Source organism: Chlorobium sp., assembly GCF_036528655.1.
Classification (GTDB): domain Bacteria; phylum Bacteroidota; class Chlorobiia; order Chlorobiales; family Chlorobiaceae; genus Chlorobium.
In genome coordinates, this window is the sequence record NZ_JAIGND010000015.1 from 1 (window position 1) to 57,671 (window position 57,671).

The window sequence follows — 57,671 nt, forward strand, 5'->3', positions numbered from 1 at the left end:
TTAGCTGGTTAGCTGGTTAGCTGGTTAGCTGGTTAGCTGGTTAGCTGGTTAGCTGGTTAGCTGGTTAGCTGGTTAGCTGGTTAGCTGGTTAGCTGGTTAGCTGGTTAGCTGGTTAGCTGGTTAGAAAAAAACCGGCTTTCAGCCGTCTTAAATTCCCGGTTTCGGAAAATTCTTTTACTGAAAATAGCGTTTTTCCGCGGCGTGTAAGCCATCTGCCACATAAAAAAGCCTGCCTTCAGACGAAAGCAGGCTTCAGTAATTACACCAGTCCACCAGAATCAGGCTTACGCCTCCTGCTCTTTTTTCACCGTCACGGCAACCTTCAGCAGCAGCGTCAGCACAAGGATGCCCACGGCCCAGATACCGAGCGTGACGCCAAGTTCCGTCAGGGTGACTCCATATTCGGTGATCTCTTCGAGCGGATTTGGCACGAAGCCGCCAAGCACCAGCCCTACCCCCTTGTCGATCCAGATGGAAGCCACCATACCCGCGCATGCGGCAACAAGCCATTTCGAAGTCTGACGGAGTTTCGGGTTCATCAGTACCGCAAGCGAACCGAACCCCAGGAACAGCGACAGCCACATCCACGGCACAAGCGCGCTCTTGCCGTGCAGACCGAAAAAGAGGTACTGCAGGCCATGCATGTGCGTCGGCACGTTGCTGTAGAAAGCCGTAAAGAACTCGGTGCCTATCATGAAAAAGTTCGCCGCTCCGGCGTATGCGGCAAGCACGGCAAGCTTCTGGCGCGCCTCGTTGCCCGCATCGAATCCCGTGGTTTTCTTCAGGACGAGAGTCACGAGAATGAGCAGCGCGGTTCCCGCGGCAAACGCCGAGGCAAGAAACCTTGGGGCAAGCACGGCCGTCAGCCAGAGATGCCTTCCCGGAAGCCCGGCATAAAGAAACGCCGTCACGGTATGGATGCTGAACGCCCAGGGAATCGAAAGGTAGATGACGGGCTTGACCCACTTCGGCGGCGGCACGCCCTTGCGCTCGGCGCCGAGCACCGTCCAGGCGCTCACGAGGTTGATCACCAGATAGCCGTTAAGCACCATCACATCCCAGAACACCATGGCATGAGGCGAGGGATAAAGCAGCACGTTCAGCACCCGGTCGGGCCGGCCCATGTCGGCAAGAATGAAAAGCATGCACATGAGCGTAGCCGCAACAGCCATGAACTCGCCGACAATCACGGTTTTGGCGAACGCCTTCTGGTTGTGCAGGTAGTACGGAATCACCACCATCACGGCCGAAGCCGCCACACCGACAAGAAAGGTGAACTGCGCGATATAGAGTCCCCAGCTAACGTCGCGGCCCATGCCGGTAACGGTGAGCCCTTCCCACATCTGGCGCGAGAAGGCGGCATATCCGGCTCCGATGCAGAGCAGGAGAAGTCCTATCCAGAGCCAGTAGTTCCGGCTTCCTTTCAGAGCTTTTTCAATCATGGGAATACCTTAGATAATGTAAAATACTGACGGTTTCGTGCCGAGTTCGGGTTTGCGCTGCATGGTTTCGTTCGATTCGAGCAGTCTGCGGATTTCCGAAGCCGGATCGTTCAGGTCGCCGAAAACCAGCGCAGCTTCGGGGCAGGCCTCCACGCACGCGGGTTCCTGACCTTTCACCAGCCGTTCGGAACAGAAATTGCACTTCTCCACCACACCCTGCATACGGGTAGGATATTCCGTACTCGCAAGCCTGATGCCCTCCCTCGGATCGCGCCAGTTGAAACTGCGGGCACCGTAAGGACAGGCCGCCATGCAGAAGCGACAACCGATGCACCGGTGGTAATCCATGGAAACAATACCGTCCCAACGCCTGAAAGTAGCTTCGGTAGGACACGCCTTCGTGCACGGCGGCTCCGCGCAGTGGTTGCACAGCGCGAGGTAAGGCCTTTCGGTCACTTCGCTGCTCTGGAACTGGCTGCTTGCAGTGGGAAACACCTTTTCGTACCCGCTTTTCCATATCCACTTCACTTCGTCCTTTCGGTTGCCGAAATCGGGCACGTTATGGGTGAAATGGCAGGCAGCCACGCACTCCCTGCAGTTACCGGAGCATTTGCGGGTATCGATGAGCATGCCCCAGCGATGTTTGCCGGGTTCAGGCTTCTCGTCCCATGCAGGAAACACGGTTTTTTCGAGCGAAAGCGCCGGGAACAATCCGGCTGCCGAACCGATGCCGGCAAGAAGTCCGATACCGGCTTTTTTAATAAATGATCTGCGGTCTTCGTTCATCAGGGCGCCTCCATTGGTGAAATATGGCAGTTCCAGCAGTTCGGCTTCACATTGGCGTACATGTGGCAATTGAAACAGAACATTCTGTTGTTCGAATGGCAATTGAGGCAGCTGTTCAGGCTTTTGTCGATCTTCCGGCCGTCGGGAGCGACATGCACCCGATTCCCGTCGCGAACCGAGGAATGGCGCCACTCGTCAAGCACACGCATATGATTGGCTTTCATATACTCTTTCGATGCGATGCAGGCCGAACTGTCAACCACAGCGGTCGCAGCAGGAGCGGCAACCTTTTCCGCCTGGCTCTCCTGATGGCGGAAAGCGTAGATACCGGCAAGCACCACAATAAGCAGCGATGCTGCCGTCATAACGATTTTTTTAGTCAACGTCGTCCTCCTTGTCCTCAAATCCGGTCATTGGGTCCTCCCTGAGATCTTCGGTTCTCTTTTTTTCTCCCTCCATAACGAGAGCGTTGCCGACCAGCTCGTGCAGTCCGTAGACCGACACGCCGGGGTTCCAGTACCGCATGAGCGGCGGAAGGCTGGCCCGGTCGATGGCGCAGATGGTGACGAGCGAATTGACCTTGTGCTTCTCCTTCACCTGGCGCACGGCGTTCGCCCTGGGAAAGCCCCCCTTCATGCGCATCTCCATATACTCCTCGGCATTGATGCCGCTGCCCGAACCGCAGCAGAAGGTCTGCTCGCGGATGGTGTTTTCCGGCATCTCGTGGAAAGAGTTGCACACCTTGTTCAGGATGTAGCGCGGCTCCTCGAACATGCCCATGCCCCGTGCGACATTGCACGAATCGTGGAAAGTGGTACGCAGGTGATCGTTGCGCCGCGGATCGAGTTTCAGCTTGTTGTTATGAATGAGATCGGCGGTGAACTCCGCAATATGCACCATCTTCGTAGCTTTCGCGTTGGCGAACTTCGTTCCCGTTATGGGTGAAACCGGCTCCTCGAGAAAGTTCGCCGGACCGTTCATGGTGCTCATGTACTGGTGCACCACGCGCCACATATGGCCGCACTCGCCGCCGAGAATCCACTTAACCCCGAGCCGCTCGGCTTCGTGATACATCTTCGCGTTCAGCTTGCGCATCATGTCGTTCGAGGTGAAGAAACCGAAGTTCCCGCCCTCCGAAGCATAGGTGCTGATGGTATAGTCGAGCCCGATATGCTCGAAAAGCAGCAGGTAGCCCATCATGGTGTAAACTCCGGGGTCGCCGAACACGTCGCCTGAGGGCGTTATGAAAAGAATCTCCGCCCCCTTGCGGTTGAAGGTGGGGTTCACCGTCACTCCGGTCAGCTCCTCGATGTCGTCAACGAGCGACTCGATGTTCTGCACGAAAGTGTGCGGCTCGATGCCGAGATGGTTGCCTGTACGGTTGCAGTTCGCCACCGGAGCAAGAATCCAGTTATTGTTCACACCGATGAGCTGCAGAATCTCGCGCACCATAATGGTAATTTCGGCGGTATCGATGCCCATCGGGCAGAAAACAGAACAGCGACGGCACTCGGTGCACTGGTAGAAATACATGTACCACTCCCTGAGCACCTCTTTGGTAAGCTTGCGCGATCCGGCAAAACCCTTCAGAATCTTCTCCACCATCGGAAAATCTCCCCGGTATACCGAGCGCACCAGTTCGGCACGAAGCACCGGCATGTTCTTCGGGTCTCCCGTGCCGAGAAAGAAGTGGCACTTGTCGGCGCAGGCACCGCACCGCACGCAGGAATCGAGATAGAGCTTCAGGGAGCGATACTTTTTTATCCGCTCCCGCATGCCGTCCATGAGAATCTTCTGCCACCCTTCGGGCAGCTTCCAGTCATCGTCGACAGGGTTCCACTTGCGCGGATTGGAAAAACCGAGTTCCTCGATCACCTCGGGCTTGGCCGGAAAGCAGAAGTTCCCCTCGCGGAACTCCACCGGCATCTCCCACCACTCCATTTTGGCATGATCGCCTTTCAGCGGGCTCGGCTTCTCCTCCATCTCGCGGATGAGATCGGCCTGTTTCGGTAGATATTTCGACATGGTTACTCCTTTTCGAGAGGCAGTTTCGCCTTTTTCATCTTTTCGCGGTAATCCTCCTCGTACTCGCTGTAGGTACGGATCTTCATAGGCTGACGCCAGGGATTGACATGCATCTTCTCCCGGCTGTTATTCAGCATGGTGCGCGTGGGACTCAGAAAAATCGCCCCCATATGCATGAGTTTGCTGAACGGAAAGTAAAGCAGCAGGACGCAGACAAGAAAAAGATGCACGTAGAAAAGCGTACCGATTTCGCCTGGGGGATCGAAACTGAAGTTCATCAGCCGCAGCATCTGATCCTTTACCGGCATCACGTCCACCTTGGCGATATAGCGCATCAGCACGCCCGCCCCCACGATGCCGCCCAGAAGAAAAAGCGGAAAATAATCCGTCGGCAGCGAGATAATGCGCATTTTTGCGTCTGCCATCCGACGGATAAACAGAAAGGTGATGGCCGACAGCACAAGCGCGTCGGTGATGTAAAAAGCAGGAAGCGTAATATCGAAAAAGCTGTCCATCTGATCTAGAACATCGATAAACCCGGGCGGCATCGCAAAAAAGAAACGCGCATGGCGCACAACGATCACAAGCATCGACCAGTGAAAAACGAGCCCCCCGAGCCACAGCCACTTTGACGATCCATACGCAAGATCGGGCCCATTGCGAAACTCGGCCTTGTTGTTACGGAAAAGCGACCTGAACAGCAGCACTTCCGAAAGCACCCGAACTGCCGCATGCCACGGTTTCGAGGGGCTTTCGATCTTATCCTGTCTGATCCATTCGAGCGACTTTTCCTGTCCGCAGGTGGACGTGATATTGTACGGAACCGGACGGCGAAGCCAGTCCACCATCCTGTACACGAAACCCGCAACAAACAGCAATGCAGCAGCATACGGAATGACGACACCGAACAGATAATCGAGCCCCGCGTACTGCACACCGACGAAAGGAACGAGCGCAAGCCCGCCAACCATTCCCAAAGGCAGCAAGATCTTTTTCATGAACCGGTCCTCCTGAGCTGCATGTGCATTTTGCTACGGCTCTCTTCGACCTTGAGCTGGTAGATGGTTTCCCGATGCTCCATGAAACGATCGAACGATTCGAAAACAATCTCTTCGATTCTCGCCGCACAGAACGTGCCGTCGCCTTCGATGCCCCCGATATCCTGCAGAATGCTCCTCAGCTCCCTGAACAGCGACAGGCTTTTCGAAGGTGGGAACGGATGCACGGCAAGAATGCGCGTCAAGCGCATCACTCCCTCCCTGCACAGCTCCCCCTGGTCGTGAAAGCCATCAAGTATCATTCCCATTGCGTCGGCAAGCGCCTCAGCCAGCGGTGTTCCGGGAACCATTTTCCCGGAAAAAAGGTCGAGGCCGCATTCGTGCCATCGCTTCAGGATAGTCTCCCGGTTATCCCGGATGATCCGCTCCCAGGTTCGAGTCATAGGATCAGAGGTAAAAAGAATTAACAGAAGATCATCTTGCACAGAACGCTCAAACGGATAGCTCCGGAAGCGTCCATATAATTTCAGAGCCAGCTGTTGACCTGATGCTCAGCCACCAGATCGACGAAGCCATCGTAATCGACCTTCGCCACACCCTCGGCAACACTCGAAATACCCCGAGCATCAAGATCGGGCTGCAGCGCATAGACAGGATTGTTCATTATAACACCGGCAAGCTGTTCGGCAAACCGGTTCCCCTCCTCGACGGCATAAACACCGTTCTCTATGAACAGCACCGGATCTCCCGGCTGAATGAACCTGACAGCCGTTTCGAAACTGTCGCTTGAAAATGGAGATTTATTGATGGTATGCAGCATTGACATAAAACTTTAATGGTGAATGACGACGTCCTGCTGGTTCATGAGCGCCCCGATTTCGGCAGAATCAAGCACCTCCACATCCACAACAAGATCCTCTTCCGAAAGTCCCCTCTCCTCGAGCGAAACACGGTCGACGAAAAGCTTCTCTACGTCGTAACCGTCAAGCGCCATGAAAGTTTTGGCGAATCCCTTGATACCGATCCCGGCCGTATCCTGGTTCTTCCTGAGGGCATAAATGCCGTCGCCGATGAACACTACCGACAGATCCTGCTCGTACGCTGCCATAATAAGGATCATTTCAAGACCCTCGTAGGTATAGATCGTACCGTGAGGCGCATGACGCATCACGTGCATGATCTTTTTCACATGTTCGTTTCCCATAGTTTTCAGTCTCCGAAGGTTAAAAGTCTGTCGTTGCGGATAGCGATATCGGTCAGTGTGCCGAGTCCGGTGATCTCGCCGCCCTCGATCAGCACCTCGTCGCAGATGCCGCGACGTTTCGAAGCAGCGATGCAGGCAAGAATCTCAACACCATGCTCCTTGTGCAGCTGATCCCATCGGGCGGCAATGTTCCGGTCGTCCTGGGGGGGATCCATCATTTTCGTCACGTTGGTGACGCCGTCGTTGTAAAGGAACACGGCATCAACCGTATGCCCCTTGCGAATTGCCGCTTCGGCAAACTTGTAGGCCGTATCGGCTGCCTGGTGGTTATACGGTCCTTCCTTGAGCAGGATTCCTATTTTCACGGTAAGAAAATTGTAAGGTTAGGGAAAACTTGCCCCCTGCCTGTCGCGTCAGCAGCAGGCAGCGGTCTCCTCCATCGCCGCCTCGTACAGAGACAGCCAGGTACGGGAGTACTCCGCAATCGGTTTCTCCATGTACTGTGCGAAATACAGTGCGTCGATCGCCTTGCCGATATCGCCAGCCCTGAGCGCTTCAAGCGCCTTCCGGCCGTAAGCCGATGTATCCTCGGCCGTCAGCTCCACCTGTCGCCAGTAGTTCCGGGCCTCCTCGCGGCAGACTGCGGTTCTAGGCAGCGCCATGGCCTCCTTCAGCGAACCGACCACGACGCCGCGCGGCCCGAAAGCGGCACTCCAACCCGCCTCGACCCACTTCGACGTGCGATCGAGAGCCTCTTCCGTCTGTTGAATAAGAGCTTCGTACATTGCCTTCCTGTTATATAGTTAATGGAACCACTCTCCACTCTCCTGCCCCCTAAAGCCCGTCCCCCATCCCCATCTGAATGTACCCGGAGGGGCAGACCAGCGAGCAGATGTGGCAGCCGACGCATTTCGAATAGTCCGTATAGACCTTCTCGCCCTCGGGATTGTCGCGGAACCGGCTTACGGCTTCCTGCGGACAGAACGAAACGCACTGCTTGCAATCGAAACACAGACCGCAGCTCATGCAGCGCGCGGCTTCGGCAAGAGCCTCCTCTTCTGAAAGCGCCACAAGCAACTCGTCGTGATTGCCGACAACATCATCGGGCACAACAGTCTGTCGTTTCGCCTGCGGAGACTGAAAGAAGTACAGCACGTCCTGCTTCTGCACCTTGGTCACTTCGCGGTAACCCTGTTCAGGCAGCGGCTGGCCATTGAGGAACGCATCGATAGACTCCGCAGCCTTGCGGCCGTGACCGACTGCTGTGGTAATGAGATCGACCTTGATGGCATCGCCCCCGCCGAAAACCTTCTCCTTGCCGGCTATACGGAAATGGCGATCGACCTTCAGCCATGGACGGCCGTTGACGACCGTTTCAAGACCCTGCATATCGGTAGTCTGGCCTATGGCCGCAACCACCATATCGCCCTCGATCTCGAACGTTTCGCCGGAACTTCTGTACCGGAAAAACGGAATGGGAGAGTTCCACCCCTCTTCGCCTTTATCCTTCTTCATCATCCGCGAACAGACGAGGCCGCGAACACCGCCATCATCCGAAAGCAGACCGGTAACGCCGGTCAGATAGTGCATCACGGCGCCTTCATGCACCGCATCATCGAATTCGTTCTGAAAACAGGCCATCTCATCGCGCGGCACACCGGAAACCACAACGGCTTCCGATCCAAGACGCAGGGCAAGGCGGGCCACGTCCATGGCAACGTTTCCGTCACCGATCACAATAACTTTTTTGCCGACAGGAATATCGTCGCCGAGCACCTCGTAGTTGCGCAGGAAATCGATAGCGTTGGTGGCTCCTCGGGTCGTGTCGAATCCCTCTACCGGCAGACCGCGCCCCACCTGGGCACCGACTCCCACAAAAACGGCGTCGTATTCCTCTTCGAGCTGGTCGAGCGTGACATCCTTTCCGACACGCACGCTCATTTTCAGTTCGAGACCAAGATCGGTAATGCGTTTGATCTCCGCCTCCAGCACCCTCCGATCCACACGGTACCCCATAATGCCGTACAGCACCATGCCGCCAAGCTTCTCATTGGCATCGTAAATGGTCACGGCATGGCCCCTGCGGCGCAGCTGATATGCCGCCGACAAACCTGCCGGTCCGCCGCCGATCACCGCAACGCGTTTTCCGGTATCCGGTCCCGGACCGGGAAGCTTAAGACCCGCCTCGATCCCGAAATTGCCCACAGCCTGCTCAAGGGCATTGATGGCAACGCTCTCGTCATGATACTGCCGGTTGCACCCTTTCTGGCAGGGATGCGGGCAGATCCTGCCCATTACAGCTGGAAAAGGGTTCATGGTTACAATAGTCTCCCATGCGGCTTTCCAGGCATCTTCGCTTTTTTCGGTACCGTTCAGCAGACGATTGTATCCGCGGATATCCTCCCCTGCGGGGCACTCGGCCGTGCAGGGGGGCGTCTGACGGACATAAATCGGGCATTTGTGGCTGCTGTCGCCGAACGCCACGATCTTGTCAGTCCCCTCCAGTTCGGCAAAAGCCGGAAACTGGTAATTGATCGCAAAATCGAGGATTGGATTTGATTCCACCATGGTCATTATCTCCTTCGGTTAGAACCGGACGTGTGCCGACTGGTTGAAGGTGGTTCTGGCATGACGATAGCTGTCGATCATATTGTCATCGAACGTCAGGCCGGTTTCTTCGAAAAAGCGCTTCCAACCGATACGGTTGATCCACTCTCCCACGCGCTCCCAGGGACGGCCGCCGGCTTTGTAAGCCGTGAGGATCTTGCCGATCACTTCGGTCACCTCGGGCCAGCGGGGAGGATTATTCGGCAGATTATGCGCCACGATGCTCATGGTCGAGGGTTTGGTACGGGCATTGCTGTTCTTGCCGCCGACCCAGACCGCGAACTTCGAATGCTCGGGATGATTGATCTCCATGGCGGGACACGCTCCGAAACATGCGCCGCAGCAGATGCACTTGGCCTCATCCACCATAAGGGAACGCTTGCCGTTCACCACCGTCGGCCTGATGGCCGCAACCGGGCATCGGGCGACTGCTTTCGGCAGCTCGCATATGGTAGAAAGATGGTCGTGATTGATACGGGGAGGACGGGTATGCTTCACCACAATGGCAATATCGGCCTGACCGCCGCAGTTGATCGCGCAGCAGGAAGTCGAAAGACGCACCTTGTTGGGCATCTGCATATCCTTGAACTCCTTGTAGACGGAATCCATCATGGACTTCACCACACCGGAGGCGTCGGTTGCAGGAATATCGCAGTGCAGCCAGCCCTGCGTATGCGCTACCGAAGAGACGCACATGCCGGTACCGCCGACAGGAAAACCGAGCGACTCCAGCTCCGCAATCATTGGCTCGACATTATCCTGGTTCGGCGTGAGGAACTCGACATTGTTACGAACCGTAAAACGCAGATAACCGTCTGCATATTTATCGGCAATATCACAGAGTACCCGAACCATATCCACCGTATCCTGACGAGGAGTCCCGGCCCTGACGGTCCAGATGGTATCGCCGCTCTCGGCAACGTGCCTGAGCACGCCCGGTTTGGGAATTTCATGGTATTTGAATTTGCCGTAATTCTTTTTCACCACCGGATGAAGAGCCTCTTCATAGGTGTGAGGACCCGACTCTATGGTCTTCCAGTTTCTTGCAGGACTGCTCATGATGTTACTTTTCCGTTTGGGTGTAGTGCCGCCCTCCGGGCAGCTGATTCATGGTTGTTTTTCAGGCTTTACGTCCCGGCCGCACTCAGTACGGCGCCTTGAAGTACGGGTTATCGCGCGGCCTCGACACCATATTGATGTCCGCTTCGAGCCCGACGCCGTCGAGGAACTGCTTGAGACCGACGCGCTCGATGGTTTCGCCGATACGCTCGTGGTCGAGTCCGGCATCTTCCCACCAGTCGATTATCTCCTCGATCTGCTCGATGAACGCCTCGATATCCTCGTCATCCTCCATCTTCATGAACGGTATCACCAGGGAACCCATGTTTACGCCGACCTTGAGCGTATTCTTGCCACCCATCAGAAGCGAAATACCGCGCTCCTTTCCGGGAGAAAGCGCTTTCGGCATAACGTTCAGGCAGTGCATGCACCGCACGCAATCCCTTGTTTCTATATGCATTTCGCCATCTTTGAGCGAAATCGCTTTGGTTGGGCAGAGATTGATCACCTGATTGACCAGCGCGTCCATTCCTTTCTTCTCCACCCACGCATTCACCTCGTCGCGATCGACCTGTATGGCATCGCGCCACGTACCGATAACGGCAAGATCGGAACGCATGATCGCATTGGTGCAATCGTTCGGGCACCCGGAAAACTTGAACTTCAGCTTATAGTTCCACTCCGGACGGTGCAGAACACCAACGAAATGCTTGAGGGTTTTCAGATGCAACTTGAGGTTATCATAGCAGGCATTTTCGCATCGGCCTGGACCGATACAGGAGACTGCAGTCCGCATACCGGCGCCTGCGCCGCCAAGATCCCAACCCTTCCGGTTGAGCTCGTCGAAACACTGCTGCACTTTATTCTGCTCGATACCCTGCAGCATGATGTCCCCTGTCTGGCCGTGCAGCGTGATGATGCCGCTTCCATACTTCTCCCAGATATCGCACAACTCGCGCAACATGGCGGTATTGTAATGCAGGCCAGGAGCCGGCTGGATCCTCATCGTGTGAAACTCGGCCGCCTCCGGAAACTTGTCCTTTATCATCGAATAGCGCGTAATGATACCCGCGCCGTACCCGTCAACCGTCACAAGACCGCCTTTCCAGTACCCCATCTTCGTATTGTAGGAGTATTCGAGCTGGTCCATAACCCCGCGAAGCATCGGCTTTTTTGTCCGTTCAGCAAGCCCCTTGAAGCCGGATATGAAGCTTGGCCACGGGCCGCTTTCCAGCTCGTCAAGCATGGGGGTGGGATTGAGAAACTTTCCGTTTCCGTTCCCCTCAGCATGGCACCCCCCGCAATGATGCACTTCCTGTGAAGAAGCATCTGTCGCACCTACCATAGTTCCTCCTTTAATTCACCGTTAAAATGGGTTTGAAAAATCGGTCATCCGCATTACCGGAAATCCCTTCAATTACACGCAGCCCGTCGGCTTCGGCAGTCCGGCAATCTTGCAGGCCTGAAGCGCAGGACCTTTCGGGAACATTCCGTAAAGAAACTCCGAAGCCTCTTTCTTGTCCATACCTTTCTCGGCCGCGATAGCCTTTGTCAGTACTTTCACCGCAGGAGCGATCTGGTACTCTTCATAGTAGTTCCTCAGAAACTTTATCAGATCCCAGTGCGGCTCTTCCATCCTGATATCCTCACCCTCGGCGAGCTTGACCGCAACATCCTCGTTCCAGTCCTCAAGATTGACGAGGTAACCGTTTTCATCGGTTTCGTAGCTGACGCCATTGACTTCAATACTCATGATTCGCTCCTGTTGAGATGTTAAGTAAACAGTTGATGACCATCCCCTGCCGCTCCGGGACGCCTGATCCGAACGCCGTCAAACGGAAAGAGACAAGAAGATAATTAGTTATATATTTATATAACTATATAGTAATAAAAGAAACAATAAAAATCAAACACCGCAATAAGAATTTCAGCTTTTCTGCAAGGCGTAATCAGATGTGGACACGATATCGCAAAACAGTATAAAAACGACCGGCCCTTGGTGCGGAAACGTCACGCGCGCCATATGAACTGGAGGTTACGGATACGCGTAAAACATTAAAACAGTTATATAACTATATAGTAATAAAAGGAGAGGGTTTTTTCAAACCGAAGATGCATTTTTTTGTTTTTTTGCGAACCGGGCAGCCCCGATGCTGACGAAGCGAGAACCGAACTCAGGCGCGCCAGGAGCCGGCAAGCGCCGTAAACCGCGCGGCCCACTGCGGATTGCCGATCGCATGAAGGTGGGCGTAGGAAGCGAACAGACGGTTATACAGTACCCCGTCATGCCGTCCGGTTACACCCCGCCCGCGCATGACGTCGAACTGCCACGAGCACGATCCGCAATCCTGAAGGGGCGAAGAGTAATGGAACTCGTGCGCCCTCACCGCCTGGCCATGATCGAACCAGTGGCTCCCGACCGCGCTCTTCAGCTGGAGGTAGCCATGACCTGCGGGACGCACACCGAAACCGATGTCGAAGGGCAGGATGCCGGCAAGCGAAAAAGTTTTTCCCCCGAAGGTTCCGCTCCTGGAAAGCCAGATCAGCCCGCCGCATTCGGCATAGAGCGGCATACCGTCGTTCACCCTTTCGCGAACTTCGCACATCAGAGCGCGATTGGCTTCGAGCTCCCGGAAAAACGATTCCGGAAATCCGCCTCCGAGATAGAGCCCCTGTATGCCCGAAGGCAGCGAAGCCTGACGCATGGAGTCGATGAAAACCAGCTCGGCTCCGCACTCCCGAAGCGCACGAAGATTATCCGGATAATAGAAACAGAATGCCGCATCGCGGAACACCCCGATTCTCGCCTTCCCCACAGCGGTGAGCCGACTTTCCTCACAAGGCACCGGCGGCAACGGGGACGCCTGAAAAAAAAGCGAACGAATCGCATCCATATCGCAATAGCGCGATACCAGATCCGCAGCCTCGCCTATGCATGCCTCGGCCCCGGCAGTTTCGCCGACGGTCGTCAGGCCGAGATGGCGCTCAGCGATCGAAAGCCTTTCATCGGCAGGAATTGCGCCAAGCACAGGCACCTTGCACCAGGTTTCGATTGCAAGCCGCTGCTTGTCGGCATGGCGCTCGGAGCGCACCTGATTGAGTATGACGCCGGCAATCACGGTATGCGGCTCCATTGCCTGCATGCCCATCACGATACCGGCAGCTCCCCGGTTCATCTTCCGGCTGTCGATAACAAGCAGCACCGGAGCCTGCAGCAGCGAGGCAAGACCGGCGCTGCTGTCGGAACCATCGAGCGACAGACCGTCGTGCAGTCCGTGATTGCCTTCTACAAGCGAAAGCGTTCCCCCGGAACCATTGCGCACAAAAGAGGCAAGACACCCCTCGCTGCCCATCAGCCAGGGATCGAGATTATAACTTTCCCGCCCGGACGCAAGGCGGTGCCACATGGGATCGATATAATCGGGACCTTTCTTGAAGCAGGTAACCGCATCCCCCCTGCCCGAAAGGGAGGCCGCGATGCCGAGCATCAGGGTCGTTTTTCCCGAACTCTTGTGGGGAGCCGAAATCATCAGCCGGGGCAGGGAGAGGCATTCCATAACCGCTTGCCGATACATGGCTACCGGATATCTTCCGGCTTCGGACGCCTCTGATCGGGACGCAGCTTCGACGTGAAGAAATCATCGGCGACCTCTTCATCGACCACTCTTCCCTCCCGATCCACCAGAGGTTCCTCATAATCATTCCACCCTCTGAGCCCGGTACTGAGCGATACGACGTTCTGATAGCCAAGCAGCTGCATCACGGCCGCTGCCATCACGCTGCGACGGCCCGAACGGCAAACCACCACGATCTCCCGCTCACGCGAAGCGGCAAGTTCCGGCACGGTCTCATCGTAATCCCATTCGCAGGCAGACTCGATAATACCGCGGGGAACGCCGAGCGATCCCCTGATATGCATGGCATCGAACTCATAAGGCTCCCGCACATCAACAACGAGCAGGTCGGAATTCCCGGCCATGCGTGCGGCAAGATCCCATGGCATAATCTCGCGCACGCCGGCAAGACAATCCCGGATCAGGTCGTTAAAAGTCAGCATAGCTACTGTACTGTTATCGAGGGTTTTCGGTTAAAACTAAAGGCCAGGCGCCGTTTTGCACCTTACTTTCCGAGTATAGCGCATAGCCCGCATATTTCCGAAAACCAGGCAAATTAATTCCCGTCGCGCAAGAGACCCGCCCGGATGCAGACCTCTCCGACAACCCAGCCCACAGACCGGTCTACTCTTGTATGGGCAAGTCCGGTATCGAAAAGATCCATAACAGAAATAACACTAAAATGTCTGAAATATTATTTTAATCGCTATATTAAGCCTTACTTATTAAGGATTTTTTAATAAAAAACTTAATAATAAACACAACACGAACCAATACAGGCACTGTGAGGTTGAAACAGAGAACCGAAAAGCCATGACGACAACATCATCCCGGCACGAAAGTCCGAGGGTACCGCAAGCCTGGATCATCGATACGACCCTCCGGGACGGAGAACAGGCTCCTGGCGTGGTTTTCACTCCTGCCGAAAAAACGCGCATAGCCCTGATGCTTGCCGATACGGGTGTTGACGAACTCGAAATCGGATACCCGGCCATAAGCGAAGACGAATGCCGAGCCATCAGAGCAATTACCCGGCTCGGTCTGCCCCTGCGGCTCACTTCATGGGCCCGGGCGGTCTGGCAGGATATCGAACATGCCGCCGCGAGCGGAAGCGAGGGCGTGCATATCAGCTTTCCGCTCTCGAACCTCTACATGGAACTGATGGGCAAAAATTACCAGTGGGTACGTGAGCAGCTGCACGAGCTGGTTCCGAGAGCCAGACGGATATTCGACTTCGTCAGCGTCGGCGCGCAGGATGCCACGAGAGCCGACAGGGAACTTCTGCTCGCGTTTTTTCGCGATGCTTCATCCTGCGGCGCCCAGAGGGTAAGAATCGCCGATACCGTCGGTATAGCCACGCCGGGTTCGATCACGGCGCTTCTCGATACGATCAGGAGCACCGACCATCCGCCGATCGAATTTCACGCCCACAACGATCTCGGCATGGCCACAGCCAACGCATACACGGCTCTCGAAGCCGGATGCGACGCGGTAAGCGTCTCCGTTACCGGCCTCGGCGAACGCGCCGGCAATGCGGCTCTCGAAGAACTCGCCGTTGCGCTCAAACTTTCCGGAAAGTTCGCCACCCGCCTCGACACCACCCGTCTGGCTGCGCTCTGCGAAACCGTAAGCAAGGCATCAGGAAGAGCTGTTCAGGAACAGAAACCGGTTATCGGCAAATCCGCATTTCAGCATGAATCCGGCATTCACTGCGCAGCGCTGCTCAAGCACCCGCTCTCCTATCAGCCCTTTCTTCCCGAGCAGGTTGGCCGGAACGACAGCGAACTGGTCATCGGCAAACACTCAGGCAGCGCGTCAATTCATCACTTCTACAACTCACACGGCATCAGCCTTTCGAAGGAGGAAAGCGGAAAACTGCTTTCGGCAGTAAGAAAAACCGCCGGAGAGAAAAAAAGAGCGCTGACCGAATGCGAACTGAAAACCATCTACCGTTCATATTGCGAGACAAGGAACCCATTACCATAAGAACCATGCTCACACCCCAGAAAAAAGAAGACAGCAGTATCAGCCTTCTGGCCGAGGTCAGCAGAACCGTCACCATCGAAAACGATATCGGCAAGGTGCTCCGCCTGGTACTCTTCATCATGTCGGAACACATGGACATGCTGCGCGGCATGATCACCATTCTGAACCGCGACAACGGCGAAATCGTCATCAACGAATCCTTCGGACTGAGCGAAGAAGAAAAAGAACGCGGCCGTTACCGTATAGGAGAAGGAATCATCGGTCAGGTCGTCAAGACCGGCAAGCCCGCACTGGTGCCCAACATCCAGGAAGAACCGCTTTTTCTCGACCGCACCCGTTCACGCCGCAAGACAAGCAAGGAAGACCTCTGCTTCATCTGCATTCCCATAAAATCAGGCACGGAAATCATCGGTACGCTCAGCGCCGACCGCCATATAGAACCGCAACTCCCCGTCGATCCGACAAAAAGGATCAATGCTGAAAACCAGCGGATGGATATGATGCAGCACCATGTCGATCTGCTCTCCATCATCGCCTCCATGATCTCCCAGGCCGTCCGCCTCAAACAGCTCGCTCACGAAGAAAGCACAAACGGCAGAAAACACCATGGACACGACACCACTGCCCGGATTGCCGCTCATATCGGAGAAGAGGAAAAAACCGAAGAAAACCATGAGGATACGGAGCGTCCCTCAAACATCATAGGCAATGCCAAGCCCATGCTCGGGCTGTTCCGGATGATAGACAAAATCGCCGGAACAAGCGCGACCACGCTCGTACTCGGAGAAAGCGGCGTCGGAAAAGAGCTGGTAGCAAGCGCAATCCATTTCAAAAGCCGGCGAGCCGACAAGCCCTTCATAAAATTCAACTGCGCGGCGCTTCCCGAAAGCATTGTCGAAAGCGAGTTGTTCGGCCATGAAAAAGGCGCATTCACCGGAGCGGCGGGCATGCGCCAGGGACGGTTCGAGCTTGCCCATAGCGGCACGATCTTCCTCGACGAAGTCGGAGAACTCAGTCTGCCGGTGCAGGCCAAACTGCTGCGCATCCTGCAGGAAAAAGAATTCGAACGGGTAGGAGGCTCCAAAACCATCAAAGTCGACGTACGGGTCATCGCCGCAACCAACAGGAACCTTGAAGACCTCATAAAAGACGGGCTTTTCAGGGAAGACCTCTACTATCGCCTTAACATCTTCCCGATAACGGTTCCTCCTCTGAGGGAAAGAAAAACAGATATACTCCTGCTTGCCGACTATTTCGTCGAAAAATACAACCGGATGAATCAGAAAGGGGTCAGAAGGATCTCGACAACATCGATCGATATGCTCATGCGCTACCACTGGCCGGGCAACGTGCGCGAACTGGAAAACTGCATCGAGAGGGCGGTCATCCTCAGCGAAGACAACGTCATTCACGGCTACCACCTGCCGCCGAGCCTGCAGACGGCAGAATCGAGCGGAACGCCCTATACCGGCTCCCTGCAGCAGAAACTCGATTCCATAGAAAACGAAATGATCATCGAAGCCCTCAAACGCACAAAAGGAAACATGTCCCGGGCTGCGGCGCAACTCGGCCTGTCGGACAGAATCATGGGCCTGCGCGTTAAAAAATTCAATATCGATTACAGAAAATTCAGAGTATAAACTCCGGTACCGACTATCAATCTCACAGATCTTTCCGTTTTCGAGTACTTTTTTGTAAAATACCGAATATAGAGGTAAAATAGCATACATATAAGCGGAACAGCAAAGAGCTGTAAGGATACCCCCCAGACTTTTACCAGGAGCAATGGAATACCGATATTCCGAACTCCTGAAAAGGTAAAATCCGAATGAACAAGACCTCATCTGAAACATACGGTTCCGCTCAGTTTGCCTACGCCAATCTTGAATTCAAACCGGAATGGCAATACGAAAACCCGAAAACCGGGGTTTTCTACAGTAATGCGGTCATTCCCCACAGACTCTTCTTTTCTTCCATAAGCGGACCGATCGAGCTGGAAAGCACGACGGAAGCCATAGACATTCTCGAAAGGCTTTTCGACAGCGGAGTACTCGACAACTGCTCCTACATAAGAATTGCCGATTATTCCGGCGTCGTAAAAGCATCCTTCAACTCGAGGCTCCTCTATGCCAATGCGTTGAACCGGCTGCATCGCCGGCACAACTGCTCGCCATCCATAACCTATATCTGCGGAGCATCGCCCCTGCTCAAGTCGATGCTCCGCCTTTTCGCCACCTTTGTTCAGCAGGCTTTCGCCTTTGTCCCCACAACAGAGGCGGCCTTCGCCGCAATCAACTCCCATTCCGGAGTTCCCGGACATGAATCGGCGACAAGCGTCAGCATAACACAACATGAAATCGACCTGTTCGCATCGCAATGCGCAAAAATTCTGTTCGACGATACCTGTCGCCGGACAGATCCCGATATTGAGGCAGCAATGGCGGCACACCCCCTCCACGACCTCTACGCGATCATTTCCCTCCTGAACAAAGACCTCAGAGAAATGCAGCAGAGCGACAAAGAACAGAAACACCAGCTCGAAGCCGCTCTCGAAAACACAAAATCGCTCTACGATAAACTCCTGCAGGAAAAAAAGCTGGTGGAAGAAAAAGAAAAAATTCAGCAATTCCTTATCAGCAAGCTTGAAAGCGCAAAAGAGGAAGCCGAGAGCGCAAATAAAGCCAAAAGCATCTTCCTGGCCAATGTCTCGCACGAACTGCGAACTCCGCTGCATGCGGTAATCGGAATGACGGAACTGCTCACAACGACAGAACTCGATACGAAACAACAGGAATATACCGACATCATCCTTGCCAGTTCCGAACAACTGCTCCAGCTCATCAACGACATTCTCGATCTGAGCAGCATCGACGCGGGTAAACTGAAAATGGAAAAAAAAGCCTTCAGCCTGCAGGAACTGCTTGAAGAAACCCTCTCGCGGATCTCCTTCAGGGCGGCAAGCAAGAAGCTCGACATTACTATCGAAAAAGACCCGGACATCGATGCCATACAATACGGCTACCCGGTGCTCCTTCGTCAGACGCTTGCCCACCTGCTTGACAACGCCGTAAAATTCACCTACAACGGCAGAATCATCGTCTCGATACAGAAACTGTCTGAAGACGAATCCGGCCAGCGGCTCAGAATCAGCGTTTCTGATGAAGGAATCGGCATACCGGACGACAAAAAAGACCTGATTTTTCAGCGATTCACCCAGCTCGATCCTTCAGCCACCCGCAAGGAAGGAGGTACAGGTCTCGGACTGACCATCGCAAAACAACTGACCGAACTGATGGGCGGCTCCATCAACGTCATCAGCAGAGAAAAACAAGGCACGCAATTCAACCTCGAAATCACCTTCCCGACAATATCCGAAAAGAACCCCTGCCCCGCCGAAGGCGCCGAAAACGCCACACGGCACCCGGAGACCGAAACCCCCCGGACACAACCTCCCGCCGAACAGACAATACTGCTGGTCGAAGACAATCAGATCAACAAAATGGTCGCGGAAGCGATGATCACCAAACTCGGCTACAAGCTGGACTCTGTAATCAACGGTCTCGAAGCACTCGAAGCTCTCAGAACGAAACGATACTCCCTGGTGCTTATGGATCTTCAGATGCCGGTCATGGACGGATTCGAAACGGCAAAAGCCATCAGAAGCGGCACCTCGGGCGTGCTCGATAAAGATATCGCCATTATCGCCATGACGGCCAACGCCACCGCCGAAGACCAGAACAACTGCATTGCCGTCGGCATGAACGACTACCTTTCAAAACCGGTAACAATCAGAACTATCGATAACACCCTCAGAAAATGGCTGTCGGTACAAAGGTAACGCACCTGAAACTCGAGCTTTAGCCTGCGGCAATCATCCCGACGGCCGACATACCCGCATATATCCGAAAACCTCCATTTATGTAACATTTCCATTCGACGTCCGACTTCGCCGACACAGGCCGAAGACCGAAAACACCCGCTGTAACACTGAAAAACACGATCGTCCTCCTGAACGGCACGCTTCGCTTTCAAAATCCGAAAATTTCACGCCCCCCCGCTCAAGCAAAGACAATCCGCAACCCCACAGACGACCATGCACCCCTTCCGTGCCGGAAACCAGCGACGCAAAAACCTACATTTCGGTGCATTCATGCAGCAGGATACCATTATGTAGGTTTTTCCCCTTCAAAATGACAGCGGCACCGTCATCGGACTCTCCCTTTTCAGCATCGTCAAAAAAAAAAGAAATACTCCTTAATATATTTATATAAAAGGACTTAACCATCACGAACACCTGCCGTACCACAAACAGGATGGGCGGAATGCGTCGTTCTGGCACGTCATTTGCATACTCTTAATCATAATTATTCAGGCAAAACCATATCTCAGTCTGAATATTTTATACAGAACACAATGAAAACCTAAATAAGAACGAAACATGAGAAAAGTCGCGATTTACGGAAAAGGTGGCATCGGCAAGTCAACCACGACACAGAACACCGTTGCCGGTCTTGCGGAAATGGGTAAAAAAGTCATGGTCGTCGGTTGCGACCCGAAAGCAGACTCGACCCGCCTCCTGCTCGGCGGCCTGCAGCAGAAAACCGTACTCGACACCCTGCGGGAAGAGGGAGAAGAAGTTGAACTCGAAGACATCATCAAAGAGGGATACAAAGCGACACGCTGCACCGAATCCGGCGGACCCGAACCCGGCGTCGGATGTGCAGGCCGAGGCATCATCACCTCGGTCAACCTGCTCGAACAGCTCGGCGCTTACGACGACGAATGGGATCTCGACTATGTGTTCTACGACGTGCTCGGCGACGTTGTATGCGGCGGCTTCGCCATGCCGATCCGCGACGGCAAGGCAGAAGAGATCTACATCGTCTGCTCCGGCGAAATGATGGCCATGTACGCGGCAAACAACATCTGCAAAGGCATTCTGAAATATGCCGATGCCGGCGGCGTGCGCCTCGGCGGTCTCATCTGCAACAGCCGCAAGGTCGATAACGAGCGCGAGATGATCGAGGAGCTGGCCCGCAGGATCGGTACCCAGATGATCCACTTCGTACCTCGCGACAACTTCGTCCAGCGCGCGGAAATCAACCGCAAAACCGTCATCGACTACGATCCGACGCACGCCCAGGCCGACGAATACCGCACGCTTGCACGCAAAATCGACGAAAACAAAATGTTCGTCATACCCAAGCCGCTCGAAATCGACGAGCTTGAATCGCTTCTCATAGAATTCGGCATCGCCAACTAATAAACGGAGAACTCGCACATGTTAATGATCAGAACAATCGTAAGGCCTGAAAAAGTACACGACGTCATGCAGGGCCTCCTCGATGCCGGCTACCCGGCAGTAACCAAAATCTCGGTCGTCGGACGCGGCAAACAGCGGGGTCTTCGCGTCGGCGACGTGGTATACGACGAACTGCCCAAAGAGATGCTCTTCGTGGTTGTTCCCGATGCCGACAAGGATTTCGTGATCAGGGCCATTCTCGACAATGCCAAATCCGATGCCGAAGGAAAATTCGGAGACGGCAAAATCTTTGTATCCGCCGTCGAAGAGGTCTACACCATCAGCTCCGGAACGAAGGAAAGCGAGCCGACTCTGGCCGGCAAGGAGGCCTGATGAAAGAGATCATATCAGTCATCCGCATCAACAAGGTGAACGAAACCAAAAAGGCGCTCGTCGATGCAGGCATTCCCGCATTCACGGCAACCGGAAGAGTCATGGGCCGCGGCAAAGGCCAGGTTCACTTCGATATCCTTCAGGGCGCCCAGGCCGGTCATCCGGAAGCCATCGCACAGCTCGGCAACGCACCGCGGCTGGTTGCAAAACGCATTCTGACCGTTGTGGTTCCCGACGAACTGTGCCAGAAGGCCATCGACACCATCATCAGAACCAACCAGACCGGCAAACCCGGAGACGGAAAAATATTTGTCACCCCGATCCTCGACACCATCAGGGTCAGGACCGGAGAGGAAGGCGACGAAGCGCTGAACTAACGAGAACAACTTACAAGGTGTAAACGGAGAGAGTTACATGGAGGCTATGAAACAATATCCAGATCCGTCCAGAATCAGGGAGGAACTGGTACAGAAATACCCGGCTAAGGTCGCAAAAAAACGAACCAAATCGATCGTCATCAACGACCCTGAAACCATACCTGAAGTACAGGCGAACGTCCGAACCGTTCCCGGCATCATCACCCAGCGCGGCTGTTCATACGCAGGCTGCAAAGGCGTTGTGCTCGGACCGACCCGCGACATCGTCAACATCGTACACGGGCCCATCGGCTGCAGTTTTTACGCATGGCTGACCCGTCGCAACCAGACACGGCCGGAAACCCCGGAACATGAAAACTATATCACCTACTGTTTCTCCACCGACATGCAGGAAGAGAACGTGGTATTCGGAGGCGAAAAGAAACTCAAACAGGCAATTCAGGAAGCATACGATCTGTTCCATCCCAAATCCATCGCGATCTTCTCGACCTGTCCCGTCGGTCTGATCGGCGATGACGTGCATGCCGCATCAAAAGAGATGCGCGAAAAACTCGGAGACTGTAACGTCTTCGGCTTCAGCTGCGAAGGCTACCGCGGCGTCAGCCAGTCCGCAGGCCACCACATCGCCAACAACGGCGTGTTCAAGCACATGGTCGGCCGCAACAACGAAGTAAAGGAGGGCAAGTTCAAACTGAACCTGCTCGGAGAATACAACATCGGCGGCGACGCCTTCGAGATCGAACGCATTTTTGAAAAATGCGGCATCACGCTCGTTGCCTCCTTCAGCGGAAACTCCACCGTCGGCCAGCTCGAAAACTCGCACACGGCCGATCTCAACGTTATCATGTGCCACCGCTCCATCAACTACATGGGCGAGATGATGGAAACCAAATACGGTATCCCGTGGATGAAGGTGAACTTCGTCGGAGCCGAATCGACCGCCAAATCGCTGCGCAAGATTGCCGAATACTTCGACGATACCGAACTGAAAGCCCGGGTCGAAGAGGTGATTGCCGAAGAGATGCCGAAAGTAAAGGCAATCATCGACGAAATCCGTCCCCGTACCGAAGGCAAGACCGCCATGCTCTTCGTCGGCGGTTCGCGCGCCCACCACTACCAGGATCTCTTCACCGAGCTTGGCATGACGACGGTAGCCGCAGGATACGAATTCGCTCACCGCGACGACTACGAAGGCCGTCACGTTCTTCCGAACATCAAGATTGACGCCGACAGCAAAAACATCGAAGAACTGAAAGTAACCGCCGATCCCGAGCTCTATCAGCCGAGAAAAACCGAAGCTGAGCTGGAAGCACTGAAAGAAAAAGGGCTCGAAATCAACGGCTACGAGGGCATGATGAAACAGATGATGAAAAAATCGCTCGTCATCGACGACGTCAGCCACTATGAATCCGAAAAGCTGATCGAGATCTACAAACCGGACATTTTCTGCGCCGGCATCAAGGAAAAATATGTGGTCCAGAAAATGGGCGTACCGCTCAAGCAGCTGCACAGCTACGACTACGGCGGACCCTACACCGGTTTTGTCGGCGCAACCAACTTCTACAGGGATATCGACCGCATGGTGAACAACCCCGTCTGGAAGCTGATCAAAGCTCCATGGGAAAAAGCAGGAAACGCAGAAGGCACAGAACTCGAAGCCGCTTACGTGACACAGTAATCAGGAAACAGGAGACTATTGAACCATGTTATTAAGACACACACCAAAAGAGGTTAAAGAGCGCGAAGGACTGACGATCAATCCGGCAAAAACCTGCCAGCCGATCGGAGCCATGTACGCCGCGCTCGGCATTCACGGCTGTCTGCCTCACAGCCATGGCTCCCAGGGCTGCTGCTCCTACCATCGCAGCACCCTGACCCGCCACTACAAGGAACCGGTCATGGCTGCCACCAGCTCGTTCACGGAAGGCGCTTCCGTGTTCGGCGGACAGGCCAACCTGCTCCAGTCGATCGAAACCATCTTTGCGGTCTACGATCCCGACATCATCGCCGTGCACTCAACCTGCCTGTCGGAAACCATCGGCGACGACCTGCAGCAGATCACCAAAAAAGCCAGCGACGACGGAAAAATTCCCGAAGGCAAATACGTGATCTATGCCAGCACCCCGAGCTTCGTCGGCTCGCACGTAACCGGCTACGCCAACATGCTGACCGGCATCGCAGAGCAGTTCGCCCGGTCAACGGGAGAAACGAAAGATCAGATCAACATCATCGCCGGCTGGATGGAACCATCCGACATGCGCGAAATCAAGCGCCTCTCCAAGGAACTCGGAGTGAAGATCGTGCTTTTCCCTGACACCTCCGACGTACTCGACGCGCCGCAGACCGGCAAGCACGTCTTCTACCCGAAAGGCGGCACCACCGTCGAAGAACTCAAAAGTGCCGGCGACAGCAAATGCTCGCTCGCCCTCGGCTGCATAAGCGCCGAACCTGCGGCAATCGGACTCGACAAAAAATGCAAGGTACCGTTCGAAACCGTCGATATGCCCATCGGCCTCAGCGCGACCGACCGCTTCATCATGTCGCTCAGCAAGGCGGCCGACGTCGAGGTTCCGGACGAAATCACCGCGGAAAGGGGCAGGCTCGTCGATGTCATGACCGACATGGAACAGTACTTCTACGGCAAAAAAGTGGCGCTCTTCGGAGATCCCGACCAGCTCATTCCGCTCACCGAATTTCTGCTCGACCTCGGCATGAAACCGGTCCACATCGTCAGCGGCACCCCTGGCATGCGTTTCGAAAAACGCATGAAAGAAATCCTCCAGAGGATTCCCGGGGCAAACTTCAAAAACGGACTCAATGCAGACATGTTCCTGCTTCACCAGTGGATGAAGAACGAGCCGGTCGATCTGCTTATCGGCAACACCTACGGCAAATACATTGCCCGGGACGAGAACATTCCGTTCATCAGGTTCGGCTTCCCGATCCTCGATCGCATCGGCCACAGCTACTTCCCGAACGTCGGATACACCGGTTCGCTCAGACTGATCGAAAAAATCCTCGGCGTCCTTATGGACCGCCAGGATCGCGAAGCTCCCGAAGAGAAGTTCGAACTTGTCATGTAAAAAAGGGACTGAAAGAACAAAAAGACCAAAGGAGCCACTCCCGGCTTTGCCGGGAGTGGCTCCTGATATCTGGAATTACTTATTGAAAAAGGGGTTGGCATCATGAAGGAAGAGATCGGAATCCTTGAAGGAAGACAGCATTCGGTCTTCGAAAAGAACAGCGCCGGGGAGCAGAAGTTTGACATCGCATGCGACAAGACGAGCCTTTCCGGTTCTGTCAGTCAGCGCGCATGCGTCTTCTGCGGCTCCCGCGTGGTGCTCTATCCTGTAGCCGACGCCATCCACATCGTCCATGGCCCGATCGGCTGCGCCGCCTACACCTGGGACATCCGCGGAGCAGTCTCCTCCGGCCCAGAGCTGCACCGGTTGAGCTTCTCGACCGACCTGCAGGAGATGGACGTCATCTACGGCGGAGAGAAAAAACTCTACCGATCACTCATCGAGCTGATCGACCAGTACAAGCCCAATGCCGCTTTCATCTACTCGACCTGCATCATCGGCCTGATCGGCGACGATATCGACGCAGTCTGCAGAAAAGTTGCGCAGGAAAAAGGAATACCGGTCATGCCGGTCCATTCCGAAGGATTCAAAGGCACCAAAATGGACGGCTACAAAGCCGCCTGCTCGGCCCTCATGAAACTGATCGGCACCGGTTCGACCGATGGAATCAGCAAATGCAGCATCAACATCCTCGGCGAATTCAACCTCGCGGGGGAAGCCTGGATCATCCGGGAATATTACGAAAAAATGGGCATCGAAGTGGTAGCCACCATGACCGGCGACGGAAGGATCGACGCAATCAGACGCTCGCACGGCGTATCGCTCAACGTAGTGCAGTGCTCCGGCTCCATGACCAGCCTCGCGAAGGAAATGGAAAAAAAATACGGCATTCCGTACATCCGCGTCTCCTACTTCGGCTTCGAAGACATGTCCAAATCGCTCTACGACGTGGCAGCGCTCTTCCCCGAAAGACCCGAAATCATGGAAAAAGCAAGAGAGATCGTACGCGACGAAATCCGGAAATACTATCCCGAGATGCAGAAATTCAAGAGCGCGCTCTCCGGCAGAAAAGCAGCCATCTACGTCGGCGGAGCATTCAAGACCTTCTCGCTCATCAAGGCCCTGCGCACCATCGGCATGTCGGTCGTACTCGCCGGATCGCAGACAGGCAACAAGGACGACTACCTCCGCCTCAAGGAGATGTGCGACGAAGGCACCGTAATCGTCGACGACTCGAACCCCGTGGAACTCTCCAAGTTCGTGCTTGAAAAAGAGGCCGACCTGCTCATCGGCGGCGTCAAGGAACGCCCGATCGCCTTCAAACTCGGCGTCGGCTTCTGCGACCACAACCACGAGCGGAAAATCCCGCTGGCAGGATTCGTCGGCATGTACAATTTCGCAAAAGAAGTCTATGAATCGGTGATGAGCCCCGTATGGCAGTTCGCTCCGAGAAAAGGAGGTCTCGCATGAAAACAGCAACAATAAACGGCAAAGCCGCCAGTACGGCCAAAACGGCCACGCAGAACGCCTGCAAGCTCTGCAACCCTCTCGGCGCCTGCCTGGCCTTCAGGGGCATAGAAAAATGCGTACCCTTCCTGCACGGTTCGCAAGGGTGCGCCACCTACATCCGCCGCTATCTGATCAGCCACTACAAAGAGCCGATCGACATAGCATCGTCGAACTTCAACGAAGAAACCGCCGTATTCGGCGGCAGCCACAACCTGCAGCTCGGCCTCAAAAACGTCACCCAGCAATACAAACCTGAGGTGATCGGCATCGCAACGACCTGTCTGTCGGAAACCATCGGCGACGACGTCCCCATGATCCTCAAAGAGTACAACGCCGCCATGGGCGATAAAGCGCCGCTGCCGGTCATGATCTTCGCCTCGACGCCCAGCTACAGCGGCACCCATATCGACGGCTTTCATGCCGCGGTACGCTCTGCCGTAGCAACGCTCGCGGAAGCAGGAACGAAAAACAACCTGGTGAACATCTTCCCCGGCATGATATCCCCGGCAGATATCCGCTACCTCAAAGAGATCCTGAACGCATTCGGCATTCCGTTCGTGCTGCTGCCCGACTACTCGCAAACCCTCGACGGTGGACCCTGGGCCGAATACCACCGGATCCCCCCGGGCGGTACCCCGACCCATGCGATCGCAAACACGGGCAGCGCATCGGCAAGCATAGAATTCGGTTCTACCCTTGAAGCGAAAAAATCGGCAGCCGGATACCTCGAAGAAAAGTTCGGCGTACCGCGCCGCCACCTTCCCCTGCCGATCGGCATCAAGGCAAGCGACCGCTTCTTCGCCGAACTCGAACGGCTGACGGAAAAACCCATGCCCGAAATCCACGAAGACGAACGCCGCCGACTTGTCGACGCCTATGCGGACGGCCACAAATACGTCTTCGGCAAAAGGGCGATTCTTTACGGAGAGGAAGACCTCGTCATATCGATGGCCGCCTTCCTGCACGAAATCGGCGTCTTACCGGTGCTCTGCGCCTCAGGCGGCAAGAGCGGGCTCATGAAAAAGCGCCTGCTCGAACTCATACCCGATCTTGAGGATACCGGCATAAAAGTACGCGAAAACGTCGACTTCGTCGATATCGAACACGAGGCCGACGAACTCAGGCCCGACCTCCTCATCGGCAACAGCAAAGGCTTCACCATGTCGAAAAAGCACGAACTGCCGCTCATAAGAATCGGCTTTCCAATCCACGACCGATTCGGCGGGCAGCGGCTGCACCATCTCGGCTACCGCGGCACCCAGGAGCTCTTCGACCGGATCGTCAACACCGTCATCGAAGGGCGGCAGAACTCTTCATCAATCGGCTATACCTATATGTAAACGGGAGGAACCAATGACACTCAACATAAACAACCACCCATGCTTCAACGATTCGTCGCGCCACACCTTCGGACGGATCCACCTCCCGGTTGCGCCGAAATGCAACATCCAGTGCAACTACTGCAACAGGAAATTCGACTGCATGAACGAAAACCGTCCCGGCGTCACCAGCAAGGTGCTCTCCCCCCGGCAGGCTCTCTACTACCTGCAGCACGCCATGGACATCGCGCCGAACATCTCGGTCGTCGGCATAGCCGGACCGGGCGACCCCTTCGCCAACCCTGACGAAACCATGCAAACGCTGCGCCTCGTCAGGGAACACTACCCCGACATGCTGCTCTGCGTAGCCACCAACGGACTCGACCTGATGCCATGGATCGACGAGCTTGCCGAACTGCAGGTCAGCCACGTCACCATCACCATCAACGCCATCGACCCGGACATCGGCGCCGAAATCTATGCATGGGTTCGCCACAAAAAGAAAATGTACCGCGACATCGAAGCAGCGAAACTGCTCATCGGCAACCAGCTCGAAGCCCTGAAACGACTCAAGGAGGTCGGCGTCACGGCAAAAGTGAACACCATCATCCTCCCCGGCATCAACGACCGGCATGTCGTCGATGTCGCCCGCAAGGTCTCGGAACTTGGCGCAGACATCCTGAACTGCCTGCCCTACTACCAGACCACGGAAACCGTCTTTGAAAACATACCCGAACCATCGCCGGTGCTTATCGCCGACATCCAGAAAGCCACGGCCGAATTCCTGCCGCAAATGAAGCACTGCGCCCGCTGCCGTGCCGACGCGGCAGGCATAATCGGCGAACACAACACTGAAGAAATGATGCAGAAACTCACCGAAGCCGCAAATATGCCAAAAAACCCTGAAGAGCACCGCCCCTATATCGCCGTCAGCAGCATGGAAGGCGCGCTCATCAACCAGCACCTCGGCGAAGCCGACCGCTTTCTCGTCTACGGACTCGACCCCGAAACCGGCACCTCCCGGCTGGTCGATTCGCGACCGGCTCCCCTGCCCGGAGGAGGGCAGCAACGCTGGGAAGCGCTTGCCCGCGCGCTCCACGACTGCCGCACCCTGCTTGTCAACGGCGCAGGCGATTCGCCCACCAAAGTACTCAACGCACACGGCATCGACGTACTCGTCATGGAAGGCATCATCGAAGAAGCCGTCGAAGGCATCTTTACCGGCAAAGACCTCAAACACCTGATGCGAAGCAGCCAGATCCACGCCTGCGGAACCGGCTGCACCGGCACCGGCGGAGGCTGCGGGTAAAATAAAGATCAGTCGGATCAGTCCGATCCGACTGATCCGACTGATCTAATAAAAACAACAAAAAAAACACAACCACCATGGACAAACCGAAACACCACATTTTCGTCTGCGCGAGCTTCCGCGCACAGGGAGCGCCGCAGGGCATCTGCCACAAAAAAGAAGCCCTCGGCCTCATCCCCTACCTCGAAAGCGAGCTCTCCGACCGCGGAATGTCGGATGTGGCCGTATCAGCCACGGCATGCCTGAACCTCTGCGAAAAAGGCCCGGTGGTCGTCGTCTATCCCGAAAACTACTGGTACGGCGAAATCGACAGCGAAGACAAGGTCGACGAAATCCTCGACGCGCTCGAAGAGGGCGAAGCCTGTGAAGACCACCTGATCAACTGAACGCCCTGCACAAGAAAAAACGCCTCCTTTCAAGCAGGCGTTTTTCTTTTCCTGTCGCACCGGCAAAATCACGAAACCAGGCCGGTTATTCATGCCCTCATCCCGACTTCCGCATGCTCGCAATCCTGAAAAAAATCGCCCGAAACCGCCACGGAAGCCATTCTTTCACCTGAAACTCTTATTTTGCGCTGACGGCCCGCTAACAACCTTACCAGAACAGTGATGGCAAAATGCGCCAAACAGCAGATGGGGCTTGAAGGCTCAATATGGTTCCAGAAGGCGGAAAACCGCTTTCTCGGCGGCGACCGCATTCTGCTGCTTGAAAAAATCGACGAACTCGGATCGATCAACAGCGCGGCAAAAGCGGTCGGCATCAGCTACAAAACCGCATGGCATCTGGTCAACATGATCAACAACCTTTCCGACAAACCGCTCGTCGATCGCATGACCGGCGGAAAAGGCGGCGGCGGCACGGTACTCACGCGCGAAGGAAAAAACGTCATCGCACAATTCCGCATCGTACAGGAAGAACACCGTAAATTTCTTGAAAATCTTGAAGAACGGCTTGGCGAAACACAAAACCTCTACCGATTCCTGAGGAGGATATCCATGAGAATCAGCGCACGGAACGTTTTTTCCGGTACCATCGAAAATATCACCCTCGGAGCGGTCAATGCCGAAGTCGTGCTTGCACTCCCCAGCGGACCGCGCATCACCTCGGTCATCACCATCGGCGCGGTGCAGAACCTCGGACTCAAAGAGGGCATGAACGCCTACGCCATCATCAAATCCAACTCGGTCATCGTCGGCCGCGACCTGCACGACGCCCGAATCAGCGCCCGGAACATCCTCTGCGGCACAATCAGCAAAATCCTCGAAGGACCGGTCAGCACGGAAATCGACGTGGAAATAGGCGACGGCAACGTCATATCAGCCATTATCACCCACGGAAGCTCCGAAAAACTCGGACTCAGGGAAGGAGAACACGCCTGCGCGCTCTTCAATGCATCGAGCGTCATCCTCGGCGTAAACTGAAAACAACCGGGATTTCCTGTTCAGATAAACTTTTAATTAACACTCGTTATTTCTTTATTACATACAGACTGTATACGCGTCAGACTCGCGCAACAGCACATAACCCCGCCCCAGCGGAACAAAGCAGTTAAATCATTACAAACAGTTTGTTCCATTTTTCATTAACGAAAAAAAACGAGGAGTCCATCATGGCAAAACTCACTGAAAAGCCGGTTATCGCAACAATGACTGCAGCGGAAAAAATCCGCCCGTTTCCGATCAACTGGGATCCTGTTCCCGACTGGGTCCGTCTCGACGATAAAAAACTCGCCGAGTTCGGAAGGCTCCAGATTCAGAGCAAACTCAAAGAGCTCGAACTTGAAAAAGCCAAGCTCGAACAACTTGCAAAACTGATGTGACAGATCGCTCCGGACAGGAGGCGGAAAAAACGCCTCCTCCTGTTCCGATCCCGCCCTCGCTTCAACAATTTTCCGCCATTTTACGCTCCCCTTGGTCATGGATGCAGAACATCGGCATAAAAACGGCATTCTTCTGGTAGGCTATGAAAACCAGGAAAACCTGGGTTTACGCTCCATAATCGCCTCTCTTCGGAAAAACGGCCATAAAGCCGAACTGCAGCCTTTTTTTCCCGGCAGCAACAATGCCGTACTCGAAACCATAGAAAAGCTGAACCCCGACCTTATCGGATTCTCGCTCATCTTTCAGTTCACCCTCGAACACTTTGCCGAGCTTATGCGCTATCTCCGCCGACACGGCGTCACGGCGCACTTCACTGCCGGAGGCCATTTTCCCAGCCTCCGCCCGGCAGAAACACTTGAACTCATTCCCGAACTCGACAGCATCGTACGATTCGAAGGCGAAGAAAGCATCATCGATCTCTACACGAAGCTCGACGAACCGTCCGGGTGGCCGGAAATACAGAGTATCGCCTACCGGAACGGAAACAGCGTCCTACAGACCCCGCTCAGACCGCTCATCGAAAACCTCGACGATATTCCCCCGGTCATTCGCGACGGATCCATCACAACCACAGCCGGCATAAAAACCGCATACATGCTCGCAAGCCGCGGCTGTCATTTCAACTGTTCCTTCTGCAGCATCCGGCAGTTTTACGGCACGGCGCAGGGCAAACTCCGGAGAACGAGATCTCCCCTTCACGTCGCCGAAGAGATGCGCGACCTCTTCACACACAAAAACGTACGTTTTTTCAGTTTTCAGGACGACGATTTCGCAGCACGCTCCCCGGCACAGAAACAATGGATCGGCGAATTCCTCAGGGAACTGCGACACAGCGGCCTCGACGGAAACATCAGATGGAAAATATCCTGCAGGGTTGACGACGTCGAACCGTCGCTCTTTCGGGAAATGGCCTCGCACGGCCTTTTCGCTGTCTATCTCGGCGTCGAATCCGGAAACGAAACGGGCCTGAAAACCCTCAACAAGCAAACAACCGTCGGCAGAAACCTCGAAGCCATCGAAACCCTCAAAGCAATGGATTTTGCCCTCTCCGCAGGTTTCATGCTCTTCGATCCCTCCTCGACATTCCTCACCGTCCGGGAAAACATCAGGTTTCTTGCCGCAACAGGCAGCGACGGTTATTTTCCCGTAAATTTCGGCAAAATGCTCCCATACGCAGGAACACCGATAGAACAGGAACTCAGGCTCCAGGGAAGACTCAAAGGAACGCTGACGCACCCCGACTACGACTTCCCCGATACGGAACTCGACTGGTACGCATTCCTCGTTCAGAAACTCTTCGCAAGACGGAACTTCGGTCAGGACGGAGTGGCAGCGCTGCTTGGCACCGATTTCGAATACCGCCTCGCAGCGGCGTTCGGACTCGACAACTCGCCCGAACGCACAGCCGCCATGAAAAACAACATCGCCCGATCCAACGCCCTTGCGACCCGGACGCTCAGCAGGCTGCTTGACGCCGTCACGACGATGGGCACGCAAACCCTGCTGCGCGAAGAAGAAACAATCCTCTCCATAGCCGACGAACTATGGACCGGCGAAGCCGAAATAACCGCTCAGAACATGAAACTCCGCCGTGACCTCCACGATGCCATCGAAAAGAGCCCCGAAGCCGCATGTTTGCAGCGAAACGAAGATAGCATATCTTAGCAGAAACAGATAGTCAGGCCATACGCCCTGCCGTTCACCATTAATCCGCACGCATTCTTGAGCAGTACAGAAACCGCCATCACCCCTCTTGCCGACCGCTTCGGACGCAGCATCACCTATGCCCGCATCGCCGTCACCAGCGCCTGCAATCTCCGGTGCGCCTACTGCCTGAGCGAAGAGCATCATGAAAGCCCCTCATCCGGCACCCCCATGAGCACCGGCGACATCCGGCATCTCATCGGTGCGCTCGCCCGACTCGGCATCAATAAAATCCGCTTTACCGGCGGCGAACCCCTCCTGCGCGGCGACATCGCCGAACTGGTGGCCGCCGCCAAGCGAACGCCCGGCATCCAGACCGTCAGCCTCACCACCAACGGAGTCCTCCTGCACAGACGCCTCGACGCGCTGCAGGACGCCGGGCTCGATGCGCTCAACCTCAGCATCGACACCCTCGACCGCGACCGCTACCGCGACATAACCCGGCGCGACCTCTTCGACCAGGTGAAAGAAAACCTCGAAACCCTGCTCGAACGCCAGGCCATGCCGGTCAAACTCAACGTCGTCATGATGCGCGGCATCAACAGCGACGAAATCGGACGGTTCATGGAATACGCCCGCACCCATCAGGTCACCGTCAGGTTCATGGAACTCCAGCCGTTCGACGACCACCAGATCTGGCGAACCGGCAGATTCCTCGGCCTCGAAAAAATAAAGGAGCTGCTCACAGAGGCCTGCCCCGACCTTGAAGCCCACCGCGGCGCATCGACCGAATACTTCAGCTTCACCCTTCCCGGCCACAAAGGATCCGCAGCCATCATTCCGGCCTACACCAGAAACTTCTGCAGCGACTGCAACCGCATCCGCATCACGGCCGAAGGCACCGTCATAAGCTGCCTCTACGACAAGCATGGATTGAAACTGCTGCCATTCCTGCGGCGGCAGGCAGGATTCGAAGAAATTGCCTCGCTCTTCATGCAGGCAGCCGCACGGAAACCCGAAAACGGCAGGATGGAAGGAGAAGGAGGAACCCTGCGCACCAGCATGTCCGAAATAGGAGGATGAACCCGCTCAGAGCAACATAACCGGCATACCCGAACGCAGAACGCCCCCCCGCAGCACCCGGCAGAAAACCCCCTCGCGAGGCATGATGCAATCGCCCGTCGCACGCTGGATCGCGCACCCGTCATTGTGGCACTGCTTGCCGATCTGCGTCACCTCGAGCACCGTCCCATCTCCCGCCTGCAGCCGGTCGCCCACAGCGAGCGACAGCACATCGATGCCCCGGGTAACGATATTCTCGGCAAACGCCCCATGATCGAGATCCGGCATTTTTTCACGCATACGATCGATGCTCTCGCCGGCCAGCAGCGAAACCTGCCGATGCCACTCCCCCGCATGAGCATCCCCTTCGATACCCCATTCCGCACGCAGCACGATCTCCTCCACCGCCTGCTTCACCACCCCTTTTTCAGGGCTGACGCACACCGCCTCGATAACTCCCATAACTTCAGCTCGACTGATTCAAAAACATGGTAAAAAACCTTTCAGGCCCAATTAAAGAAATACCCTCTCCACAACCAACGAATCATGAAAAAACCATTAACCGCATTACCTTGTTCTCTGAAGAAAAACAAACCTGAAACAGGCCCACAGCACAGAAAACAAACCACAATGCAATTCGAAACCCTCGCCATACACGACCCTCATACGCCCGATCCGGCCACCGGATCGGTAACGGTACCGATTTACCAGACCTCCACATTCGGCAGGGAAGAACTCGGCCACCGCCCCGAATTCTTCTACTCCAGAATCGGCAACCCAACCCGCCAGGCGCTCGAAACCTCCCTCGCGCTGCTTGAAAACGCCCGATTCGGGCTCGCATTCGCCTCCGGCGCAGCCGCAACCATGGCTGCCCTGCAGATACTCAAGCCCGGCGACCACATCGTTTCCGGCATCGACATCTACGGCGGCACATACAGAATATTCGAACAGCTGCTCCGACCCTGGGGCATCACCATCTCTTATGCCCGGGACGAATCGACGGAAAGCTACGCCCGCTGCCTCACACCCGAAACGAAACTGATCTGGCTCGAAAGCCCCAGCAACCCGCTCCTCAGACTATCCGACATCCGCGCCCTCGCTGAAATCTCCAGAGAAACAAGCATCAGGGTCGCCGTAGACAACACCTTCGCAACGCCCTGCTTCCAGCGCCCCCTCGAACTCGGCGCCGACATCGTCGTACACAGCACCACCAAATACCTCGGAGGCCACAGCGACGTCATCGGCGGCGCCATCGCGCTCAACGACCCGGCACTGCATACCATTATCAAAAACTACCAGGCAGCCGCAGGCGCCATTCCGGGACCATGGGACTGCTGGCTGGTCATGCGAGGCATAAAAACCCTGAAAATCCGCATGAAAGAACACGAAGCCGGCGCCCTTCAACTCGCGCGCATGCTCGAAAGCCATCCGGCTGTCGCAAGGGTCTGGTATCCCGGCCTCCCGTCCCACCCCCAGCACGATCTCGCCAGACGGCAGATGAGCGGATTCAGCGGCATGATCACCATCGCCCTCAAAGGCGGCCTGCCCGCCGTCGAACACCTGCTCCACAGAACGAAGCTCTTCACCCTCGCCGACAGCCTCGGAGGAGTCGAATCGCTCGCAGCCTCGCCCGCAAAAATGACCCTCGGCGCCCTCTCGCCGGAAGAACGCGACAAACGCGGTTGCACCGACAATCTCCTGCGCCTCTCGGTAGGACTCGAACACCCCGACGACCTCGAAGCCGATCTCGACCAGGCCCTTGAAGGGATTCCGGTTTGAATAAACAATGAATCCCGTATATTCACTCAATTCACCATAGACAACCAATGCCCGACCAGCAGAACATGATCACCATCCAGCTCAACGGGGAACCCGGTACGCTGCCCGAAGGCTCGTCGCTCGAAGACCTGCTCGCAATCATCGGCTCAGAAGGCAAAACCATGGCCACCCTGGTAAACGACCTGATCGTCCGCCCCGAAAACCGCGCCGGATGCACCATTCAGGCAGGCGATCGGATTGAACTGCTCATTTTTGCCGGAGGAGGCTGAACGCCAGAAAAAACTTATGGACTCACTGCAGATAGGCACCTATACATTCTCGTCCCGCCTGATACTCGGAACAGGCAAATTCAGCAGCGCACAAGTCATGCTCGAAACCCTCAGGGCATCGGGCACGAAGCTCGTCACCGTAGCGCTCCGACGCTTCAACCGCGAGCGACCGGGCGACGACCTCTTCACGCCGCTCAGCGCCATGGCAGGCATAACCCTCATGCCCAACACCTCCGGAGCCTCCACGGCCGCCGAAGCGGTTCAGGCCGCCCGCATTGCGAGAGAACTTTCAGGAAGTCCCTTTATCAAAGTGGAAATCCACCCCAACCCGCAGCACCTCATGCCCGACCCCATCGAGACCTACGAAGCCTCGAAAATCCTTGCAAAAGAGGGGTTTCTCGTCATGCCCTACATACCGGCCGACCCGGTGCTCGCCAAACGGCTCGAAGAAGCCGGATGCGCATCCGTCATGCCGCTCGGCTCGGCAATCGGCAGCGGACAGGGCCTCGCCACCGCAGAGATGCTCCGCATCATCATCCGCGAAAGCAACATCCCCGTCATCGTCGACGCCGGGCTCCGCTCGCCCTCCGAAGCCGCGCTCGCCATGGAAATGGGATGCTCAGCCGTACTCGTCAACAGCGCAGTAGCCGTTGCCGGCAACCCCCCCGCCATGGCCGAAGCATTCGCGGGAGCAGTAGAAGCCGGACGCAAAGCCTTCAGGGCAGGCATCATGGAAAAAAGCGGCACAGCCGTCGCCACAAGCCCGCTCACCACATTCCTCGGACCGGCATCATGAACGCAACGCTGCCCGAATGGCTGAACCCCTCTCCCGACGAAACCCGCTTCAGGGAGATGCTCTCACCCGAATCCAGCTGGACGCTTGAACGCCTCGCAGCCGAATCCAGAGCCATAACCCTGCGCCGTTTCGGCCGCACCATGACGCTCTACGCGCCGCTCTACCTCTCCAACCACTGTCCGAGCGGCTGCGCCTACTGCGGCTTCGCCTCCGACAGAACAACCCCGCGCCGCCGCCTCGAACAGAACGAACTGCACACGGAACTCGCCGCCATGAAAAACCTTGGCATCAGCGACATCCTGCTGCTCACCGGCGAACGCACCAGAGACGCAGACTTCGACTACCTCCGCCGGTCGGTCGAAACCGCGGCATCGCACATGCAGCGAGTCTCCATCGAAGCCTTTCCCATGAGCACGGAAGAATACCGCGAACTTGCCCGAGCAGGCTGCACCGGCATCACCATCTACCAGGAAACCTACGACCGCGAACGATACGCCCGGCTCCACCGATGGGGCCCCAAAAAAGACTATGCAGAGCGCCTCGACACCCCCTCCCGGGCACTCGAAGGAGGCATAAAAACCGCAGGACTCGGCGTCCTCCTCGGCCTTGCCGACCCGCTCCAGGACGCACTCATGCTCTACCGCCACATCCGCCACCTCGGCAGAACCTGGTGGAGAGCCGGCCTCTCGATCTCCTTTCCGAGAATCCGCCCCCAGACCGGCGGATACCAGCCCCCCTTTTCCGTAAGCGACCATCAGCTCGCCCGCATGATCTTCGCATTCCGCATCGCCCTGCCCGACGTCGAACTTGTGCTCTCCACCCGCGAAAGCCCCGCATTCCGCGACGGCATGGCCGGCCTCGGCATCACCCGCATGAGCATCGCAAGCCGCACCACCGTCGGCGGGTACACCGAACCCGACAACAACAAAAACGGGCAATTCCACATCCACGACGACCGCTCCGCCGAAGAATTCTGCAAAGCGCTCAAAGCAAAACAGATCGAACCCGTCTTCAAAAACTGGGAACACGCCTACAACGGCCCATCCTCCCCGGAACCGGCGCCCCCCGCCACATAAACAAAGAAAGGCTCCATGACGCTCAGCCAGACACAACGCGAACGCTACGCCCGTCACCTCTCCCTGCCCGAAATCGGCACGCAGGGTCAGGAAAAACTGCTGCACTCGAAAATACTCATCGTCGGAGCCGGCGGACTCGGCTCCCCCGCCGCGCTCTATCTCACAGCAGCCGGCATAGGCACCCTCGGACTGGCCGACGGCGACAACGTCGAACCAAGCAACCTCCAGCGCCAGATACTCCACACCACCCAGGCGATTGGAACGCCCAAAGTCTCATCCGCAGCCGAACGGCTGAACGCCCTCAACCCCGACACCCGACTCACCCTGCACCCCTACCACATCAGCGAAACCAACGCCGCCGAACTCATCGCGCGATACGACTTCATCATCGACGCAACCGACAGCTTCCAGGCAAAACGCCTCATCGCCAAAACCTGCGCAAGCGCGCGAAAACCATACTCGCACGCAGGTATCCAGGGCTTTTACGGACAAACCATCACCATCGACCCCGGCAAAACCGCATGCTACGGCTGCATATTCGACCAAACCCCCGCAACCCCGGCCACCGAGCCCGAAGGACCCCTCGGCGTACTGCCCGGCATCATCGGCACCATACAAGCCACCGAAGCCATAAAACACCTCCTCACCATCGGCACCCCCCTCTACAACGCCATCCTCACCTTCGACGCCCTCACCATGCAAATCCGAAAAATCCCCATCAACCGCGACCCCCGCTGCCCCATCTGCGGACAGAATTCAGTGATGAGTGATGAGTAGTAGGGGACGTTGTTTTCCAGCTCAACTCCACGCCCTGAAGAAAGTCTTCTCCCGCGCGAAGCGCGATACTCCCCCCTTATTTCTCTTTTAAAAAACGCAAAACAGTATATCTTTCAGGTTTACACCACGAACGACCTAAACACAAATTTTTCTGCAATGAGTACCTCAGCAAAAGTCTGGATGAACGGCGAGCTCATCGACTGGAAAGACGCCAAAATACATATCCTCTCGCACGTCATTCACTATGGATCCTCCACATTCGAAGGCATCCGCTGCTACGAAACCCGGAACGGTTCCGCCGTCCTCTTCCTCGACGAACACATCAGGCGCCTGCGGGAATCATCAAAAATATACCGCATAGAAGTCCCATACTCCGATCAGGAACTCAAAGACGCCGTCATCAGCACCATTCACGCCAACGGACACAAATCCTGCTACATCAGGCCGATCGTCCACCGCGGCCAGGGCGCGCTCGGCGTCAACCCGCACCGCGCAGCCATCGAAGTCGCCATAGCCACCTGGGAATGGGGCTCCTATCTCGGCGAAGACGTGCTTGAAAACGGCGTCGACGTCCGGGTCTCCTCATGGAACCGGCTCGCCCCCAACACCCTGCCATCATGGGCCAAAGCCGGAGGCAACTACCTCAACTCGCAGCTCATCAAAATGGAAGCCCTCGTCGACAACTACGCCGAAGGCATAGCACTCGACGTTCACGGCTACGTCTCCGAAGGCAGCGGCGAAAACATCTTCATCGTCCGCGACGAAGTCATCTTCACGCCCATGTCGGCACAATCCATCCTGCCCGGCTTCACGCGCTACGCCATCATGCACATCGCCAAAGAACTCGGATTCGAGGTTCGCGAAACCCTCATTCCGCGCGAAGCGCTCTACATAGCCGACGAAGTCTTCCTCACCGGCACGGCGGCCGAAATCACACCGGTCAGAAGCATCGACAAATACCCCATCGGGAACGAAAAACGAGGACCGGTCACCGAAATGCTCCAGCAGCACTACCTGAAAATAGTCCACACCGGAGACGACCCATACAACTGGCTCACCTTTATCTGAACCATAGCTGGAGGCAGGCATGAGCTGGAACGCCATAATCGGCCAGAAGCAGCAGATCCGCGTGCTGCAGAAAGCCATTGAAACCGGACGGCTCCCCCATGCCTACCTCTTCGCCGGCCCGGAAGCATCGGGCAAAGAGAGCGTGGCATTTGAACTTGCCCGAACGCTGACCTGCCGCAACTGCAAGGAATCTCCGGCAGAAGGATCATGCGGCACCTGCCCCGACTGCCTGCAGATAGCCGAATTCATGCACCCCAACATCGAATACCTCTTTCCAATCGAAGCCGCGCTGCTCGATGCCGGAGAAACCGCAAAAAAAGAAAACAGAAAATCCGCCGAAGTCAGGGAACGCTACGACGCACTGATAGAAGAAAAAAAGCAGAACCCCTATTTCTCTCCCGCCATGGAACGCTCCATGGGCATCCTCAGCGAGCAGATCGTTGCCCTCCAGCAGAAAGCACTCTACATGCCCGCAGCCGGCAGCCGGAAAATCTTCATCATCTCGCAAGCCGAACGCATGAACCCGACTGCAGCCAACAAGCTCCTCAAACTGCTCGAGGAACCACCCGGCCACGTCATGTTCATCCTCATCTCCTCACGTCCCGAATCGGTGCTTCCCACCATTCGCTCCCGCTGTCAGCTCATCACCTTCAACCGGCCGACTCCGGCGGAACTAGAAACCTGGCTCCGCCAGGCAAAGCCAGACATCTCCCCAAGCGAAACCGGCTTTATAATCAGCTTCTCCCGCGGCAACCTTGCGCTCGCATGGGAACTCATCAAAAGCAAAGGCAGCTCCGAAAACATCCCCGCAATCCAGCTGCGCGACCTCGCCATCGACTACCTCCGGCTTGCGCTCACACCGAACCGCTTTCACGAAGCGCTCGCCAAATGCGAAACCCACGCGAAAAACCTCTCGAAAACCGAACTCTCGCACTTTCTCGGAGCGCTCCTCCTCTTCTTCCAGGACATCAATCACCGCATCCTCAAACCCGGCTACCAGCCCCTCAACAACCCCGATATTGAAACCGCGATCGAACGGTTCGCAAAAAACTTCCCCAACCCCGACTTCCTCGCCATCTCCGCCGCCACCGAAGAAGCCATCCGCGCCATAGACCGCAACGCAAGCCCCCTTCTCGCCCTCTCAGCCTGGACATCGCAGATCAGAGACCTCATCCTCGCAAGGTAAAAGCTAAAAAAGAAACACTCATTTAACCCGGAGTACCGCCCCCACAGGGCTGAATACCCGCAAGCCACCAAACCACGACCCACGTCTCCCGTCTTCAATCCGTGAAAATCCGATTTCAATCAGCGGAAACCGCGTTCTTTCTCTTCATGGCTGAATGGCAAGATAGCTTGATGGCTCAAAGGCGAAAAAACATAACCCGAACTCACCCTTTTCCATCCGTGCCAATCCGTGAAAATCCGTGGGCAAAAATCTTCCTTCCTCCGACTCCTATCTTCTGTCTCCTGACTCCTGATTCCAATCCGAGGGCAACTCTTCCTTCCCCGACTCCTCCCTCCTATAGCATTACCAGGATATTATTTGTATATTTTACAACGGAAAAGAAGCTCCCCGGTGCCTTTACGGATTTCAGAACGATCATGGCCCCCCAGGTACAGAACGTCGTGACACTGCCTCCATATGGAAAAAAAGCTCCTGTCTGCTGAAAATTCGGCAAAAACCGTGCTCGTTGTTGACGACAGCGCCATTTCGCGGACGCTGGTAGTGCATATCATCCAGAAACTCGGCTACCAGACCATCCAGGCCGATAACGGTGACGCATGCATCGAACTGCTCAACACCCGCAGCATCGACCTCCTGCTGCTCGACATTCACATGCCCGGTAAAAACGGCCTCGAAATCCTCGACTACATCCGCGAAAAAAACATGGTGCTTCCCGTCATCATGATATCCGGATCGAGCGACATCGAACAGGCCATCCAATCGCTCAAACTGGGCGCCTACACCTACCTGCTCAAACCCGTCGAACCCGGCAGGCTTGAAATAACGCTGAAAAACGCCCTCAACGAATTCGAACTCCGGCGCAAAGTCAGGCTCTTCTCGGCAGCAATAACAGAAAGCCCATTCGGCGTAGCCATCACAGACCGCAACGGCATCATCGAATACACCAACCCCGGCTTTACGACCATCACCGGATACGCCGAAGACGAAGCCAGAGGCAAAAACATCGGCATACTGAAATCAGGGCGGCAATCCAGAGCGTTCTACAGCAAATTCTGGAAAACCATAGAATCCGGCAGAATCTGGCAGGGAGAAATCGTAAACCGCAGAAAAAACGGCGACCTCTACACCGAACACTGCATCGTCAGCCCGATACCCGATACGAACGGCACCATAACGCACTTCATCAGCATCAAGCAGGACGTCACGCTCCGCAAAAAAGAGCAGGAAGCCCTTGCCGAAAGCGAACAACGCTTCCAGGAACTCGCGGACCTCATCCCCCAGCCACTCTTTGAAACCGATAATAAAGGCAACATTACCTTCGCAAACCATACAGGCCTGGAGCTCTTCGGCTACAGCAAAGATGAAATTCAGAACGATTTCAGCTGCCTCAGGTTATTCGCGCCCGAAGATCAGGAACGGATACGAACCGCGATAGCCAGCTCGATATCGAACACCCCGATAGACAATCACGAATACACAGCCCTGAAAAAAGACGGCTCTACCTTTCCCATCCTCATCTACAGCTCGCCGATCATCCGTAACGGAAAGCCCTCGGGCCTGCGTGGCATCGGGCTCGACATAACAGAACGCAAACGCGGCGAGCTGCAGCTCATGGAGCTCAACCAGACGCTCGAAGAACGGGTCGAAGAACGAACCCGGGAACTCGAAATCACCCATCAGCAGATGGTCCTGCAGGAAAAACTCGCATCCATCGGCCAGCTTGCCGCAGGACTTGCCCACGAAATAAACAACCCCGTCAACTTTCTCAGAATCAACCTCGCATCGCTCAAGGAAGACGTAACCGACCTCCGGCTCCTCCTCGAAGCATACCGCGCCATAATCCGCTCCGCCGAAACCCGGCCGCCATCGCCCGAAGAGCTGCAGAAACTCGAAAAACTCGAAAATCAGCTCTCCATCGACCATCTCCTCGACGACCTTCCCGTCATATTCGACGAATCGGAAAGAGGCTTCGAACGCATCAGCACCATAATCGGCAGCATGAGGAACTTCTCGTTCCGCCACGCCGTCGATCAGCGCGTGCAGTTCGACATCAACAAAGGCATACGCGACACGCTCATCATCGCACGCAACGAATACCGCTACCATGCCGAAATAGAAACCGACCTGCAGGAAATCCCGATGGTCTCCTGCAACCCCGAACAGATCAACCAGGTCTTTCTCAACCTCATCATCAACAGTGCACATGCCATAGCATCGCAGAAACGCGCGAACAAAGGAAACATAACCATTGCCACATCATGCAGCGGTAACGATGTCATCTGCACCGTCTCCGACGACGGTCCCGGCATTCCCCCCGAAACGAGAAGCCGCATCTTCGAACCCTTCTTCACCACAAAAGAACCCGGCAAAGGCACCGGACTCGGCCTGAGCATTTCGTACGACATCATAACCCGCAAACACGGAGGAACGATCTCCGCAACCTGCCCCCCCTCAGGAGGCTCGACATTCACCATAACCCTCCCGCTGAACGCACGCAAAGAAATACACGAACCATGAAAAACCGGGAAGAACTGACCATACTCTTCGTTGACGACGAACCTGACATACTCAGCTCCATCAACCGTTTTCTCAGAAAAGAGACATACAGGAAACTCCTTGCCGAAAACGGCCAGGCGGCGCTCTCCATCATGGACGAAACCCCCGTCGACATCATCGTATCCGATCTTCGCATGCCCGGCATGAGCGGACTCCAGCTCATCAGCGAAATCAAACGGCGAAACCCCGACACCATCCGCATGATGCTCAGCGGCTCGCAGGACATCGACCAGATCATCGAATCCATCAACACCGGTGAAGTCTTCCGCTTCATACCCAAACCCGTCGAACCCGACTCGTTCAGAACCATCATCAACGACGCCATAGACTACTACCGGCTCAGAACTGAACGCCAGGAACTCTTCGACGAACTCTCCAGAAAAAACAGCCAGCTCGTCGAAGCCAACCAGACCCTTCAAAAACTCGCCGCAGATCTCCAACGAAGCGAAGAACAGTTCCGCTCGATGAACGACGCCGCGCACGACGCCGTCTTCATGCTCGACGAAAGCGGCGCCATCGTCTACCGCAACATCGCGGCAGAAAACATCTTCCGCTACAACAGGGCCACGCACGAAAGCCAGCGATTCATCGAACTCGTTCCGCTTCAACCCTCTGAAATCGACCTGCAGTCGCACGCAGCGCCCGACGGCAGCCGAGTACTCGAAACCGAAGGCGTCCGAAGCGACGGCACGACGCTCCCCCTCGAAATCTCGAAAGGCCGCGTCCACCTCGAAAACGGCCCACACAGCGTCATCATCGCGCGAGACATCACCACCCGTATCGAAGAACAGAAAAGCCGGCAGCACTACGAAGAGATGCAGAAAGAACTCGAATCGCAGATCGAAAAAAAGCTGCTGCAGAGCCCCATACCGCTCACGCTCGAAGGCGTCGAAATAAGCCGGCTCATGCAGCCCTCAGGCCATCTCGACGGCGACTTCACGGAATTCATCGTCTACAGCCCGCTGCACGCCGATTTTCTCATAGGCGACGTCATGGGCCACGGCATACAATCGGCACTTGTCGGAGCCGGCCTCAAATCGCTCTTTCTCAAAACCCTGGCACAGCACCGGAACGAAACACACCAGCTGCCCACCCTGCGACAGCTATTCACCCTGGTGCACCAGCGCTGCATCCATGAGCTCATCGAACTCGGCACCTTCGCAACGCTGCTCTCCCTGCGCCTCGACCTCGCAAAGCGGCAATGCACAATGATCGACTGCGGACACAACCCGCTCATCCACCTGCAATCGCGAACCGGCCGCTGCATACTGCGCAAAGGCGAAAACCTCCCTTTAGGCATGAAACAGCACGAAGAATACGGCGAAATATCGTTTACCGTAGAACAAGGCGACCTCCTCGCCCTCTACTCCGACGGCATCACCGAAAGCCTTTCTCCCGAAGGCAACATGTTCGGCATCGAACGGCTCACCTCCCTCATCGAGCATCATGCCGCTCTTTCCGCCGACGGCATCATCGACACGATCACAAAGGAACTGACCAGCTTCCGCAGCTCCGAAAGCTTCGAAGACGACGTCACCTGCATCGTCATCCGCATCAGCGACTGACAACGGCAGAAAGCACCATAACCCCTAAACCACCCCATACGCCAATGTCCCTGACGATACTCATCATCGCAAGCCAGGCCGAACGACGGCTGCCAGCCCCCTTCGGCCGGGATGAAAACCATCTCAGGACAATCTTCGCCGACACTCCCGAGGAAGCGGAAAAACGGATAAAACAGACCCCGCCGAACCTCGTGCTCGCCGTTCTCGACGCCGCAACGCAGACCCCCGACCTCTCCATCCGGCGCATGCTCGAACGCCACCCCTCGGTAAAAATCATGATCTTCTCCGTCTGGCAGGAACTCCTCAACACCTTCCACGCGCTCCAGACGCTCACGCCCCCTCAGCTCAGGAACCTTCTCATCACGCCGGCGCGCCAGAACGGACAACGGAACTCCGCAGCAGACGCAGAACAATTCCACTACGACGGACTGATCGGCGGCAGCAGGGAAATACGGAAGCTCAAAGAGATCATCCTCAAAATCGCCCCGACAATCACCACCGTTCTCCTGCAAGGCGAAAGCGGCACCGGAAAGGAGGTCATAGCGCGCGCCATCCACGCCCACAGCAGCCGCAGCAGCGCAATATTCATGCCGGTTGACTGCGCCGCAATCAACGAAAGCATCATCGAAAGCGAACTCTTCGGCCACACCAGAGGAGCCTTCACCGGCGCCGACCGCAGCACCCTGGGTCTCATCCGCTCATCCGACGGAGGCACCCTCTTTCTCGACGAAATAGCCGAACTTCCGCTCTCGCTCCAGGCAAAACTCCTCAGAACCCTTCAGGAACGCACCGTCAAACCGGTAGGATCGCCCACCCTCTATCCGGTCGATATCCGAATCATAGCAGCCACAAACTGCAACCTCGCAGAAGCCGTAAAAAAAGGAACCTTCCGCCAGGACCTCTACTACAGGCTCAACGCCATCACCATGTACGCCCCGCCCCTGCGAGAACGCATCGGCGACATTCCCCAGCTCTTCACCCACTTCGCCCGCAAATTCGCCGGCGAAGGCTACGCCGAAAAAACGCTTTCCGGCTCCGCGATCGACGCGCTATCGAGCTACGACTGGCCCGGAAACATCAGGGAACTCGAAAACATCGTCAGAAGCGCCCTCACCTTCTCCAGAGGAACCATCATAGAACCCTGCGACCTCTTCATACCGCTCAACCCCGGCCCCGAAACCCAGCCGGCCGCAAAGCCCTCGAGCATGGCCTACCACGAAAAAGAAGCCATCCGCAAAGCCCTCAACCAGACAACCGGAAACCGCCGCGAAGCCGCCCGGCTCCTCGGAATCAGCGAAGCCACCCTCTACCGCCGCATCAAGCTCTACAGTATATGAGCAGCACTTATCAGTAGGGGACGTTGTTTTCCAGCTCAACTATTCCCCCCAAACCACTCATCTCCCCTCTAACATCTCTCCATCCGCGAAAATCTGCTCCTCAATCCGCGGGTGCCGCACTCTCACTCCCCAAAATAACCGAGCCTGAATTGCTCAGCAAAGCTGAACAACTCAGGCGCCAATCCGTGCTGATCCGCTTCCAATCCGCCGGCAACCTCTTCCCCTCAACCCTTCAAGCTCTTCCGTAACCGGCCTGCAATAAGGCTGTTCAACAGCAATTTGAGCTGCAAAACAACGTCCCCAACTGCGTACTCGCAACTCAGCACTCAGCCCCCCTCTCTCCCTGAGAGACCGCAGGAAACGACTCTCGCAACCTGACAGAATCCCGCAACTTTCCCTCGAACGGGAAAAAACCCGAACGGCAATTCCGGCAACGCTTTATGAAAATCAGGGACGTACTGGCACTTTTATTGCGTCAACAACCATAAACAAGCCCCCATGCACCAATCGGCAGGCATCATGCTCAACAAGCCGCCCGGGACCGCCGGCAGAGCCAAAGCCGTCATCCTCGGCAGAAAAGAACAGGTCGGCGACATCTGCAGGCTGCTCGAAAACACCTTCAGCCACGTCACCCTTGCCGAAACGCCCGACGAACTCAACATAACGGGACCCGGCAAAGAACCATTCAGGCTTGCCGTCATGACGGACAGCTTTTCCGAAAAACTCAGCATAGGGCTCCTCGACCGGGTTCGGCAGAAATTCTCCCCCGAAAACATGATCTGCCTCACGCGCGACATCGAAGATGAAAACGAAAAAAAACTCCGTTCGGCAGGACTTATCTTCCTCGGAAGCTACGGAACATTCTTTGCCTTTGCCGACAACATCATCAACCACACCCTGAAGAACGGCGGCAGCAAGACCATGAAACCCGATATAAAAAATGCGCAAAATCTGGAAAAACGCCTCAGAAAACGCAGGGGCGCAGGAAGAAGCTGGAAAACAAGTCTGGCACTCCGCACTGCTTCATCCATATCAGAAATCGCAGCAAGAGCTGTCGAACTCATCGTCGCACTTGGAATAATCATTCCAATATTCATTCCTGTACTGATCATCCGACTCCTCACAAGGCTTCCGGCCGGAAAACCGGTCTTTGCAAAACGCACCGTATATGGCAAAGAAGCCCAACCCATCACCATCCGAACCTTCAGCGGCATCGATGGCCGCATGGCAAACCTGCCGCTCTTCCTCGAACTCCTGACCGGTCGTCTTGCGCTCGCAGGAACCGCAATCAGAGATTGGAACGGTCCCGTTCCCGATGCCGAACAGGCATACCTCAGCATGATCAAACCAGGCATCATCTCCCTCTGGGAGATCCGCAGCACAAGCAAAATCGCCCACGAAGGCCGCCAGGCAATCGAATGGGAATACATCTTCAACAAACGCCCATCCTATGATTTGCTGCTCCTGCTCAGGGCGCTCCCGGCAATGCTCTACAGCGAAACATCCATCGAACCGGAACCGGTTTTCCGGCTGCTCGACCTTGACATCGAAAACATCACCATGCAGGAAGCCGTCTCGCTCATGCAGGCAGGACTCCGCGACAACCGCCAGCAGACCATCTGCTTCGTCAACCCCGACTGCCTGAACAAAATGGCCGGCGACCGCGACTACCACGACGTACTGAAATCCGCCGACAGAATCTTCCCCGACGGCATAGGGCTCATCATTGCCGGCAAACTCCTGCACAGCCCGCTCAAAGAGAACATCAACGGCACCGACATGCTCCCATACCTCTGCAGGATGGCCGCCTCAGAAGGACACTCCATCTATCTGCTCGGCGGAAAACCAGGCATCGCCGAAGCGGCAGCCGAAAAAATCCAGGCAGAATTCGGCGTCGCCATCGCAGGAACCTCCGACGGCTATTTCAACCACGAAACCGAAAGCAGCCGCATCATCGACGACGTGAACCGATCGGGAGCATCGATACTCCTCGTAGCATTCGGTGCCCCTTTACAGGAAAAATGGATCCACCGCCACCGCAGCCAGTTGCGCCCCGCCCTCCTTATGGGCGTCGGCGGACTCTTCGACTTCTACTCCGGCAACATCCGCCGCGCGCCACGCTGGATGCGCGAAATCGGCATCGAATGGATCTACAGAATCATGCAGGAACCAGGGCGGATGTGGAAACGATACGTCATTGGCAACCCGCTTTTCCTTTACCGCGTCATGAAATGGAAACTCGTCACCAGGAGCAGCAACACCTGAACCGCCATGGAACTCGACCCAACCGTACGCAAAGAGCTTATCCGTCAGCTCAGCGGCACCATCAACCCCTCCCTTCTCATGAAAAGGAGGATAAAAGTCGCCCTCTGGGAAACCACCGTCAGCCTCTCCTACCTCATGAAGCGGCTGCTCGACCTCGCCGTCTCCACGGCAGCCATCATCGCCCTCTTTCCGCTCTTCCTCTTCACCGCGCTCGCAATCCGCATCGAAGACCCCGGCCCGGTCTTTTACACCCAGATACGCGTCGGCAAGGACGGACGCCACTTCAGGTTCTACAAATTCCGCTCCATGATCATGAACGCCGATAAAATCAAGGATCAGCTTGCGGCGCAGAACGAATCCGAGGCAGGCGTCATCTTCAAAATGAAAAAAGACCCGCGAATCACCCGCGTCGGAAGAATCATCCGAAAATTCAGCATCGACGAACTGCCCCAGCTCTTTAACGTGCTCAAAGGCGACATGAGCCTCGTCGGGCCGCGTCCGCCGCTCCCCCGGGAAGTTGCCGAATACACCCTCGAACAGCGCAAACGGCTGCACGTCATACCCGGCATAACCTGCCTCTGGCAGGTCAGCGGAAGAAGCGACATTCCCTTCACCGACCAGGTCCGGCTCGACCTCCAGTACATACAAAGCGCCGGCATCCTGAGCGACATCCGTCTTCTCCTGAAAACCATACCCGCTGTCCTTACGGGCAGAGGAGCATACTAAAAAACAACAAACCATGAAATTCAGGCTCGACACCCAAAACGGCATTACCGTCGGCATCGCAGAACTCGAAGGGCGGCTCGACGCATCGGGCAGCGCTCCGCTGCAGAAAGCCTCCGCCGACTGGCAGACGAAAACACCCTTCCTCGTCTTCGACTGCTCCCGACTCGACTTCATCGACAGCAGCGGTCTGGGCGCCATCGTCGGCTGCCTGCGCCGTTCGCTCGAAAACAACGGCGACCTCCGTCTTGCCGGCCTCACGCCCAAAGTCGCCATGGTATTCGATCTCACCAAAGCAAGAAAACTCTTCTCGATTTTCTCAAACGCCGGCGAAGCCGCCGCATCGTTTGGGGCAACTCCGACCGCCATACAAGAACGATGAAAACGCTTATCGCCATAAAAGAGGCCGACTGCGCCTGGATGCGCGAAACCCTCCCCGACACGCATCCCCTGCTCGCGCCCCTGTGCAACAAACCGTTCGTCGAATACCTCATCGACTTCGCAATCCTCGCAGGATGCCGCGAAATCCGCCTGCTCTCAGACGGCCCTCTCTCGCAGATCGAAGAATACTGCAGCAACGGAAGCCGCTGGGGCATCGAACTCACCTACTCGAACCTGCACCCCTCGGACGAAGAGCAGGAGCTGCTCCGCAAAAACCGTAAATTCTGCGACACCGGAAGAACCATCATTCTCAGCGGCTACAATTTCATCGACTACGACAAAACTCTCGACTACCGCAGCCTCGCATCCATCGACTCCGCCGGCGCCATAGCATCCTGCCCCGGAGGAAGCATCACCCTGGCAGGTCCGCCCGAACCCTCCCTGACCGACCAGCCCCTGCCGCCCGTCGGGCTCACCCCCGTCGACGACCTCAAAAGCTACTGCCGCATCGCCATGACAACCCTCGAAACCGGCTCATCCCGCTACGTTCTGCCCGGCTACGGCGGCGAACCCGGCTGTGCCATCGGCAGAAACGTAACCATCTCGAAAACCGCACAAATCCATAAACCCGCAAGCATCGGCAACAACGTCCGCATCCTGCCGGGAGCCGTCATCGGCCCCTCGGCCATCATCGGCAGCAACGTCATCATCGACAAAGGAAGCACCATAAAAGAGAGCATCATCCTCGACAACACCTATATCGGCGAACAACTCGAAATCGAAGGCCGCATCGCATCGAAAAACACCCTCATCGACCCAGAAAGCGGCGTCACGCTGGCCATGCAGGACCCCCACCTGCTTGCCGGCATAAACGGCGGAGCCACCGCCCTGGTACTCTGGAGAAAAATCGTTCACGCCCTTGCCGCAGCCCTGCTTCTCCTGCTGCTCAGCATTCCCTTCGCCATCCTCTACCCCCTGCTCAGGCTCCGGGGCAAATGGCAGGACGGCCACTCAATCCCCAATGCAGGGCTTGCAGAAAGCATCGCATCGGCGCTCTCCCTCGACCGCTACCCGCTGCTTCCCGGCGTCTTGACCGGCAGACTCGCCATCATCGGCAGCAGAACCCACGAAAACCGCGCCGCAAACCATGCCGGCACGGACTGCAGGCCAGCCGTATTCAGCTATGCCGAAACGGAAGCCTGGGCAGCCACTGAGAGCGACGCGGCAATCGTCGAACGCTATCACGCCCTGCACAGCACCCCCCTTGGCGATATCGGCATGACCATACAGGCGCTTATCAACCGAATCCACTACAGGAACCCGACATGACCATCACCGAAACGCTCTCCTCCGGAATAACCATCGTCGAACTCTGCGGCACCATCGACGCCTCGACAGCGCCGGAACTGCAACGGCACCAGGCCATCTCCGACCCGACGCAAACCATCGTCATCGACCTGGCCCGCCTCGACTTTCTCGACAGCAGCGGCCTCGGCGCCATTATCGGCGCCGCGCGCCGGAAAGAGGAATCCGGCGCAAACATGCTGCTCTCCTGCATGAACCAGAAAGTCCGCAGGGTCTTCGACATTACCGGCACCGTCAGGCTCTTCCACATCTTCGACGAAACAGCCGCTGCGATTGACTACGCAACAACGCTCAGGAAAAGCCAATGAACAGCGTCATCACCCTCACCCTGCCAGGCGACATTCGCTTTTCCCGGCTGGCCTCGCAGACGGCATCGAATACCGCAAGCCTCTTCACCGACACCTGCAACGCAGGTGCCGGCAACTGGGAATTCTCCCACGCCTTCGAACTTGCCGTCAGCGAAGCCTTCACCAACGCAGTCAACTACGGCGACAGAATGCAGGGAACCAGGAATATCACCATCACCTTCACTATCGAGCAGCGAAAGCTCACCGTCGCCATACGGGATGCCAACGCCCCCTTCAGCGCCGAAACGCCCGAACCCGACATCGAAACCTATCCCGAGCACGGATACGGGCTCATGCTCATCCGCACCCTCATGGACACCGTCACCATCTGCCGGGAAAACGGCGAAAACGTCATCACCATGACCAAACAGCTCTGAACCCATGATCACCATCGTCATCGTCAGCTACAACACCAGAGACATCCTCCGGAACTGCCTCGAAGCCCTCTACAGAGGAAGCGGCGGCATCGACATGGAAGTCTTCGTCGTCGACAACGACTCCCGCGACGACTCGGCGCAGATGGTCCGCGAAACCTTTCCCCAGGTCCGCCTCATAGCCAACAACGCCAACCTCGGCTTCGCAGCCGCCAACAACCAGGCATTCAGGCAGGCAAAAGGACGCTACATCGTCCTGCTCAACCCCGACGCCTACGTCGGCCCCTCATCGATTTCCAACGCCGTCGCCTTCATGGACAGCAACCCCGGATGCGGACTCTGCGGCGGAAAAATCATCTCTCCGGAAGGCAGGCTCGAACCCTCGGCCCGACGATTTCCCTCGCCCCTCTCCAAACTCCTCACCCTCTCCGGACTGAGCGCGAAGCATCCCGGCTCCCCCATCCTCAACAGGCACGAATTCGGAGGATTCGCGCACGACCACCCGCTCGAAGTCGACTGGGTACCCGGCACATTCACCATCGTCCGGAAAAAAATGCTCGACGAAATCGGAGCATTCGACGAACGCTTCTTCATCTACTACGAAGAAACCGACCTCTGCCTCCGCGCAAAACAAGCTGGTTGGAGCATCTGGTTCATCCCCGACGCCGAAGTCATGCACATCGGCGGCGCCTGCAGCAAAACCCGGAAAGACAAAACCTACGACGAAGGCGCCTCCCAGGTACTCTCCTTCCGCATGCGCAGCGAATGGCTCTACTACCGCAAAAACCACGGCATCATCCTGCTCCTTGCAAGCGCCGGCGTCGAACTCGGCTGGCACGCCCTGCGCTACCTGAAAAACCTCATCCCCTCGCCCGGAGCCGACGCTAAAAAAGCCGCCGCATCGGCCACCATCAGCCAGATCATGCGCTCCCTCAAAGACACCAAACTCGGCACGCTCTCGCCGCAAACCCCCTGGTAAACCCCATGAAACCCTTCGCAAACATACGCCGAGACCTCGAAACCTACCGCGGAGACTGGAGCAGCCAGGGATTCTGGGCCATGGCGGTCTACCGCTTCGGACGCTGGCGCTACACCATTCCCAACGCCATCCTGCGCAAACCCTTCTCGCTCCTCTACAAGCTGCTCTACAAAAGTGTGCAGATACTCACCGGCATCGAGCTCCCCTGCGAAGTGCCCATAGGAAAAAACTTCCGCATCGACCACTTCGGCGGCATCGTCGTCAGCGGTTACGCCAGTTTCGGCGACGACTGCGTCATCCGCAACGGCGTCACCATCGGCCTCAAGAACATCGAAGAAAAAGCCGCCCCGAAAATCGGCAGCAACGTCAACATCGGGGCCGGGGCAAAAGTACTCGGCAACATCACCATCGGCAACAACGTCGACATCGGCGCCAACGCCGTCGTCATCGCCGACGTTCCCGACAACTCCATAGCCGTCGGTATACCCGCACGCATCATCCCGAAAAAAACCGCACCCGAAACCTGAACGAACCAACGCGCCGCCGCTCTCTCAACCTGAGAGAGCAACTGCCCGCAACTTGCTGTTTGAGAGCCGGGGAACAACCCAGGAAAAGCCATATCAGCCAATAATACAACAGGTTAATAATCACCGCCACTCAGGCACGCTTCTTGCATCAATTCAGGACAGCAACACCGGCAACCGCGTCTCCCCCGAATCCTATGCAGCAGAGCAAACCCGGCAGCGGCAACCCCTCATCGCGCCTCGCCCATACCCTTGTGAGCCTGCACGCCATGCTTATCCTGCTGCTCCTCGCATCCTGCAGCAGCATCTCACCGCGCGAAATCACCCTGCCCGTACAACAGCCGGAAAAAGCCTTTAAAGCTGACATACCAAAAAAAATGCAGGAATTCGCCACCCCCTCCGCCGTAAGGGAACTCACCCCGTCCGAACAGTTCCGCTACAGGCTCGGGCCTGGCGATGTAATCAACATCCAGGTATGGCGCCGACCGGAACTATCGCAGGAAAACATCATCGTCTCGCCCGACGGCAACATAGCCGTACCCCGAATAGGCCTCATGAACGTACTCTACCGGACGCCGGCCGAAATTCAGCAGATGGTAACCTCAAAGCTCGAAGTGCTCTACATCAAACCCGAAGTCACCATACGGGTACAGGAATTCCACAACAACAAAGCCTTCGTACTCGGCCGCGTCACCAAACCCGGCGTGATTAACTTTCCCGGCAGAGGTACCCTGCTCGAAGCCCTTGCTCTCGCAGGAGGCCTGCCCTACCACGGAAAAGAGACCTTCCTCACCAAATGCGCCATTATCCGAGGCAACGACACCGTCATCTGGATAGACCTCCAGGACCTCCTGAAAAACGGCAATATGGCACTCAACGCATCGATCATGAACAACGACGTCATCTTCATACCCGAAGCGGAAGACGAAATGGTCTACGTCATGGGAGAGGTCATCACCCCCGGAGCCATCCAGCTCAAAAGCAACATGAACGTACTCAAAGCCATCATGCTGGCCGGCGGCATGAACAAACGCGCAAACCCCGAAAAAATCTTCATCATACGCCAGCAGGACCTCAAAGGAAACGTCATCAGCGTCAATCTTAAACATCTGCTCGAAAAGGGCGACTTCGCAAAAAACTATACCCTCATGCCCGAAGACATCATCTTCGTCAGCCCGGGCGGTATGGCAAAATTCAACTACACCCTCGAAAAACTCGTCCCCGCCCTTCAGGTACTCAATCTCGGCATCGACAACTTCGAATCATTCGGCCTCATGCAGGAGCTGCGTAAAAAGCTTTGGGGACAGGAAGGTTTCGTCAATTCCAGCGAATGACCGCCATCATGCAGAACAACGAAACCGTTAAAAAAAAACTGGCAGGCAACGCCCTGTCAGGCATGGCGGCAACCAGCATCTACCTCGTCACCCGGCTGCTGCTCACCCCCTTCATACTCAGTTATCTCACCCTGACCGAATTCGGCCTCTGGTCGCTCTGCTTCATCATCCTCTCATACGCATCCATGGGAGGATTCGGCGTCAACTCCACCTACATCCGCTACACCGCCCGCTACCGAGCCGAAAACAAAAAAGAAGAAATCAGCCGGCTGCTCTCCACCGGCATCGCCTATATGCTCACATTCTGCATCATCTTCTGCACGGTTCTCATCATCAGCATGCCCCTTGTTCACCGCATTTTTCGCATCGCGGTCGAAGAACAGGCCGCAGCATCAGCCATATTCACCGGCACGGCAATAGTCTTCAGCCTCGAGCTCATACTCGGCGGATTCAGGTTCATCATCGCCGGCATGCACGAAATTGCAAAAGAAAAACAGATCGCAGTCATTGCCGGGCTCGTTGAAGTTATCGCCATCATCATACTGCTGCTCTGGGGATCCGGCATCATGGGGCTTCTCTATGCCTATGCACTGCGAGTAATCCTCGAAACCACCAGCTACCGGAAATACGCAAAAAAACTTATTCCCGAGCTCAGGATATCGACAAAACTTGTAAACCGCGACCACCTCAAACTCTTCTTTATTTTTGGCGGCAAAGTCCAGGTACTCGGAGCAGGAGGCATCTTTCTTACTGCGCTCGACCGGCTTTTCGTTACCGCCGGCCTCGGCCTTGCAGCCGGCGGCATGCTTGAAATCGGACGAAAGCTCCCCTTCACGGCAAAAAAAGTCGCCGAATCGGCATTCGGCCCCTTTCTTCCGGCAGCCTCCCATATCGAAGCGACATGGGAAAAAGAGGTACAAAACGCACCGACCGCGCGAATGCTCGCATACGGCAACATAGCGCTCCTTATGTTCGCTATCGGCCTCACACCATTGCTCTTCCTGCCCTCGGTCGCACAACAGCTGCCCTTTCCGGCAATCCCGGCAGCCATCCTGTCTGCCCTCGCGGCAATCGCGCTGTTCCTCATGCTCCGCTCGAAACAACGGCATGACGAACAGCTTGCAAAAGGAGAACTCCGCCAGCTCTATCTCAACGGTCTTCGCTACACAAATCTCATCAGCACCACCATATTTGCATTTCTGGCAGCCTCCGCTGATTCGCTGATCTTCGCATGGGTCGGACCGCAATACCATGACGCCGTAATCATCATGATCTGCCTCACCATAGCATACGCCTTCCAACTCGCAACCGGCCCGGCAAACATGATCTTCCGCGGCATCGACAGAAACGGCAGGGAATTCGAATACATGATCATGCAGCTCGTCCTCCTGCTCCTCTGGCTCCCGGCAGCCATCGCCTCATACGCACTGACCGGCGCAGCTGCCGCGCTTGCTGCAGGTTCGGCAACCAGCGCCCTCTGTTTCTTCTGGAGAAGCAACTACACCTTCCAGATCACCTTCGCTGAAATCATACGCCATACGCTCATCCCCTCGCTTGCTCCGATCGGGCCTGCTGCGCTCGTCTATACGGCAACAACCATCTTTCCTGCGGAAAACCGCCTTGCGGCCATCACCACCATCACACTCTGCGGTACGCTCTACCTGCTCCTTACCGTCGCCATACTCTGGTTCATAGCGCTCACACAGGACGAAAAACAAAAAGCAGGCGCCCTCTTCCGCCTCTTCCCGATCAGTACAAGCAGGAAAACATGATAAACGAACACCAGGCAAAAGAACCGTTACCCTACGGCAAACCGGCAAAAGCCCTTGACATCAAAGGGTTTATCAACCGATACGGCCTGCTGATCCTTGTCATCGGCTCCTTTCTCTTTACCATAACCCTGCCCCTCGTCCTGCTTATCGGAAAACCGAACTATGAAGTAACGGCGATGATGCGCATAGACCCGGTCATCCCGTCCCTGATAACGAAATCCGAAGACCCGTCCATCATCAACTACTACCAGGACTACGCCCGTACCCAGGCAAAACGGATGATGGAATTCGGCATCCTGAAAAACACGGTCGAAAAACTCACCCCTGACGAAAAAGCCGCCGTTCTGCCAGCGGCGCTCCCCGCCGACAAATGCGCGACGATCCTCGGCTTCATCATCAAGGTCGCCCCCGTAAACGGCACGCACCTCATCGAAATCAAAGCATCCAGCCCTAAAAAAGAAGGACTTGCGCCGCTCATCAACACCTTCATGGACGTCTTTCTCGAAAAAGTCCGCCGTAATACCGAAATGCAGGACAACGAACGACTTGCCTACCTCAATAACAAAAAAAAGGCGCTCACCAACGAAATCATCGCCATCGAAGGCAATCTCGATACGCTCACCAAAGACATCTACACCTCCACCTTTTCGGAAGAATACAATCTTGCAAGCAAAAACAACGAAGAGCTGCAACGCCTCTACGTCCGCATTCTCGGAGACCGACTTATAGCCGAAAACCAGAACAAAGCGACGGAAGCCGCCAATGCTCAGCTTAAGAGCCTCTCGCTCGACCCCATGGTCGAAGAAATCGTCATGAACGACCAGTCGCTCGACTTCACCAGCTCATGGACCTACCAGCAACTCCAGCAGCTCAGAAGTTCCACAGACGGACTGACCGCCAGCAACCCCGACCGCATCTACGTCGAAGAGCGAATGAAAGCAATGCAGAACTACGAAAACAAACTGCAGAACGAAATCCGCAAAAGCGCGCGCACCATTCTCTACGGAAAACGCGATCACGACCTTCGCAAAGAGAGCATCGTCGCAAAACACAATTTTGAAAAAGCCAGAAACACCGAAGAAGAACTGCTCGACATATTCAACAAAAGCAAAACAGAAGCCGTACGCATCTCTCTAGGTATGCACCTCGGCCAATCCCTCGAATTCCGCCTGAAACACAAAAGGGAACTGCTCGACCGTATCGACACCCGCATACACGAACTCGAAGTCGAAGGCAAAGCCCCGCTTCGCATCTCCATCGAATCGGCGGCGCGGGAACCCGATCACCCGGCAGGCTCGAATATCAAGCAACTGCTACTTATTTTCCTTGTCATATCATTCGGCGGCACCGGAAGCATATTCCTTGCATACGACTTCTTCGACAATCGCATCCGCAGGCCCGAAGACATCAGCAACGCATTCGGCTACCCCCCCGCTGGCATCATTCCCGTCGGAAACCCCGAAACGCCCTCTACCCGGATCGTGGCACTCGACCCGGCGCACCAGGCGGCAAAAGCCATCCGAAGCCTCGCCGTAAAACTGCAATGCGAAAAAGAACGGCAGAACGCCTCCGTCATCCTCTTCACGGCAACAGACGCCGGAGCAGGATGCACGACCATCGCCCTGAACACGGCACAGGCGCTATCGACGCTCGTCCCCA

The 57,671-nt window shown here is 56.0% G+C and carries 54 protein-coding genes (1 of these 54 running past the window's edge); 37 read left to right on the top strand and 17 right to left on the bottom strand.

Annotated features, from left to right (window positions below):
* Positions 1-284 precede the first annotated feature (284 nt).
* The 16 genes from dsrP to K4305_RS05095 all read right to left on the bottom strand — a co-directional run bounded on the left by dsrP (position 285) and on the right by K4305_RS05095 (position 14,178).
* Positions 285-1,442, bottom strand: coding sequence for a sulfate reduction electron transfer complex DsrMKJOP subunit DsrP (dsrP, locus tag K4305_RS05020; protein WP_331561298.1), 1,158 nt, complete (start codon positions 1,440-1,442; stop codon positions 285-287).
* Between the two features lie 9 nt (positions 1,443-1,451).
* Positions 1,452-2,228, bottom strand: a complete 777-nt coding sequence (dsrO, locus tag K4305_RS05025) for a sulfate reduction electron transfer complex DsrMKJOP subunit DsrO (RefSeq protein WP_331561362.1) — start codon at positions 2,226-2,228, stop codon at positions 1,452-1,454.
* Entirely contained in the window at positions 2,228-2,593 is a 366-nt protein-coding gene (dsrJ, locus tag K4305_RS05030; RefSeq protein ID WP_331561299.1) for a sulfate reduction electron transfer complex DsrMKJOP subunit DsrJ, read from the bottom strand. Before dsrJ ends, dsrO begins: the two co-directional genes overlap by 1 nt.
* A gap of 10 nt (positions 2,594-2,603) precedes the next feature.
* Positions 2,604-4,253: a sulfate reduction electron transfer complex DsrMKJOP subunit DsrK gene (gene dsrK, locus K4305_RS05035; protein ID WP_331561301.1), complete on the bottom strand. Its 1,650-nt coding sequence runs from the start codon at positions 4,251-4,253 to the stop codon at positions 2,604-2,606.
* Between the two features lie 2 nt (positions 4,254-4,255).
* Positions 4,256-5,251: a sulfate reduction electron transfer complex DsrMKJOP subunit DsrM gene (gene dsrM / locus K4305_RS05040; protein WP_331561303.1), complete on the bottom strand. Its 996-nt coding sequence runs from the start codon at positions 5,249-5,251 to the stop codon at positions 4,256-4,258.
* Positions 5,248-5,694, bottom strand: coding sequence for a hypothetical protein (locus tag K4305_RS05045; protein ID WP_331561304.1), 447 nt, complete (start codon positions 5,692-5,694; stop codon positions 5,248-5,250). Before K4305_RS05045 ends, dsrM begins: the two co-directional genes overlap by 4 nt.
* Positions 5,695-5,777: 83 nt before the next feature.
* The gene (gene tusB, locus K4305_RS05050; protein WP_331561363.1) at positions 5,778-6,071 is read right to left on the bottom strand and encodes a sulfurtransferase complex subunit TusB; all 294 of its coding nucleotides are present in this window, start codon (positions 6,069-6,071) and stop codon (positions 5,778-5,780) included.
* 12 nt (positions 6,072-6,083) lie between these two features.
* On the bottom strand, positions 6,084-6,455 hold the full coding sequence (gene tusC, locus K4305_RS05055; protein WP_331561305.1) for a sulfurtransferase complex subunit TusC: 372 nt from the start codon (positions 6,453-6,455) through the stop codon (positions 6,084-6,086).
* 5 nt (positions 6,456-6,460) lie between these two features.
* On the bottom strand, positions 6,461-6,820 hold the full coding sequence (tusD, locus tag K4305_RS05060; protein ID WP_331561306.1) for a sulfurtransferase complex subunit TusD: 360 nt from the start codon (positions 6,818-6,820) through the stop codon (positions 6,461-6,463).
* A 48-nt stretch (positions 6,821-6,868) separates the two neighbouring features.
* Complete coding sequence (locus K4305_RS05065) at positions 6,869-7,240, bottom strand: hypothetical protein (protein ID WP_331561307.1); 372 nt, start codon at positions 7,238-7,240, stop codon at positions 6,869-6,871.
* Positions 7,241-7,289: 49 nt separating this feature from the next.
* Positions 7,290-9,023, bottom strand: a complete 1,734-nt coding sequence (locus tag K4305_RS05070; protein WP_331561308.1) for an NAD(P)-binding protein — start codon at positions 9,021-9,023, stop codon at positions 7,290-7,292.
* Between the two features lie 18 nt (positions 9,024-9,041).
* On the bottom strand, positions 9,042-10,121 hold the full coding sequence (gene dsrB, locus K4305_RS05075) for a dissimilatory-type sulfite reductase subunit beta (RefSeq protein WP_331561309.1): 1,080 nt from the start codon (positions 10,119-10,121) through the stop codon (positions 9,042-9,044).
* 85 nt (positions 10,122-10,206) lie between these two features.
* On the bottom strand, positions 10,207-11,466 hold the full coding sequence (gene dsrA / locus K4305_RS05080) for a dissimilatory-type sulfite reductase subunit alpha (RefSeq protein ID WP_331561310.1): 1,260 nt from the start codon (positions 11,464-11,466) through the stop codon (positions 10,207-10,209).
* A gap of 72 nt (positions 11,467-11,538) precedes the next feature.
* Positions 11,539-11,874 (bottom strand): TusE/DsrC/DsvC family sulfur relay protein, encoded by a 336-nt coding sequence (locus K4305_RS05085; protein WP_331561311.1) that lies wholly within the window; start codon positions 11,872-11,874, stop codon positions 11,539-11,541.
* A 421-nt stretch (positions 11,875-12,295) separates the two neighbouring features.
* Positions 12,296-13,696 carry a cobyrinate a,c-diamide synthase gene (locus K4305_RS05090; RefSeq protein WP_331561312.1) on the bottom strand — a complete coding sequence of 467 codons (1,401 nt, stop codon included), beginning with the start codon at positions 13,694-13,696 and terminating at the stop codon, positions 12,296-12,298.
* Positions 13,697-13,698: 2 nt separating this feature from the next.
* Positions 13,699-14,178 (bottom strand): rhodanese-like domain-containing protein, encoded by a 480-nt coding sequence (locus tag K4305_RS05095; protein ID WP_331561313.1) that lies wholly within the window; start codon positions 14,176-14,178, stop codon positions 13,699-13,701.
* A 370-nt stretch (positions 14,179-14,548) separates the two neighbouring features.
* Between K4305_RS05095 and K4305_RS05100 the strand changes: the two genes are divergently transcribed.
* The 16 genes from K4305_RS05100 to moaA all read left to right on the top strand — a co-directional run bounded on the left by K4305_RS05100 (position 14,549) and on the right by moaA (position 33,560).
* Positions 14,549-15,721, top strand: coding sequence for a homocitrate synthase/isopropylmalate synthase family protein (locus K4305_RS05100; protein ID WP_331561314.1), 1,173 nt, complete (start codon positions 14,549-14,551; stop codon positions 15,719-15,721).
* Between the two features lie 5 nt (positions 15,722-15,726).
* Positions 15,727-17,361, top strand: coding sequence for a sigma 54-interacting transcriptional regulator (locus K4305_RS05105; protein ID WP_331561364.1), 1,635 nt, complete (start codon positions 15,727-15,729; stop codon positions 17,359-17,361).
* Between the two features lie 188 nt (positions 17,362-17,549).
* The gene (locus tag K4305_RS05110; RefSeq protein WP_331561315.1) at positions 17,550-19,559 is read left to right on the top strand and encodes an ATP-binding protein; all 2,010 of its coding nucleotides are present in this window, start codon (positions 17,550-17,552) and stop codon (positions 19,557-19,559) included.
* A gap of 600 nt (positions 19,560-20,159) precedes the next feature.
* Complete coding sequence (gene nifH / locus K4305_RS05115; protein ID WP_331561316.1) at positions 20,160-20,984, top strand: nitrogenase iron protein; 825 nt, start codon at positions 20,160-20,162, stop codon at positions 20,982-20,984.
* 18 nt (positions 20,985-21,002) lie between these two features.
* The gene (locus tag K4305_RS05120) at positions 21,003-21,356 is read left to right on the top strand and encodes a P-II family nitrogen regulator (protein ID WP_331561317.1); all 354 of its coding nucleotides are present in this window, start codon (positions 21,003-21,005) and stop codon (positions 21,354-21,356) included.
* Positions 21,356-21,733, top strand: coding sequence for a P-II family nitrogen regulator (locus K4305_RS05125; protein ID WP_331561318.1), 378 nt, complete (start codon positions 21,356-21,358; stop codon positions 21,731-21,733). Before K4305_RS05120 ends, K4305_RS05125 begins: the two co-directional genes overlap by 1 nt.
* A gap of 37 nt (positions 21,734-21,770) precedes the next feature.
* Entirely contained in the window at positions 21,771-23,411 is a 1,641-nt protein-coding gene (nifD, locus tag K4305_RS05130) for a nitrogenase molybdenum-iron protein alpha chain (protein WP_331561319.1), read from the top strand.
* Positions 23,412-23,436: 25 nt separating this feature from the next.
* Positions 23,437-24,816: a nitrogenase molybdenum-iron protein subunit beta gene (gene nifK, locus K4305_RS05135; protein ID WP_331561321.1), complete on the top strand. Its 1,380-nt coding sequence runs from the start codon at positions 23,437-23,439 to the stop codon at positions 24,814-24,816.
* Positions 24,817-24,918: 102 nt separating this feature from the next.
* Positions 24,919-26,286, top strand: a complete 1,368-nt coding sequence (gene nifE / locus K4305_RS05140; RefSeq protein WP_292002194.1) for a nitrogenase iron-molybdenum cofactor biosynthesis protein NifE — start codon at positions 24,919-24,921, stop codon at positions 26,284-26,286.
* Positions 26,283-27,665 (top strand): nitrogenase component 1, encoded by a 1,383-nt coding sequence (locus K4305_RS05145; RefSeq protein ID WP_331561323.1) that lies wholly within the window; start codon positions 26,283-26,285, stop codon positions 27,663-27,665. Before nifE ends, K4305_RS05145 begins: the two co-directional genes overlap by 4 nt.
* A gap of 13 nt (positions 27,666-27,678) precedes the next feature.
* Positions 27,679-28,953, top strand: coding sequence for a nitrogenase cofactor biosynthesis protein NifB (gene nifB, locus K4305_RS05150; RefSeq protein WP_331561324.1), 1,275 nt, complete (start codon positions 27,679-27,681; stop codon positions 28,951-28,953).
* A 77-nt stretch (positions 28,954-29,030) separates the two neighbouring features.
* Entirely contained in the window at positions 29,031-29,339 is a 309-nt protein-coding gene (locus K4305_RS05155) for a (2Fe-2S) ferredoxin domain-containing protein (protein WP_331561325.1), read from the top strand.
* A 222-nt stretch (positions 29,340-29,561) separates the two neighbouring features.
* Complete coding sequence (locus K4305_RS05160) at positions 29,562-30,374, top strand: TOBE domain-containing protein (RefSeq protein ID WP_331561326.1); 813 nt, start codon at positions 29,562-29,564, stop codon at positions 30,372-30,374.
* A 188-nt stretch (positions 30,375-30,562) separates the two neighbouring features.
* Positions 30,563-30,772 (top strand): hypothetical protein, encoded by a 210-nt coding sequence (locus K4305_RS05165; RefSeq protein ID WP_331561328.1) that lies wholly within the window; start codon positions 30,563-30,565, stop codon positions 30,770-30,772.
* A gap of 97 nt (positions 30,773-30,869) precedes the next feature.
* A complete protein-coding gene (locus K4305_RS05170; RefSeq protein ID WP_331561330.1) occupies positions 30,870-32,498 on the top strand; it encodes a B12-binding domain-containing radical SAM protein in 1,629 nt (542 codons plus the stop codon).
* A gap of 57 nt (positions 32,499-32,555) precedes the next feature.
* Positions 32,556-33,560: a GTP 3',8-cyclase MoaA gene (gene moaA, locus K4305_RS05175; protein WP_331561331.1), complete on the top strand. Its 1,005-nt coding sequence runs from the start codon at positions 32,556-32,558 to the stop codon at positions 33,558-33,560.
* Between the two features lie 6 nt (positions 33,561-33,566).
* Here the strand turns inward: moaA and K4305_RS05180 are convergent, their stop codons facing one another.
* Entirely contained in the window at positions 33,567-34,001 is a 435-nt protein-coding gene (locus K4305_RS05180; RefSeq protein WP_331561332.1) for an MOSC domain-containing protein, read from the bottom strand.
* Between the two features lie 168 nt (positions 34,002-34,169).
* Between K4305_RS05180 and K4305_RS05185 the strand changes: the two genes are divergently transcribed.
* The 21 genes from K4305_RS05185 to K4305_RS05285 all read left to right on the top strand — a co-directional run.
* Positions 34,170-35,318 (top strand): trans-sulfuration enzyme family protein, encoded by a 1,149-nt coding sequence (locus K4305_RS05185; protein WP_331561334.1) that lies wholly within the window; start codon positions 34,170-34,172, stop codon positions 35,316-35,318.
* 47 nt (positions 35,319-35,365) lie between these two features.
* Positions 35,366-35,587 carry a sulfur carrier protein ThiS gene (gene thiS, locus K4305_RS05190; RefSeq protein ID WP_331561335.1) on the top strand — a complete coding sequence of 74 codons (222 nt, stop codon included), beginning with the start codon at positions 35,366-35,368 and terminating at the stop codon, positions 35,585-35,587.
* A 16-nt stretch (positions 35,588-35,603) separates the two neighbouring features.
* Positions 35,604-36,383 (top strand): thiazole synthase, encoded by a 780-nt coding sequence (locus tag K4305_RS05195; protein WP_331561337.1) that lies wholly within the window; start codon positions 35,604-35,606, stop codon positions 36,381-36,383.
* Positions 36,380-37,459, top strand: a complete 1,080-nt coding sequence (gene thiH / locus K4305_RS05200; protein ID WP_331561339.1) for a 2-iminoacetate synthase ThiH — start codon at positions 36,380-36,382, stop codon at positions 37,457-37,459. The genes K4305_RS05195 and thiH overlap by 4 nt, the downstream gene beginning before the upstream one ends.
* A gap of 15 nt (positions 37,460-37,474) precedes the next feature.
* Positions 37,475-38,236 carry a HesA/MoeB/ThiF family protein gene (locus K4305_RS05205; RefSeq protein WP_331561340.1) on the top strand — a complete coding sequence of 254 codons (762 nt, stop codon included), beginning with the start codon at positions 37,475-37,477 and terminating at the stop codon, positions 38,234-38,236.
* A 156-nt stretch (positions 38,237-38,392) separates the two neighbouring features.
* Positions 38,393-39,304 (top strand): branched-chain amino acid transaminase, encoded by a 912-nt coding sequence (locus K4305_RS05210; RefSeq protein WP_331561341.1) that lies wholly within the window; start codon positions 38,393-38,395, stop codon positions 39,302-39,304.
* A 19-nt stretch (positions 39,305-39,323) separates the two neighbouring features.
* On the top strand, positions 39,324-40,490 hold the full coding sequence (locus K4305_RS05215) for a DNA polymerase III subunit (protein ID WP_331561342.1): 1,167 nt from the start codon (positions 39,324-39,326) through the stop codon (positions 40,488-40,490).
* 456 nt (positions 40,491-40,946) lie between these two features.
* Complete coding sequence (locus tag K4305_RS05220) at positions 40,947-43,007, top strand: PAS domain S-box protein (RefSeq protein WP_331561343.1); 2,061 nt, start codon at positions 40,947-40,949, stop codon at positions 43,005-43,007.
* Entirely contained in the window at positions 43,004-44,611 is a 1,608-nt protein-coding gene (locus K4305_RS05225) for a SpoIIE family protein phosphatase (RefSeq protein ID WP_331561344.1), read from the top strand. Before K4305_RS05220 ends, K4305_RS05225 begins: the two co-directional genes overlap by 4 nt.
* Before the next feature lie 44 nt (positions 44,612-44,655).
* A complete protein-coding gene (locus K4305_RS05230) occupies positions 44,656-45,948 on the top strand; it encodes a sigma-54 dependent transcriptional regulator (protein ID WP_331561345.1) in 1,293 nt (430 codons plus the stop codon).
* A 498-nt stretch (positions 45,949-46,446) separates the two neighbouring features.
* A complete protein-coding gene (locus tag K4305_RS05235; protein WP_331561346.1) occupies positions 46,447-48,213 on the top strand; it encodes a WecB/TagA/CpsF family glycosyltransferase in 1,767 nt (588 codons plus the stop codon).
* Positions 48,214-48,219: 6 nt separating this feature from the next.
* On the top strand, positions 48,220-48,939 hold the full coding sequence (locus K4305_RS05240) for a sugar transferase (RefSeq protein WP_331561347.1): 720 nt from the start codon (positions 48,220-48,222) through the stop codon (positions 48,937-48,939).
* A 13-nt stretch (positions 48,940-48,952) separates the two neighbouring features.
* The gene (locus K4305_RS05245) at positions 48,953-49,318 is read left to right on the top strand and encodes an STAS domain-containing protein (RefSeq protein ID WP_331561348.1); all 366 of its coding nucleotides are present in this window, start codon (positions 48,953-48,955) and stop codon (positions 49,316-49,318) included.
* Complete coding sequence (locus K4305_RS05250; RefSeq protein WP_331561349.1) at positions 49,315-50,646, top strand: NDP-sugar synthase; 1,332 nt, start codon at positions 49,315-49,317, stop codon at positions 50,644-50,646. The genes K4305_RS05245 and K4305_RS05250 overlap by 4 nt, the downstream gene beginning before the upstream one ends.
* Positions 50,643-50,990 carry an STAS domain-containing protein gene (locus tag K4305_RS05255; protein WP_331561350.1) on the top strand — a complete coding sequence of 116 codons (348 nt, stop codon included), beginning with the start codon at positions 50,643-50,645 and terminating at the stop codon, positions 50,988-50,990. The genes K4305_RS05250 and K4305_RS05255 overlap by 4 nt, the downstream gene beginning before the upstream one ends.
* Positions 50,987-51,406, top strand: coding sequence for an ATP-binding protein (locus K4305_RS05260; RefSeq protein ID WP_331561351.1), 420 nt, complete (start codon positions 50,987-50,989; stop codon positions 51,404-51,406). Before K4305_RS05255 ends, K4305_RS05260 begins: the two co-directional genes overlap by 4 nt.
* 4 nt (positions 51,407-51,410) lie before the next feature.
* Positions 51,411-52,382: a glycosyltransferase family 2 protein gene (locus K4305_RS05265; protein ID WP_331561352.1), complete on the top strand. Its 972-nt coding sequence runs from the start codon at positions 51,411-51,413 to the stop codon at positions 52,380-52,382.
* Positions 52,383-52,387: 5 nt separating this feature from the next.
* Positions 52,388-52,909, top strand: a complete 522-nt coding sequence (locus K4305_RS05270; RefSeq protein WP_331561353.1) for a serine O-acetyltransferase — start codon at positions 52,388-52,390, stop codon at positions 52,907-52,909.
* Positions 52,910-53,103: 194 nt separating this feature from the next.
* Entirely contained in the window at positions 53,104-54,240 is a 1,137-nt protein-coding gene (locus K4305_RS05275; protein WP_331561354.1) for an SLBB domain-containing protein, read from the top strand.
* The gene (locus tag K4305_RS05280; RefSeq protein ID WP_331561355.1) at positions 54,237-56,012 is read left to right on the top strand and encodes a lipopolysaccharide biosynthesis protein; all 1,776 of its coding nucleotides are present in this window, start codon (positions 54,237-54,239) and stop codon (positions 56,010-56,012) included. The genes K4305_RS05275 and K4305_RS05280 overlap by 4 nt, the downstream gene beginning before the upstream one ends.
* Positions 56,009-57,671, top strand: partial view of a GumC family protein gene (locus K4305_RS05285; protein ID WP_331561356.1) — the 5' portion only. It continues 650 nt past the right edge of the window; the window shows 1,663 of its 2,313 coding nt (coding positions 1-1,663); its start codon is at positions 56,009-56,011; the stop codon falls past the right edge of the window. Before K4305_RS05280 ends, K4305_RS05285 begins: the two co-directional genes overlap by 4 nt.

Coding starts and splice junctions, on each gene's coding strand:
- K4305_RS05260 (WP_331561351.1), top strand. CDS start 50,987: ATGAACAGCGTCATCACCCTCACCCTGCCAGGCGACATTCGCTTTTCC.
- thiS (WP_331561335.1), top strand. CDS start 35,366: ATGCCCGACCAGCAGAACATGATCACCATCCAGCTCAACGGGGAACCC.
- dsrP (WP_331561298.1), bottom strand. CDS start 1,442: ATGATTGAAAAAGCTCTGAAAGGAAGCCGGAACTACTGGCTCTGGATA.
- K4305_RS05230 (WP_331561345.1), top strand. CDS start 44,656: ATGTCCCTGACGATACTCATCATCGCAAGCCAGGCCGAACGACGGCTG.
- K4305_RS05270 (WP_331561353.1), top strand. CDS start 52,388: ATGAAACCCTTCGCAAACATACGCCGAGACCTCGAAACCTACCGCGGA.
- K4305_RS05070 (WP_331561308.1), bottom strand. CDS start 9,023: ATGGTGGAATCAAATCCAATCCTCGATTTTGCGATCAATTACCAGTTT.
- K4305_RS05100 (WP_331561314.1), top strand. CDS start 14,549: ATGACGACAACATCATCCCGGCACGAAAGTCCGAGGGTACCGCAAGCC.
- K4305_RS05110 (WP_331561315.1), top strand. CDS start 17,550: ATGAACAAGACCTCATCTGAAACATACGGTTCCGCTCAGTTTGCCTAC.
- K4305_RS05045 (WP_331561304.1), bottom strand. CDS start 5,694: ATGACTCGAACCTGGGAGCGGATCATCCGGGATAACCGGGAGACTATC.
- dsrK (WP_331561301.1), bottom strand. CDS start 4,253: ATGTCGAAATATCTACCGAAACAGGCCGATCTCATCCGCGAGATGGAG.
- K4305_RS05195 (WP_331561337.1), top strand. CDS start 35,604: ATGGACTCACTGCAGATAGGCACCTATACATTCTCGTCCCGCCTGATA.
- K4305_RS05205 (WP_331561340.1), top strand. CDS start 37,475: ATGACGCTCAGCCAGACACAACGCGAACGCTACGCCCGTCACCTCTCC.
- K4305_RS05145 (WP_331561323.1), top strand. CDS start 26,283: ATGAAAACAGCAACAATAAACGGCAAAGCCGCCAGTACGGCCAAAACG.
- dsrA (WP_331561310.1), bottom strand. CDS start 11,466: ATGGTAGGTGCGACAGATGCTTCTTCACAGGAAGTGCATCATTGCGGG.
- tusC (WP_331561305.1), bottom strand. CDS start 6,455: ATGGGAAACGAACATGTGAAAAAGATCATGCACGTGATGCGTCATGCG.
- K4305_RS05250 (WP_331561349.1), top strand. CDS start 49,315: ATGAAAACGCTTATCGCCATAAAAGAGGCCGACTGCGCCTGGATGCGC.
- nifD (WP_331561319.1), top strand. CDS start 21,771: ATGGAGGCTATGAAACAATATCCAGATCCGTCCAGAATCAGGGAGGAA.
- nifK (WP_331561321.1), top strand. CDS start 23,437: ATGTTATTAAGACACACACCAAAAGAGGTTAAAGAGCGCGAAGGACTG.
- K4305_RS05170 (WP_331561330.1), top strand. CDS start 30,870: ATGGATGCAGAACATCGGCATAAAAACGGCATTCTTCTGGTAGGCTAT.
- K4305_RS05095 (WP_331561313.1), bottom strand. CDS start 14,178: ATGCTGACTTTTAACGACCTGATCCGGGATTGTCTTGCCGGCGTGCGC.
- K4305_RS05220 (WP_331561343.1), top strand. CDS start 40,947: ATGGAAAAAAAGCTCCTGTCTGCTGAAAATTCGGCAAAAACCGTGCTC.
- K4305_RS05240 (WP_331561347.1), top strand. CDS start 48,220: ATGGAACTCGACCCAACCGTACGCAAAGAGCTTATCCGTCAGCTCAGC.
- K4305_RS05225 (WP_331561344.1), top strand. CDS start 43,004: ATGAAAAACCGGGAAGAACTGACCATACTCTTCGTTGACGACGAACCT.
- thiH (WP_331561339.1), top strand. CDS start 36,380: ATGAACGCAACGCTGCCCGAATGGCTGAACCCCTCTCCCGACGAAACC.
- K4305_RS05185 (WP_331561334.1), top strand. CDS start 34,170: ATGCAATTCGAAACCCTCGCCATACACGACCCTCATACGCCCGATCCG.
- nifE (WP_292002194.1), top strand. CDS start 24,919: ATGAAGGAAGAGATCGGAATCCTTGAAGGAAGACAGCATTCGGTCTTC.
- K4305_RS05280 (WP_331561355.1), top strand. CDS start 54,237: ATGACCGCCATCATGCAGAACAACGAAACCGTTAAAAAAAAACTGGCA.
- nifB (WP_331561324.1), top strand. CDS start 27,679: ATGACACTCAACATAAACAACCACCCATGCTTCAACGATTCGTCGCGC.
- K4305_RS05155 (WP_331561325.1), top strand. CDS start 29,031: ATGGACAAACCGAAACACCACATTTTCGTCTGCGCGAGCTTCCGCGCA.
- K4305_RS05125 (WP_331561318.1), top strand. CDS start 21,356: ATGAAAGAGATCATATCAGTCATCCGCATCAACAAGGTGAACGAAACC.
- K4305_RS05275 (WP_331561354.1), top strand. CDS start 53,104: ATGCAGCAGAGCAAACCCGGCAGCGGCAACCCCTCATCGCGCCTCGCC.
- K4305_RS05210 (WP_331561341.1), top strand. CDS start 38,393: ATGAGTACCTCAGCAAAAGTCTGGATGAACGGCGAGCTCATCGACTGG.
- dsrO (WP_331561362.1), bottom strand. CDS start 2,228: ATGAACGAAGACCGCAGATCATTTATTAAAAAAGCCGGTATCGGACTT.
- K4305_RS05120 (WP_331561317.1), top strand. CDS start 21,003: ATGTTAATGATCAGAACAATCGTAAGGCCTGAAAAAGTACACGACGTC.
- K4305_RS05065 (WP_331561307.1), bottom strand. CDS start 7,240: ATGTACGAAGCTCTTATTCAACAGACGGAAGAGGCTCTCGATCGCACG.
- K4305_RS05165 (WP_331561328.1), top strand. CDS start 30,563: ATGGCAAAACTCACTGAAAAGCCGGTTATCGCAACAATGACTGCAGCG.
- K4305_RS05105 (WP_331561364.1), top strand. CDS start 15,727: ATGCTCACACCCCAGAAAAAAGAAGACAGCAGTATCAGCCTTCTGGCC.
- tusB (WP_331561363.1), bottom strand. CDS start 6,071: ATGCTGCATACCATCAATAAATCTCCATTTTCAAGCGACAGTTTCGAA.
- K4305_RS05160 (WP_331561326.1), top strand. CDS start 29,562: ATGGCAAAATGCGCCAAACAGCAGATGGGGCTTGAAGGCTCAATATGG.
- K4305_RS05255 (WP_331561350.1), top strand. CDS start 50,643: ATGACCATCACCGAAACGCTCTCCTCCGGAATAACCATCGTCGAACTC.
- K4305_RS05215 (WP_331561342.1), top strand. CDS start 39,324: ATGAGCTGGAACGCCATAATCGGCCAGAAGCAGCAGATCCGCGTGCTG.
- K4305_RS05235 (WP_331561346.1), top strand. CDS start 46,447: ATGCACCAATCGGCAGGCATCATGCTCAACAAGCCGCCCGGGACCGCC.
- K4305_RS05245 (WP_331561348.1), top strand. CDS start 48,953: ATGAAATTCAGGCTCGACACCCAAAACGGCATTACCGTCGGCATCGCA.
- K4305_RS05085 (WP_331561311.1), bottom strand. CDS start 11,874: ATGAGTATTGAAGTCAATGGCGTCAGCTACGAAACCGATGAAAACGGT.
- K4305_RS05090 (WP_331561312.1), bottom strand. CDS start 13,696: ATGTATCGGCAAGCGGTTATGGAATGCCTCTCCCTGCCCCGGCTGATG.
- dsrM (WP_331561303.1), bottom strand. CDS start 5,251: ATGAAAAAGATCTTGCTGCCTTTGGGAATGGTTGGCGGGCTTGCGCTC.
- K4305_RS05180 (WP_331561332.1), bottom strand. CDS start 34,001: ATGGGAGTTATCGAGGCGGTGTGCGTCAGCCCTGAAAAAGGGGTGGTG.
- K4305_RS05265 (WP_331561352.1), top strand. CDS start 51,411: ATGATCACCATCGTCATCGTCAGCTACAACACCAGAGACATCCTCCGG.
- dsrB (WP_331561309.1), bottom strand. CDS start 10,121: ATGAGCAGTCCTGCAAGAAACTGGAAGACCATAGAGTCGGGTCCTCAC.
- nifH (WP_331561316.1), top strand. CDS start 20,160: ATGAGAAAAGTCGCGATTTACGGAAAAGGTGGCATCGGCAAGTCAACC.
- dsrJ (WP_331561299.1), bottom strand. CDS start 2,593: ATGACGGCAGCATCGCTGCTTATTGTGGTGCTTGCCGGTATCTACGCT.